This is a genomic window from Amnibacterium soli (genome assembly GCF_039544415.1).
GTDB lineage: Bacteria > Actinomycetota > Actinomycetes > Actinomycetales > Microbacteriaceae > Amnibacterium > Amnibacterium soli.
The window spans coordinates 1-54351 of record NZ_BAABLP010000007.1 but is presented as its reverse complement, the minus strand read 5'-3'; the positions used below and the strand labels follow the sequence as shown (position 1 = coordinate 54351).

Annotated in this window: 64 protein-coding genes and 2 pseudogenes; 37 read left to right on the top strand and 29 right to left on the bottom strand. The window is 69.1% G+C overall.

What is annotated here, in order from left to right; genetic code table 11:
- Window positions 1-779 (top strand): DUF6545 domain-containing protein (locus ABEA53_RS15290; RefSeq protein ID WP_345482174.1); only part of this gene is annotated, 779 nt, incomplete at its 5' end.
- Between the two features lie 7 nt (window positions 780-786).
- Window positions 787-1203 (top strand): hypothetical protein, encoded by a 417-nt coding sequence (locus ABEA53_RS15285; protein ID WP_345482173.1) that lies wholly within the window; start codon window positions 787-789, stop codon window positions 1201-1203.
- A gap of 6 nt (window positions 1204-1209) precedes the next feature.
- On the opposite strand, the gene ABEA53_RS15280 is transcribed toward ABEA53_RS15285, so the two are convergent.
- The gene (locus tag ABEA53_RS15280) at window positions 1210-1533 is read right to left on the bottom strand and encodes a helix-turn-helix domain-containing protein (protein WP_345482172.1); all 324 of its coding nucleotides are present in this window, start codon (window positions 1531-1533) and stop codon (window positions 1210-1212) included.
- A 297-nt stretch (window positions 1534-1830) separates the two neighbouring features.
- Between ABEA53_RS15280 and ABEA53_RS15275 the strand changes: the two genes are divergently transcribed.
- From ABEA53_RS15275 to ABEA53_RS15235, 9 genes are all read left to right on the top strand, one after another.
- Entirely contained in the window at window positions 1831-2178 is a 348-nt protein-coding gene (locus tag ABEA53_RS15275; protein ID WP_345482170.1) for a hypothetical protein, read from the top strand.
- A gap of 41 nt (window positions 2179-2219) precedes the next feature.
- Complete coding sequence (locus ABEA53_RS15270; protein ID WP_345482168.1) at window positions 2220-3344, top strand: hypothetical protein; 1125 nt, start codon at window positions 2220-2222, stop codon at window positions 3342-3344.
- A gap of 63 nt (window positions 3345-3407) precedes the next feature.
- Window positions 3408-3728, top strand: a complete 321-nt coding sequence (locus ABEA53_RS15265) for a hypothetical protein (RefSeq protein WP_345482167.1) — start codon at window positions 3408-3410, stop codon at window positions 3726-3728.
- A 46-nt stretch (window positions 3729-3774) separates the two neighbouring features.
- Window positions 3775-4503 carry a DUF8175 domain-containg protein gene (locus ABEA53_RS16980; RefSeq protein ID WP_486303793.1) on the top strand — a complete coding sequence of 243 codons (729 nt, stop codon included), beginning with the start codon at window positions 3775-3777 and terminating at the stop codon, window positions 4501-4503.
- Window positions 4500-6026: a TrbL/VirB6 family protein gene (locus ABEA53_RS15255; protein ID WP_345482165.1), complete on the top strand. Its 1527-nt coding sequence runs from the start codon at window positions 4500-4502 to the stop codon at window positions 6024-6026. The genes ABEA53_RS16980 and ABEA53_RS15255 overlap by 4 nt, the downstream gene beginning before the upstream one ends.
- A complete protein-coding gene (locus tag ABEA53_RS15250) occupies window positions 6023-7546 on the top strand; it encodes an SCO6880 family protein (protein WP_345482164.1) in 1524 nt (507 codons plus the stop codon). Before ABEA53_RS15255 ends, ABEA53_RS15250 begins: the two co-directional genes overlap by 4 nt.
- A 341-nt stretch (window positions 7547-7887) precedes the next feature.
- Complete coding sequence (locus tag ABEA53_RS15245) at window positions 7888-9327, top strand: ATP/GTP-binding protein (RefSeq protein WP_486303792.1); 1440 nt, start codon at window positions 7888-7890, stop codon at window positions 9325-9327.
- Between the two features lie 53 nt (window positions 9328-9380).
- Complete coding sequence (locus ABEA53_RS15240) at window positions 9381-11219, top strand: type IV secretory system conjugative DNA transfer family protein (protein ID WP_345482162.1); 1839 nt, start codon at window positions 9381-9383, stop codon at window positions 11217-11219.
- On the top strand, window positions 11209-11676 hold the full coding sequence (locus tag ABEA53_RS15235) for a DUF4913 domain-containing protein (protein WP_345482160.1): 468 nt from the start codon (window positions 11209-11211) through the stop codon (window positions 11674-11676). The genes ABEA53_RS15240 and ABEA53_RS15235 overlap by 11 nt, the downstream gene beginning before the upstream one ends.
- 60 nt (window positions 11677-11736) lie before the next feature.
- Here the strand turns inward: ABEA53_RS15235 and ABEA53_RS15230 are convergent, their stop codons facing one another.
- From ABEA53_RS15230 to ABEA53_RS15210, 5 genes are all read right to left on the bottom strand, one after another.
- Entirely contained in the window at window positions 11737-12747 is a 1011-nt protein-coding gene (locus ABEA53_RS15230; RefSeq protein ID WP_345482159.1) for a hypothetical protein, read from the bottom strand.
- A 39-nt stretch (window positions 12748-12786) separates the two neighbouring features.
- Window positions 12787-14442 carry a relaxase/mobilization nuclease domain-containing protein gene (locus ABEA53_RS15225; RefSeq protein ID WP_345482158.1) on the bottom strand — a complete coding sequence of 552 codons (1656 nt, stop codon included), beginning with the start codon at window positions 14440-14442 and terminating at the stop codon, window positions 12787-12789.
- Window positions 14439-14840: a plasmid mobilization protein gene (locus tag ABEA53_RS15220; RefSeq protein WP_425550638.1), complete on the bottom strand. Its 402-nt coding sequence runs from the start codon at window positions 14838-14840 to the stop codon at window positions 14439-14441. Before ABEA53_RS15220 ends, ABEA53_RS15225 begins: the two co-directional genes overlap by 4 nt.
- Before the next feature lie 511 nt (window positions 14841-15351).
- On the bottom strand, window positions 15352-15606 hold the full coding sequence (locus ABEA53_RS15215) for a hypothetical protein (protein WP_345482156.1): 255 nt from the start codon (window positions 15604-15606) through the stop codon (window positions 15352-15354).
- Window positions 15607-15704: 98 nt separating this feature from the next.
- On the bottom strand, window positions 15705-16355 hold the full coding sequence (locus tag ABEA53_RS15210; RefSeq protein ID WP_345482155.1) for a hypothetical protein: 651 nt from the start codon (window positions 16353-16355) through the stop codon (window positions 15705-15707).
- 252 nt (window positions 16356-16607) lie between these two features.
- Here ABEA53_RS15210 and ABEA53_RS15205 point away from each other — a divergent pair, with 252 nt between their 5' ends.
- The 4 genes from ABEA53_RS15205 to ABEA53_RS15190 all read left to right on the top strand — a co-directional run bounded on the left by ABEA53_RS15205 (window position 16608) and on the right by ABEA53_RS15190 (window position 19957).
- Window positions 16608-16757: a hypothetical protein gene (locus tag ABEA53_RS15205; RefSeq protein ID WP_345482154.1), complete on the top strand. Its 150-nt coding sequence runs from the start codon at window positions 16608-16610 to the stop codon at window positions 16755-16757.
- Between the two features lie 757 nt (window positions 16758-17514).
- Entirely contained in the window at window positions 17515-17976 is a 462-nt protein-coding gene (locus tag ABEA53_RS15200; protein ID WP_345482153.1) for a hypothetical protein, read from the top strand.
- Between the two features lie 255 nt (window positions 17977-18231).
- Window positions 18232-19242, top strand: coding sequence for a ComEC/Rec2 family competence protein (locus ABEA53_RS15195; RefSeq protein WP_345482152.1), 1011 nt, complete (start codon window positions 18232-18234; stop codon window positions 19240-19242).
- A 4-nt stretch (window positions 19243-19246) separates the two neighbouring features.
- On the top strand, window positions 19247-19957 hold the full coding sequence (locus ABEA53_RS15190) for a hypothetical protein (protein WP_345482151.1): 711 nt from the start codon (window positions 19247-19249) through the stop codon (window positions 19955-19957).
- Between the two features lie 447 nt (window positions 19958-20404).
- Here ABEA53_RS15190 and ABEA53_RS15185 read toward each other — a convergent pair whose 3' ends face one another.
- The 5 genes from ABEA53_RS15185 to ABEA53_RS15165 form a co-directional block, all read right to left on the bottom strand.
- On the bottom strand, window positions 20405-21457 hold the full coding sequence (locus tag ABEA53_RS15185) for a CU044_5270 family protein (protein WP_345482150.1): 1053 nt from the start codon (window positions 21455-21457) through the stop codon (window positions 20405-20407).
- Window positions 21426-22013 (bottom strand): RNA polymerase sigma factor, encoded by a 588-nt coding sequence (locus tag ABEA53_RS15180; protein WP_345482149.1) that lies wholly within the window; start codon window positions 22011-22013, stop codon window positions 21426-21428. The genes ABEA53_RS15185 and ABEA53_RS15180 overlap by 32 nt, the downstream gene beginning before the upstream one ends.
- Before the next feature lie 318 nt (window positions 22014-22331).
- On the bottom strand, window positions 22332-22955 hold the full coding sequence (locus ABEA53_RS15175) for an anti-sigma factor family protein (protein ID WP_345482148.1): 624 nt from the start codon (window positions 22953-22955) through the stop codon (window positions 22332-22334).
- Window positions 22952-23509, bottom strand: a complete 558-nt coding sequence (locus tag ABEA53_RS15170; protein ID WP_345482146.1) for a sigma-70 family RNA polymerase sigma factor — start codon at window positions 23507-23509, stop codon at window positions 22952-22954. Before ABEA53_RS15170 ends, ABEA53_RS15175 begins: the two co-directional genes overlap by 4 nt.
- Complete coding sequence (locus ABEA53_RS15165; RefSeq protein ID WP_345482145.1) at window positions 23506-24183, bottom strand: hypothetical protein; 678 nt, start codon at window positions 24181-24183, stop codon at window positions 23506-23508. Before ABEA53_RS15165 ends, ABEA53_RS15170 begins: the two co-directional genes overlap by 4 nt.
- Window positions 24184-24299: 116 nt before the next feature.
- On the opposite strand from ABEA53_RS15165, the gene ABEA53_RS15160 reads away from it, so the two are divergent.
- A complete protein-coding gene (locus ABEA53_RS15160) occupies window positions 24300-24719 on the top strand; it encodes a cytochrome c oxidase subunit 4 (protein WP_425550639.1) in 420 nt (139 codons plus the stop codon).
- Between the two features lie 142 nt (window positions 24720-24861).
- On the opposite strand, the gene lgt is transcribed toward ABEA53_RS15160, so the two are convergent.
- The gene (lgt, locus tag ABEA53_RS15155; protein WP_345482144.1) at window positions 24862-25770 is read right to left on the bottom strand and encodes a prolipoprotein diacylglyceryl transferase; all 909 of its coding nucleotides are present in this window, start codon (window positions 25768-25770) and stop codon (window positions 24862-24864) included.
- Window positions 25771-25869: 99 nt separating this feature from the next.
- Window positions 25870-26793, bottom strand: coding sequence for a LysR family transcriptional regulator (locus ABEA53_RS15150; protein ID WP_345482143.1), 924 nt, complete (start codon window positions 26791-26793; stop codon window positions 25870-25872).
- Window positions 26794-26862: 69 nt separating this feature from the next.
- Here ABEA53_RS15150 and ABEA53_RS15145 point away from each other — a divergent pair, with 69 nt between their 5' ends.
- From ABEA53_RS15145 to crcB, 8 genes are all read left to right on the top strand, one after another.
- The gene (locus ABEA53_RS15145; RefSeq protein ID WP_345482142.1) at window positions 26863-28020 is read left to right on the top strand and encodes a TDT family transporter; all 1158 of its coding nucleotides are present in this window, start codon (window positions 26863-26865) and stop codon (window positions 28018-28020) included.
- Window positions 28017-28598: a uracil-DNA glycosylase family protein gene (locus ABEA53_RS15140; RefSeq protein WP_345482141.1), complete on the top strand. Its 582-nt coding sequence runs from the start codon at window positions 28017-28019 to the stop codon at window positions 28596-28598. Before ABEA53_RS15145 ends, ABEA53_RS15140 begins: the two co-directional genes overlap by 4 nt.
- 209 nt (window positions 28599-28807) lie before the next feature.
- Window positions 28808-29224 carry a cytochrome c oxidase subunit 4 gene (locus ABEA53_RS15135; protein ID WP_345482140.1) on the top strand — a complete coding sequence of 139 codons (417 nt, stop codon included), beginning with the start codon at window positions 28808-28810 and terminating at the stop codon, window positions 29222-29224.
- A 26-nt stretch (window positions 29225-29250) separates the two neighbouring features.
- The gene (locus ABEA53_RS15130) at window positions 29251-29562 is read left to right on the top strand and encodes a hypothetical protein (protein ID WP_345482139.1); all 312 of its coding nucleotides are present in this window, start codon (window positions 29251-29253) and stop codon (window positions 29560-29562) included.
- Between the two features lie 487 nt (window positions 29563-30049).
- Window positions 30050-30268 carry a hypothetical protein gene (locus tag ABEA53_RS15125; protein WP_345482138.1) on the top strand — a complete coding sequence of 73 codons (219 nt, stop codon included), beginning with the start codon at window positions 30050-30052 and terminating at the stop codon, window positions 30266-30268.
- Complete coding sequence (locus tag ABEA53_RS15120) at window positions 30265-30828, top strand: universal stress protein (RefSeq protein WP_345482137.1); 564 nt, start codon at window positions 30265-30267, stop codon at window positions 30826-30828. Before ABEA53_RS15125 ends, ABEA53_RS15120 begins: the two co-directional genes overlap by 4 nt.
- A gap of 175 nt (window positions 30829-31003) precedes the next feature.
- Window positions 31004-31405, top strand: a complete 402-nt coding sequence (locus ABEA53_RS15115) for a fluoride efflux transporter FluC (RefSeq protein ID WP_345482136.1) — start codon at window positions 31004-31006, stop codon at window positions 31403-31405.
- Window positions 31402-31779: a fluoride efflux transporter CrcB gene (gene crcB / locus ABEA53_RS15110; RefSeq protein WP_345482134.1), complete on the top strand. Its 378-nt coding sequence runs from the start codon at window positions 31402-31404 to the stop codon at window positions 31777-31779. The genes ABEA53_RS15115 and crcB overlap by 4 nt, the downstream gene beginning before the upstream one ends.
- Window positions 31780-32081: 302 nt before the next feature.
- On the opposite strand, the pseudogene ABEA53_RS16955 reads toward crcB, so the two are convergent.
- A pseudogene (locus ABEA53_RS16955) lies at window positions 32082-32306 on the bottom strand (Brp/Blh family beta-carotene 15,15'-dioxygenase); the annotation flags it as partial.
- A gap of 267 nt (window positions 32307-32573) precedes the next feature.
- Between ABEA53_RS16955 and ABEA53_RS15100 the strand changes: the two are divergent.
- The 7 genes from ABEA53_RS15100 (at window position 32574) to ABEA53_RS15070 (ending at window position 38444) form a co-directional block, all read left to right on the top strand.
- Window positions 32574-33149, top strand: a complete 576-nt coding sequence (locus tag ABEA53_RS15100; RefSeq protein WP_345482132.1) for a recombinase family protein — start codon at window positions 32574-32576, stop codon at window positions 33147-33149.
- Window positions 33146-34201 carry a DUF2971 domain-containing protein gene (locus tag ABEA53_RS15095; protein ID WP_345482131.1) on the top strand — a complete coding sequence of 352 codons (1056 nt, stop codon included), beginning with the start codon at window positions 33146-33148 and terminating at the stop codon, window positions 34199-34201. The genes ABEA53_RS15100 and ABEA53_RS15095 overlap by 4 nt, the downstream gene beginning before the upstream one ends.
- Before the next feature lie 230 nt (window positions 34202-34431).
- A complete protein-coding gene (locus ABEA53_RS15090; RefSeq protein ID WP_345482130.1) occupies window positions 34432-35577 on the top strand; it encodes a DUF4062 domain-containing protein in 1146 nt (381 codons plus the stop codon).
- 735 nt (window positions 35578-36312) lie between these two features.
- The gene (locus ABEA53_RS15085; protein ID WP_345482129.1) at window positions 36313-36513 is read left to right on the top strand and encodes a hypothetical protein; all 201 of its coding nucleotides are present in this window, start codon (window positions 36313-36315) and stop codon (window positions 36511-36513) included.
- Window positions 36514-36651: 138 nt separating this feature from the next.
- Window positions 36652-37221, top strand: coding sequence for a GNAT family N-acetyltransferase (locus tag ABEA53_RS15080; RefSeq protein WP_345482128.1), 570 nt, complete (start codon window positions 36652-36654; stop codon window positions 37219-37221).
- 92 nt (window positions 37222-37313) lie between these two features.
- Window positions 37314-37829: a DUF5063 domain-containing protein gene (locus tag ABEA53_RS15075; protein ID WP_345482127.1), complete on the top strand. Its 516-nt coding sequence runs from the start codon at window positions 37314-37316 to the stop codon at window positions 37827-37829.
- Between the two features lie 129 nt (window positions 37830-37958).
- Window positions 37959-38444, top strand: coding sequence for a hypothetical protein (locus tag ABEA53_RS15070; protein WP_345482126.1), 486 nt, complete (start codon window positions 37959-37961; stop codon window positions 38442-38444).
- Window positions 38445-38497: 53 nt separating this feature from the next.
- On the opposite strand, the gene ABEA53_RS15065 is transcribed toward ABEA53_RS15070, so the two are convergent.
- The 6 genes from ABEA53_RS15065 to ABEA53_RS15040 all read right to left on the bottom strand — a co-directional run bounded on the left by ABEA53_RS15065 (window position 38498) and on the right by ABEA53_RS15040 (window position 42232).
- Window positions 38498-39736, bottom strand: coding sequence for an MFS transporter (locus ABEA53_RS15065; RefSeq protein WP_345482125.1), 1239 nt, complete (start codon window positions 39734-39736; stop codon window positions 38498-38500).
- A gap of 296 nt (window positions 39737-40032) precedes the next feature.
- Window positions 40033-40206 carry a hypothetical protein gene (locus ABEA53_RS15060; protein WP_345482124.1) on the bottom strand — a complete coding sequence of 58 codons (174 nt, stop codon included), beginning with the start codon at window positions 40204-40206 and terminating at the stop codon, window positions 40033-40035.
- 98 nt (window positions 40207-40304) lie between these two features.
- A complete protein-coding gene (locus ABEA53_RS15055; RefSeq protein ID WP_345482122.1) occupies window positions 40305-40925 on the bottom strand; it encodes a cation efflux transmembrane domain-containing protein in 621 nt (206 codons plus the stop codon).
- Window positions 40922-41269, bottom strand: coding sequence for an ArsR/SmtB family transcription factor (locus ABEA53_RS15050; RefSeq protein ID WP_345482121.1), 348 nt, complete (start codon window positions 41267-41269; stop codon window positions 40922-40924). Before ABEA53_RS15050 ends, ABEA53_RS15055 begins: the two co-directional genes overlap by 4 nt.
- A gap of 97 nt (window positions 41270-41366) precedes the next feature.
- Window positions 41367-41855 carry a GNAT family N-acetyltransferase gene (locus tag ABEA53_RS15045; protein WP_345482177.1) on the bottom strand — a complete coding sequence of 163 codons (489 nt, stop codon included), beginning with the start codon at window positions 41853-41855 and terminating at the stop codon, window positions 41367-41369.
- A gap of 29 nt (window positions 41856-41884) precedes the next feature.
- Complete coding sequence (locus ABEA53_RS15040) at window positions 41885-42232, bottom strand: ArsR/SmtB family transcription factor (RefSeq protein WP_425550637.1); 348 nt, start codon at window positions 42230-42232, stop codon at window positions 41885-41887.
- Window positions 42233-42318: 86 nt separating this feature from the next.
- Between ABEA53_RS15040 and ABEA53_RS15035 the strand changes: the two genes are divergently transcribed.
- Window positions 42319-43638 (top strand): NAD(P)-binding domain-containing protein, encoded by a 1320-nt coding sequence (locus ABEA53_RS15035; protein ID WP_345482120.1) that lies wholly within the window; start codon window positions 42319-42321, stop codon window positions 43636-43638.
- A 1-nt stretch (window position 43639) separates the two neighbouring features.
- On the opposite strand, the gene ABEA53_RS15030 is transcribed toward ABEA53_RS15035, so the two are convergent.
- On the bottom strand, window positions 43640-44350 hold the full coding sequence (locus ABEA53_RS15030) for an arsenate reductase/protein-tyrosine-phosphatase family protein (protein ID WP_345482119.1): 711 nt from the start codon (window positions 44348-44350) through the stop codon (window positions 43640-43642).
- Between the two features lie 10 nt (window positions 44351-44360).
- Here ABEA53_RS15030 and ABEA53_RS15025 point away from each other — a divergent pair.
- The 3 genes and pseudogenes from ABEA53_RS15025 to ABEA53_RS15015 all read left to right on the top strand — a co-directional run bounded on the left by ABEA53_RS15025 (window position 44361) and on the right by ABEA53_RS15015 (window position 46918).
- Window positions 44361-45121 (top strand): annotated as a pseudogene (locus ABEA53_RS15025) (aquaporin).
- A 28-nt stretch (window positions 45122-45149) separates the two neighbouring features.
- Window positions 45150-46532, top strand: coding sequence for an FAD-dependent oxidoreductase (locus ABEA53_RS15020; RefSeq protein WP_345482118.1), 1383 nt, complete (start codon window positions 45150-45152; stop codon window positions 46530-46532).
- Complete coding sequence (locus tag ABEA53_RS15015; RefSeq protein WP_345482116.1) at window positions 46529-46918, top strand: arsenate-mycothiol transferase ArsC; 390 nt, start codon at window positions 46529-46531, stop codon at window positions 46916-46918. Before ABEA53_RS15020 ends, ABEA53_RS15015 begins: the two co-directional genes overlap by 4 nt.
- A gap of 51 nt (window positions 46919-46969) precedes the next feature.
- On the opposite strand, the gene ABEA53_RS15010 is transcribed toward ABEA53_RS15015, so the two are convergent.
- From ABEA53_RS15010 to ABEA53_RS14975, 8 genes are all read right to left on the bottom strand, one after another.
- The gene (locus ABEA53_RS15010; protein WP_345482114.1) at window positions 46970-47584 is read right to left on the bottom strand and encodes a hypothetical protein; all 615 of its coding nucleotides are present in this window, start codon (window positions 47582-47584) and stop codon (window positions 46970-46972) included.
- Entirely contained in the window at window positions 47581-48477 is an 897-nt protein-coding gene (locus tag ABEA53_RS15005) for a ParA family protein (protein ID WP_345482113.1), read from the bottom strand. Before ABEA53_RS15005 ends, ABEA53_RS15010 begins: the two co-directional genes overlap by 4 nt.
- A gap of 451 nt (window positions 48478-48928) precedes the next feature.
- Entirely contained in the window at window positions 48929-49471 is a 543-nt protein-coding gene (locus ABEA53_RS15000; RefSeq protein ID WP_345482112.1) for a PIN domain-containing protein, read from the bottom strand.
- Window positions 49458-49658, bottom strand: a complete 201-nt coding sequence (locus tag ABEA53_RS14995; RefSeq protein ID WP_345482111.1) for a type II toxin-antitoxin system VapB family antitoxin — start codon at window positions 49656-49658, stop codon at window positions 49458-49460. Before ABEA53_RS14995 ends, ABEA53_RS15000 begins: the two co-directional genes overlap by 14 nt.
- Window positions 49659-49735: 77 nt before the next feature.
- The gene (locus tag ABEA53_RS14990; protein WP_345482110.1) at window positions 49736-51541 is read right to left on the bottom strand and encodes a hypothetical protein; all 1806 of its coding nucleotides are present in this window, start codon (window positions 51539-51541) and stop codon (window positions 49736-49738) included.
- A gap of 278 nt (window positions 51542-51819) precedes the next feature.
- The gene (locus ABEA53_RS14985) at window positions 51820-52065 is read right to left on the bottom strand and encodes a hypothetical protein (RefSeq protein WP_345482109.1); all 246 of its coding nucleotides are present in this window, start codon (window positions 52063-52065) and stop codon (window positions 51820-51822) included.
- 377 nt (window positions 52066-52442) lie between these two features.
- A complete protein-coding gene (locus tag ABEA53_RS14980; protein WP_345482108.1) occupies window positions 52443-52697 on the bottom strand; it encodes a hypothetical protein in 255 nt (84 codons plus the stop codon).
- A 76-nt stretch (window positions 52698-52773) separates the two neighbouring features.
- Window positions 52774-53649 carry an oxygenase MpaB family protein gene (locus ABEA53_RS14975; RefSeq protein WP_345482106.1) on the bottom strand — a complete coding sequence of 292 codons (876 nt, stop codon included), beginning with the start codon at window positions 53647-53649 and terminating at the stop codon, window positions 52774-52776.
- Between the two features lie 51 nt (window positions 53650-53700).
- Here ABEA53_RS14975 and ABEA53_RS14970 point away from each other — a divergent pair, with 51 nt between their 5' ends.
- The gene (locus ABEA53_RS14970) at window positions 53701-54156 is read left to right on the top strand and encodes a hypothetical protein (RefSeq protein ID WP_345482105.1); all 456 of its coding nucleotides are present in this window, start codon (window positions 53701-53703) and stop codon (window positions 54154-54156) included.
- On the top strand, window positions 54153-54351 hold a 199-nt coding region (locus ABEA53_RS14965), incomplete at its 3' end, for a hypothetical protein (RefSeq protein WP_345482104.1). The genes ABEA53_RS14970 and ABEA53_RS14965, both read left to right, overlap by 4 nt.

Here is a 54351-nt window from a genome sequence, read left to right as displayed (position 1 = left end):
ACCTGCTGACCGTGACTGGCATCGGCGCGTTCCTGCTGCTCGTGCTCTCGGCGACACCGGCCCACGACGGGCGCCTGGGCCGGCGCATGGTCGCCGTGGCGACAGGGGTGGCGTGCGTGCTGCAGGCGGGCCTGTTCGTGGCTGGCAGCACGATGGCCGGGTGGGGCGGGTTGGATTCGCATCTAACCGAAGCGATCGCGAGTCCGTTGTTCGTCGTCTACGCGGGCGTGCTCTGGCTCGCCTTGGCGGGCCTCGCCTGCACGGCGATCATCACGCAGCACGCGCAGACCCGCGGCCGGCCTTGGAGTCTCGCGCGGGTCGGTACGACGCTGGTGGTCGTTGGCTGCGTGGTGGCGCTGGCATGGTGCGCCAACGCGATCGCGCAGGCGATTAGGGCGATCGCTGCTGGCGCGGGCGGCGCGCCAGATCGGTTGGGGCCCGTGCTGGCACTGGTCGGTGGTGCGGCGGTGTTCCTCGGCTTGGCGCTGACGAACTTGCCGCACGTCGCTGCCCGCATTCGAGCCGCCGGGCTGGATATCGCGACCCGGCCGCTGTGGCGCCGAGCGGTCGCCTCTGCACCGGAGGTTGTGCTGCCCTCGACCACGAGGGCCTCGCTCGGAGGCAGCGCGACGCTCTACCGTCGTTGGATAGAGATCGAGGACGCGGTCCGCCTCGATCGGCTCCAGCTGACGGACCAGGAACGGGAGCGCGTCGCCACCATGCAGCGCATGTTCGCCCCCGCCCGTTCGGCGGCCCGGCACGTGGACCAAGCCCGGTGAGTCAGAAGTGAACGGCGCCGGCCCCCTCGACAGCGAGGAGCTCGGCCGCAGACTCAACCTGCTGCTCGACACGATCCCGCACGACGGCACCCGGGCGACCTACGCGATGGTGCGGGACTTCCTCGCCGAACGCGGCATCAGCCTCAGCCAGTCCCGGTGGACCTACCTGCTGGCCGGGCGGGCTGGCGAGCGGGTGAACGGCGGCCGGGACCTGATGGCCGGCCTCGCTGCCTTCTTTGAAATCGATGCCACCTACCTGCTCGACCGCGCCGGACCGATCCCTGAAGCGTTGGAGCAGCAGCTTGAGCTCCTGCGACAGGTCCGGATGCGCGAGGTCCGGCTCTATGCCACCCGTAAGCTCGGCAGCGTCTCTCCCGAGACCCTGCAGGAGATCACGCGCATCCTCGGCGAAGCCGCCGACTGACGCGGCTCAGTCGGGCAATTCCTCGCCGAGCATGTACGCCAGGTGAGCCTGGGTGATCTGCTCCACCCGGTGCCGGTTCAGCGAGTACTTCGGTGCGCTTCCGACGGTGACTTCAGCTTCGATCACCCCGAGCTTCCGCAGATCTCTCAGGTGACGATTCACCGTCGGTCGGACGAGTCCTGCGCCGCTGATGATCTGTCCGATCTGGGCGCGATCGTTCCCCGCGAGGAATCGGATGATCGCTGCGGCCGCTGGATGGCCGATGCCGCGGACGGCCATCAGCACCTCGTCTTCGGCGCCGGGCTCGCGCGGCGTCGGGTCCGAGGGCATCGCAACATCTTCGCGCACCCCCTCGCACCGCTTCTCTATCGTCGTAGGGTAGGTCTATCGTAGGTTGATAGAAAACGGGCAGACTGCAGCCCGTACGGGTGGGGGTGCTCGATGCGTAGTGGCGCCGGCCGTACCCGTCAGCGAGTCGCCGGAGCGTGCGCGGCCGTTGTCGTCGTGTGCGCTCTCACGGGCTGCACATCTGCGCCCGAACCGGGGGCCGTCTCGCTCACGTCGTCAGCGGCGACGCGGCCTCTTCCGACGCAATCGGCCCCGCCCCGAGCTTCGTCGAGTGCCCCCGTGGACGAGGAGCAGTCGGTCTCTACGACCAGTCGCGCATCAGCGGTCGCGATCGCCTCCGAGACACTGGCGGCCTTCTGCCGCCCGACCCTGACGCCTGACGCCTGGCTGTCGGCGCTCAAGCACTACCTGACGGACGACGCAGCCTCCGCTTACGCCACCGTCCTGCCCGATCGAGTGCCGTGCCACCGAGTGACCGGCGCGGCAAGCCCGACCGACGGTGACGGGTTCACACAGACGATCCGTGTCCCCACGGACGCCGGAACCTGCCTGGTACTGGCGCAACGGCCGAGCGGCCACGCGCCGTGGCGCGTCGGCCGCATCGTGCTCCCGAGACATGACCTCTGATGGTCATGCGCACCGGGTTCGTGCTAGCTCCCGTCGTGGCGGTGGCGCTGCTGCTGTGGGTGCTCTTCTTCGGAACCGCTGCGCCGGCGCAGGCCGCGTGCAGCGGCGCAAGCACCGGCCCGATCGACGCCAAGACGATCCCCGCCAGCGCGAGACTCCGTGGCTTTGGCCACGACCAGCTGGTGAACGCCGCCGCAATCGCCAACGCCGCCTCGGCGCTCGGCCTCGACGGAGCAGGGCAGGCGTTGGGGATCCAGGCGGCGATAGGCGAGGTATCGCTGGTGAACATCGACTACGGCGACGGGGCAATCAACCCCGACGGGTCGGTTGCAGACTCGATCGGCCTGTTCCAGCAGCAGCACTGGTGGGGCTCTGTCGCCGAACGGATGAACCCGACTTCCTCGGCGACGCTGTTCTACAAGCGGCTGATCACTGTGCACGGCTGGGAGCAGCTCGCGCCGACGCTGGCGATCAACCGGGTGCAGGGCAACGCCGATCCCTACTACTACGCGCAGTTCGGCGGGCAGGCAGCGGCGATCCTGGCCTACTTCCGCAGCCTCAGCAGCACGGTCACGACCGCCGCGCCGTCGACGAGCGCGGCCGCACCAGCGGATACCCCGACGTCGGACGTCTCCGAAGCCGCATGCGCGGTGAGCGGCGACGCACGGCAGCTGGCCGGGGATCTGGTCAAGCAGATGGACGCGGGGCGGCTCACGCTGCTGGAGCCGCGGTACGCGGACGAGATCCGCCACGTCGCCGACGGCACTGCCTCGGCGATGTGCGGGCTGGACCCGCGGGTGCTGCAGATCATCACCCTCGCGCTGCAGCAGTTCCACACCGTGGGGGTCTCCGACCTGAACCGTCAGTGCACCGGCTCGCTGCTGGGAGCGGGTACCGGGTCGGCACACTGGATCAACGGCGGTGGCGAGGCGGTCGACTTCTACAGCCTCGGCGGGTCCGCGCTCACCGGCGGCGACGGGAAGTCGATGACGTTCCTGCACGCCCTCGCACCGCTCATGCCCACCGGCGCTCGGGCGGGTCAGGTCGAGTGCCGGACCCCGGTCGTGCTGCCGAACATGACCCAGTTCTCTGACACCTGCGACCACCTGCACCTCGACGTCGCCTTCACCGACGGCAAGCCGCTGAACCTCCCCGCCGGCAGCTGATCGGCCCCACACCTCACCGTCCGCGCCTGCGGCCGGGCCCTCCCGAGAACGAAGGAGCATCACATGTCCGTACTGCTGGCCGTCCCAACGGTGCTGGCGTCTCTCCCCCACCTCGCCGACGCCGCGGCGCCGCACCTCGCCGCTGTGCCGGACCCCGGCGACGGCACCATGCCGCCGGGCTTCGCGGCCTTCCAGACCGTCATGGGCTGGGCGAAGTGGGTCGCTCTCGGCGTCGCGGTGCTCGGTCTGATCCTGCTGGGTGCCTCGATGACGATCTCCGCCCGTCGAGGCGAGGGCGGTGAGATCGGCGGATGGCTGGGTCGTCTGCTGATCGGCGTGATCATCATCGGCGCCGCCTTCACCATCGTCGGCTTCCTCGTCTGATTCACGCATCCGGCCCGAACACGAGCAGCAGGCAAATGGTGAGCAGGTGAACGACACCGCGTCAGGACGTCCCCCTCGGCGGCGTCTCATCGTCGGCGTCATCGGCGTGCTCGTGCTCGTCGCCATCGTGCTCGCCGTCGGCATCGGGCTCGGTCGAGACGGGAGCGGCGGGGCCTCTGCACCGTCCGCTCCCGCATCGCCGTCGAGTGCGCCACGAACGATTCCGGTTGGTCAGACCAGCGTGTGTGGCCTGCCCGGCTTCGACCGCCCCGAAGCGACCTTGGCCTCCGCGCCGGCGACGACGTGGACCACCGTCGGCACGATGTCCGCTCCCTCGGCTGCCCAGACCGGCCCCGGCACGACCAGCAGCGACGGACTCCGGTCCTGCTACGCCCACACCGTCGCGGGCGCGCTGTTCGCCGTTGCGAATATCTGGGCGATGGGTACCGACCCCCGCCTGAACAAGCCGCTGCTCGAGCAGCAGACCGCCGCAGGCACCGGCCGCGACGCGGCGCTCAAGGCGAACATCCCCACCAGCAACACGGGCCTCCGAGCCCAGATCGCAGGATTCAAGGTGACCTCGTACAGCGGCACGACCGCCACGGTCGACCTCGCCTTCCACCTCAACACCGGCGAGCTCGTGAGCCTCCCGGCGCCGCTGGCGTGGGACGGCCGGGACTGGAAGGTGCAGCTCGCGGACGACGGCTCCGCCGTCTTCGGCGCCTCCAGCCTCAACAGCCTCGCCGGTTACATCCCGTGGGCGGGTGAGGAGTGACCGGGGCCCTCGGTGCGGCGACCGCGGCGCCATGCGCGCCCCTCGACGCACTCTGCAACGCCAAGAACGTCGCCGGGGACGTCGTCTCGGCAGCCACGAACGACGCGCTGCAGCAGTTCGTGAACAACATCCTGGAGGGATACGGGAAGGCGATCGCTTCCCTCGGAACCCTTTGGGTCTACCTGCCCTCCCCCGTGACCGTGGTCGACGCCGGAGGTGGTGCCGCTGGCGGTAGTCCTCCAGGTGGCGCCGCGTTCGTCCAGGTCCTCGGCTACGTGACGTGGGTGTCGCTCGGGGTCGCGGTCGCCTCGCTGATCGTGGCCGGCGCGATGATGGCGAGCCGCCGCCGCCACGGCGACGGCGAGACCCACACCGCACGGCTCGGCGTGATCGTCCTGGGGGTCCTGCTGATCTCCTCGGCCTCCGCGCTAGTATCCGGCTTCCTGCCGCGGGTGTTGGCCGGCAACCAGGCGTCCTCCGTCGTTGGATGGGTGCAGGGCCAGCTGGAGTGGTACACCGCCGGTCTCGCTGTGCTGTCCGTGCTGATCGCCGGCGGACGGATGGCCTGGACGCAGCGGGCGATGCCGGTCCGTGACCTCGCCGCCTCCGTGCTGACCTTGATCGCCGTCGCGGGTGCCGGTCTTGTGGTGATCCGCCTGACGGTGGCTGCCGGGGACCAGTTCTCGGTCTGGGTGCTGAACAACTCCACCAACTGCGACGTCACGAATGGCGAATCGAACTGCTTCGGCACCAACGTCGCGACGATGATCGCGCTGACTGCGACGAGTCCGATCGGCACGATCGGGCTGTTCCTGCTCGGGATCCTCGCCCTGCTGATGACCTACATCCAGATCGCGCTGATGGTCTTCCGCGGAGCGATGCTCGTGCTGCTGGCCGGTGTGCTGCCGGTGGCATCGTCGTTCACGAACCTCGAGACGGGGCGGGTCTGGTTCAAGAAGGCGATTGGCTGGACGATCGCGTTCGTCCTCTACAAGCCCGCCGCGGCCCTGGTCTACGCGATCGCGTTCAGGCTCACCGGCACGGATCTGTTCAAGTCAGACGGCACCGGCCTGTTCCAGATCGTCACCGGGCTGGCCTTGATGCTCATCGCCCTGGTCGCGCTGCCTGCCCTGATGCGCTTCCTGGTTCCCGCCGTCGCCTCGATCGGCGGCGGCGGCTCCGGCGGACTGCTCCTGGGCGCTGCCGGTATCGCCGGTGCGGGCGAGGTCGCCTCCGGCGCGATCCGCGCACACGGCAGCAGCGCAGCACCTAGCGGCGGCAGCGCGCCCGGCGGTGTGGCCGCGGCCAGCGGCGGCCTGTCCCCGTCCGGCGGCATGGCCGCTGGTGCTGCAGGTGGCACGTCCGCCGGAAGTGGAGCCGCGGCGGGCGGGGCCGCCGCGGCGGGTCCGGTCGGGATCGGACTGCTGGCCGCGGGAGCGGCGGTCAAGGGCGGCAAGCAGGCCGCATCGGCGGTGCAGGCGGCGACTGAACAGCACACCGGCGGCGAGGGAACTGCAGCATGACGACCACCACCACGGCGAGAGCCCGAGACATCGACGGCCCGCGGACCTACGGCAACTGGCGGCGACCGCAGACCGCGGGCCTCGGCGGGCTGGGGATGGTTGCAACCGGGGTGCTGTTCGCCGGGATCGCGATCTCGATCCTGACCGTGATGATCGCCGGCTTCGGTCGTGCACTGATCGTCGCGGCCGGATTCGGCCTGGTGCTGGCGGCGGTGTCGGTGAAGGACAAGCACGGGCAGTCGGCCCTGGGACGGAGCGTCAACCGCATGAACTGGATCCGCACCAAGAGCCGCGGCGCGAACCTCTACCGGTCCGGGCCTGCGGGACGGGCCAAGTGGGGCACCTACCAGCTGCCGGGGCTGGCCGCCGCATCGCGGCTGACCGAGCACGAAGACTCTCACGGGCGTCGCTTCGCGCTAGTGCACATGCCCTCGACCCGCCACTACACGGTCGTGATCGGCACCGAACCTGACGGCGCCGCGCTCGTCGACGCAGACCAGGTCGACAACCAGGTGGCCGAATACGGGATCTGGCTGGCGAACCTCGGCGACGAGCCCGGCATCGAAGCCGCCTCCGTGACGGTCGAGACCGCCCCCGACACCGGCACGCGGCTCCGGTCCGAGGTCGAAGGCTCCCTCGATGCCGACGCACCCACGTTCGCACGAGCGATGCTCGGCGAGGTCGTCGATGCCTACCCGGTCGGTTCCGCCACCATCCGGGCCTACATCGCCATCACCTTCAACTCTGTGTCCCGCATCGGCGGGAAGCGCCGCACCTCGGACGAGGTCGCGACCGATCTCGCCGCGCGTCTGCCCGGCCTCACCTCATCGCTCGGCGCCACCGGTGCCGGCGCTGCCCGACCGCTGTCCGCCCAGGAGCTGTGCGAGGTGGTGCGGGTCGCGTACGACCCCGCTGCTGGCGTCCTGATCGACCAAGCCCGCGCAGCGGGCGACGTGCCGGCCCTGTCGTGGACCGACGTTGGACCGGCCGCGGCCGACACCCGGTGGGAGTCGTACCGGCACGACTCGGCCGTCTCCACGTCGTGGACGATGACCTCCCCGCCGCGGGGCGTGGTGCAGTCCGGGATCCTGGCCCGGCTGCTGGCTCCGCACCGCGACATCGCCCGCAAGCGGGTCACTCTGCTCTATAGGCCGATCGAGGCCGCCCGCGCGGCCGCCATCGTGGAAGCGGACCTCAACGCTGCTCGATTCAACAGCTCGTCGTCCGCAAAGCCCACCGCTCGCTCGACGCTGTCGACCCGGTCCGCGCAGGCGACGGCAGCAGAGGAGGCAGCTGGCGCCGGCCTGCTGAACTTCGGTCTGATCGTCACCGCCACCACCCTCGATCCCGCCCTCCAGGCCGAGGCACACGCGGCAATCGACTCCCTCACCGCCTCCGCTCGCCTCCGAGTCCGTCCGGCCTACGGCGCGCAGGACACCGTCTTCGCCGCAGGTCTCCCGCTCGGAATCGTCCTGCCCCGGCACCTGCGTCTGCCGACCGAAGTGCGGGAAGCCCTGTGACCACCACCGACCCGCACCGCACCCAGCAGGACCCCGCCTCGGGCGAGGACGCCGGAACGCCGGCGGACGTCGGGCCGTGGGGCGGCCCCGCCGAAGCCAGGACGGTCAGCCTCGCGCGGGACGGCGCCCGGAAGCGGCAGCGTCGAGCCCGATCGATCCCACACGGCACGGATCGAGCGCAGACCGAACCGAAGCCGACCCGTCCGCTGCGACCGACCCTGCGGGGCTGGCTCGGCCGCGGCGGCGGGCAGGCGGTCAATGTCGTCGCCGCCGACGAGTTCCGCGGGACGACGGTGCAGGTCTGCGGGCTGTACCCGTTCTCCGTCGGAACCGGCACCCCGATGATCGGGGTGCCGCTGGGGAAGAACCTCGCCACCGGCGCGTCCGTGTGCTGCGACCCGATCTCCTGGTTCCAGCGGGCGAACTTGCTCTCGAACCCCTCGATGTTCGTGCTCGGTAAGCCGGGACTGGGCAAGTCGTCGCTGACCCGTCGGATGGCCACGGGTCTTGCGGGTTACGGGACGCTGCCGCTGGTGCTCGGGGACCTCAAACCCGACTACGTCGACCTGATCCGAGCTCTGGACGGTCAGGTGATCACGCTCGGCCGCGGTCGGGGCTACCTGAACATCCTCGATCCGGGCGAGGCCCATGCAGCCGCTGCCCGCCTACAGGGCGAGGCCGACCGCCTCAACCGCGCCGCCGCGGCGGCGGTCGGGTCCGCCGCGGCGACGCTCCGTGCTGAGGGGCTGAAGGTCACCCGGCTGGCCGCCCAAGTCCTCGCCGATGCACACGGGCGCCGGCACACGATGATCGCGGCGCTGTTGACGATCCTCAGGGCTGCTCCCCCGACAGACCGGGAGGAGGCGATCGTCGACCGGGCACTGAAGTGGCTGGACGAGCACCACGAGGGCATCCCGGTACTGGCGGACCTCCTCGCCGTGATCCGGCAGGCCCCCGATGAGGTCCGCCAGGTCGCGCTCGACCGCGGCGACCTGAACCGCTACCGGGCAATCACGGAGGACCTCGAGGCGTCGCTGATCGGCCTGACTACCGGCGGGCGCCTGGGCGAGGTGTTCAGCCGGCCCACCACGACGCCGATGCGGCGGGACCGGCCCGTGGTCTACGACGTGTCCTCGATCGACGACTCCGAGTCCGACCTGCAGGCCGCGATCCTGCTGGCCTGCTGGTCCGCCGGATTCGGCACTGTCAACGTCGCCACTGCACTGGCCGATGCGGGACTGGAGCCGCAGCGGCACTACTTCGTGATCCTCGACGAGCTCTGGCGGGCACTGCGCGCCGGCCGCGGCATGGTCGACCGGGTCGACGCCCTCACCCGCCTGAATCGCGCCCGCGGCGTCGGGCTGGCGATGATCTCGCACACTATGTCCGACCTGCTCGCGCTGCCGAGCGAGGAGGACCGGATGAAGGCCCGCGGGTTCGTCGAGCGCGCCGGCATGGTGATCTGCGGGGGCCTGCCAGGGGCGGAGATGCCGCAGCTGACCGCCGCGGTCCCGATGTCGGGCGCCGAGCAGCAGATGCTCGCCTCCTGGCAGGACCCGCCGGCCTGGGATGCAGTTACCGGACACGAAGCCGAACCTCCCGGCCGGGGCAGGTTCCTGATCAAGGTCGGCGGCCGGCCCGGTATCCCCATCCGGGTCGAACTCACCCGAGCGGAGCTCGAGGTCAACGACACCAACAAGCTCTGGCACACCACCTCCCGCGCCGGCCGTCAGAACGCCGCCGCGCCGTCCGATCCGGTCGATGTGGAGGTGCTGCCATGACAGCCCGGAACAACCGACGTCGCGAGCCCGGTCGTGCCGGCGACGACGGGCTGGTGCTGGCGGCCATCGGCCTCGGCGCCTCCGTGGTCGGGACCGTCTGGGTGTCGGTCGCGGTCGGGTCCCGGATCGCGGACGTGAACCGGTCGCTGCCCCGCAGCCCGCTCGACATCGTCGCCGGCTTGATCCGCGGCACGATCACCTGGCCGGCCGCCTCCACGCCGATCGCTGTCGCCTGCGCGACCACGCTGGCGGTTCTGGCCGGCTACATCGGCTGGCTGCGGACACTCGCCCGGCGGGGCCGGACGAACGTGGACCACGCGGCCCGCTACATGGCGCTGCCGAAGCAGCTGACCGGGATGCAGGAGCGTCAGGCCCGCCGTAAGTCCGCCCGCCTCGGCGTCGCCGGGTCGGCTGGGATCCCGATCGGCCGGATGCTGACCGGCGGGCGGATGCTCTACTCCTCCTTCGAGGACATGGTGACCGTTGTCGCTGGCCCCCGGGTCGGGAAGTCGACCTCGCTGGTGATTCCCGCGATCCTCGCCGCGCCCGGCGCTGTGGTTACGACCTCGAACAAGCGCGACGTCCTCGACGCCACCCGTGACCTCCGCGCCGACGCAGGCCCCGTGTGGGTGTTCGACCCGCAGGCCGTCGCTCGGCAAGCCGCCACCTGGTGGTGGGACCCGCTGTCCTACGTCACCGATGACACCCGCGCCGCGAAGCTCGCCCAGTACTTCGCCTCCGGGTCCCGCGCCACCGATGCCAAAACTGACGCGTTCTTCGACTCCGCCGGCCAGAACCTCCTCGCTGGCCTGCTGCTGGCCGCAGCCGTCAGCGGCCGCCCGATCCGGACCGTGTTCACCTGGCTCACCGACCCCACCGAGGAAGAGCCCGTCCGGCTTCTGCGGACGGGCGGCTACCCCGTTATCGCCGACGCCGTCCTCGGCGTGATCCAGTCCACCGACAAGCTCCGCGGGTCGGTCTACTCCACCGGCCAGGAGATGGCGGCCTGCCTGAAGAACACGGCTGTCACTGACTGGGTCAATCCGCGCGGCACGAGCGACCCGCGCCCGCAGTTCGACCCCGACGCCTTCGTGCGTGGTGCCGGCACGCTCTACTCCCTGTCCAAGGAGGGCGCCGGGACCGCCGGCCCCCTCGTCACCGCCCTCACCGCCGCAACTCTCGAGGCCGCGACCGACCTCGCCGACGCCTCCGCCGGCGGACGCCTGCAGGCGCCGCTGGTGGCAATCCTGGATGAGGCCGCCAATGTGTGCCGGTGGCGCGACCTCCCGGACCTGTACTCCCACTTCGGGTCCCGCGGCATCCCGATCATGTCCGTCTTCCAGTCCTGGTCTCAGGGCGTCGCGGTGTTCGGCCGGGAAGGGATGCTGAAGCTCTGGTCCGCCTCCAACGTGTTTCTCTACCTCGGGAGCGTGAAGGAGAACGATTTCCTACAGAACCTCGCCGAGCTCATCGGCGAGTACGACCGGGAGACCACCTCGGCCAGCTACAACCGAGGGGTCCGCTCCACCTCAAGCGCTCTCAAGCGGGAGAAGATCCTCACCGTCGACGAACTCGGCTCGATGCCCCGTGGCCGCGCTGTCATGCTTGCCACCGGTACCCGCGCCGCCCTCCTCCGCACCATCCCCTGGTACGTCGGACCCAAGGAACAGGTCGCCCGGATCCGCGCCTCGATCGCCGCTCACGACCCCGTAGCCGCTCGGCCGGCGATGGCGCCCGGCGCCGAGCCGGCTCGGCCGTCGCCCAGTCCGGCGGCCCCGCGACCAGTGCCGGCGCGGGATGTGCGGTCCATCGTGCAGGTAGGCGACGGGCCGTTGCCGCCCGCCGCGAGTAGTGCCGCCGGTCAGGACGCGGGCGGCCGAGATGACGGATGAGGACCCCTTCGACAGCGTCGACCGCATCACGGGCGAGGTCGACCGGGATCCGCAGGAGCCCGCGGCGTCGTCGCCGACTTCGGAGGAGGAGCCGACCACGTTCTACGGGTCGGCGGACGAGTGGCTGCGCCGGTACTGGCTGTTCAGCTACCGCCGCCGCGTCTCATCCCGAGGCAGCGGAACCGGACGGTGGAAAGCTGACTGGTGGACCGTCGATGAGGCCGTGCAGCGCCTCGAGGCTCTTTGGCGCGCTTGGGAGGTCGCGCGCCTTGATCCCGGTGTGGGAATGAGCAGTTGGTGGCTGAACCATGCGACCCCGCACATGAGCGCGCTTCTGGCCCAGGACGGGCCGTTCGCCGGGGCGACGGACGAGAACGACGTCGGAGCACCACTGCCTTATCAGCGACCTCCGGCGGGCCGATTCGCACCGGACTTCCGATCCGACGGCGACTGGTAGAGGGCGGGTTCAGGCGCGGGCTCGCCCTCTTCCATGTGGCTTCGACGGCCGCGACGGGCGCTAGCGCGACCGATCCGGCCGCTGAGTGCTGCGCGTCCGCGCGGCGGCTTGCCTGGTCGCGGGTACCCCTTGTCGGCGTGTGGAGGCGACCGCGTCGGCGGCCGGCCGGCCCTGCGCGACGTCGGCCCGCATCGCGACGGCGATCGCGTCCTCCGGCACCCCCTGCTCTCGCATCCGTCCGGCGGTGGCTTGCCGCCGCTCGTCGCTGTCGTAGCTGGGTGCCGCGACGGCTGCAGCGGCAGCCGTCGCCGGCGCTGGGGCTGCGGCGGGCGCTTCGTAGCCGACGGCTTTGGGCTGGGGGCCGGCGGCCTGGTCGCGGTGCTGCATCGCCTGTGCTCGGCTGTCCGCGGCCATCGCCCGCAGTTCTTCGGGCGTCGAGAGGTCGGTGCCGCCCTGACCGGCCAGGGTCTCGAACTCGGTGGCTTCCACCTCGAGCTCTGCAGCCCGGTTCATCAAGATCGGATTGGGGTTGCGGTCTATCGCTCCGGTCTCCGGGTCGGTGCTGGTGGTGCCCGGGGTGATGGGGTCGCGGAGATCGGCCACTCGGACGGCCTGGATCGCCTGCGCGACGTCACCGGCGGTGGTGTCGTGGGTCGGTGCCTGCCCGGCGCGGTCCAGCTCGAGGTGAGCCAGCGCCGCGCGGATCTGCTGCGGATCAGCCCCGGGGGCGGCCACGTCGATGCCGTAGCGGTCCCGCACCTGTCGTGCGATGGTCTCAGCCGCGATCGCTGCGTGGGGGTCGTGCTGCTGCCACTGCTGGGCGAGGTCGTGCATGGCCGCGATCTGGGGTACGTCCGCCCTGTCCCACCAGTCGGGTCGCTCGACGGCGGACAGTCGCGCGCCGGCGACGGCCGCCTCGGCGCGGAAGCGGGCGTCGAGCTGGCGGTACTCCTGCTCGGAGCGGCGCTGAGCCTGGACGGCGAGCTCCTGCCGGGCTCGGGCGAGGCGGTCAGCGGCTTGACTAGCGACGGCGATCGCCAGCCGCGCGGCCTGGCCGAGCTCCTCTTCCACGCTCGCGTCTGGATCAGCCATGGCGGGTCACCTTCCGTGTCATCGTTCGGCTTCGTCCCGACGCGACGACACCGGACGGGCAGGAGTCGCCCCCGCCAGATCAGTCGTCGCAGTCGAACCGGTGGGCGCGAGGCGTGCCGGCAGCGGGCCGCCGCGGCCGGCGGCGACTTCCGCACGCTCGTAGACCGCCCGGTCCTGCGGGGACATGGCCGCGAGAAGGTTGCTGCGCTCTTGCACAACGTAGGCATCGCGGACACCGCGCAGCTGCTCCCGCATCGAGGTGGCGAGCTCAGCCGCACGTCGGGCGTCGCCGGCGGCCTGGGCGGCGCGGACGACCGACAGGGTGGTCTGGGCCAGCTGCCGGAACAGCAACGCCTCCGCGGTGGCGTTGCTGCCCTTGGAGGCGTGCGCGGCGATCAGCGCGGCCGCGTTCGCCATCGACGGCATCGCGACAGGACGCGGCCGCGACTCACTCGGTCGCAGCTGCGCTGACCGCGCCAGGGTGCGGGCCGCGTCCGCCAGCGGGCCGGGGGTCGGCTCGAGCCGCCTGGACCAGGCCGCGTAAGCGCCGGCGGTGTCCCGCGCGACGTGCGCCCAAGTCGCATAGTCGTCCGCCGGGACCTGGGCGAGGTAGTCGTGCAGCCGCGTCATCTCCTGCGCGTGCTTGCTGAACAGTGCCGGGTCGAGCTCGGCGGCCTCCCGCCCGGGCGCTGCCGGCTGGTACCGGGCCGGGTTGCGGCGGGTGGCCTGCCACTCCGCTACTGCCGCGCTGGCGGACTCGGGGCGGTCCGGCCAGCCCTTCCGGAGTTCGGGCAGGGATAGGTCCCGTGCCAGCCGCAGTCCCCCGTGCCACACCGGCTGCCGGCCCGCATCCGGCCGCAGCGCCACCGAATAGCCGGTAACCACGTCGTCGCGGCCTGCAGCGAATCTGGGTCGGACCAGCACTCCCTCGCGGCGGAGGCGACGGACGAACTCCCCCTCGTCCAGCGACGCCACGGCGGCGGCCCGCACGGTGCGCTCGAGCCGCTTCGCATCCACCTCCATCGCTCCCCGTCGGGCGGCGGCCTCGCGTGCGGGGCGGGTCTCCTCCCGCTGCGGGAACGCCTTCTCCCGGCCCGGGGTCAGGGGCTTCAACCCGTGTGCCTGCTCGAGCTCTCGGACCGCGGCCATCGCTCGTTGGAAGTCGTTGTGGGTCGAGGCTTTCGTGCCGTCCTCGCGGACCAGCGATACCGCCAGGTGCACGTGATCGTTGCCGGCCGTCGACACCCCGTGCCGGACCGCGACCCACCGACACGGGGCATGCCCGGACGTTTCGGTGAACCCCATCCGGTCCACGAACCCCTGCGCGATCGCACCCCACTGCTCGTCGGTCAGCTGCCCCTCGTCCGCACCGAGGGACAGAGAGCAGTGCCACACCGACGCGTCCACCCGCGCCTTGATCAGCTCCTCCGACGCTGGGTCCGATCGCACCACCAGGCGAGTCACGTCCACCCCGAGCTCGCGGCGGGGCGCGTCCAGATCACCGGCGATGGCGACCGCGGTCGCGCGGTCGAGGGTGTCGTAGCCGTACATCGTCATCACCGCCGAGTCGCCGGCGATCAGGTGCTGCTCGGTGTGCTCGTTCGACCGCCCCGCCCCAGCCAGGTAGGTCATCAGCCCGGCCATGTCGGCCCCGCGCGTCACTTTGGCGATCACGTCCGGTTCACCGCCGCCATCGCCTCGCGGATCTCCGCCACCACGGCCCGGTACTCCGCCAGCACCGAGGTCGCCTCAGCCGGAAACCGCCCCTCCGTGTTGGCGTATCTGGCGATCTGGTTGGCGTTGTTGGCCACCGATGCCATCTGCCGCTGCAGCTTGAACAGCATCACGATCGCCTGTTTGCGCTCCGCGGCCGTCACGATCCCGGCGTCCATCGCGGACTCGAACAGCAGCCGCGCGACCGTGACGTCCCGCACCGCCGCCCGGGACCGCAGAGCCAGGTCCTCCTCCGGGGTGACCTTCACCACGTACCGCTTGGCCCGGCTACCCTCGCCGTCCGCGTTCGCGCGACGCCGACGACCGAACACGGGGCCACGAGCAGCCTCATCGCTCATCCCGCACCCCTTCTTCCGGCCCAGCGCAGCGACCCCACAGCGTGGGGACCACACGCCCAGTGTGCGCCCCGGACCCGCGGAGCGGAAGCCCGAGGGCCGACATAGGGCACCTATGTCTATTGCTTGCTCCCTCATCCTGCTCCCTCCATCCTGATCAACACCACCGGTGAGCGCCGTGGCGCGAACTCCACTTCCACTTCCGCCGGCAGGCTCCCCCTGACCACCTGTGGACGGCACGAGCATGTCCGCTTCGCGCTCGTCCCGCCCACAGGTGGACAGCGGGACCCCACTTGTCCGCCCGCACACCGGTCGCACCGTCACCGAGGCCTGCACCCGATGTGCGAAGAGTGCGACCGGTGCACGGCCTCGTCAGGAGGCGGCCGCTATCGCTGCTCGCGCGAACCCGCGGCCCGGGAGCACGCGCCCGCGCCGCGGTCAGTGCTCTTTCCGAAGCGCCACCAGCCTGTCTCGGGCCGCCGGCGTGACTGGCTCTTTCGCTCGTTCGGTCAGCTCACGCGGAGAGCAGATGCTCGACCGCGTGCTCGGCTGCGGCCATCAGCTCGGTTGGTGCTACCGGGCCGACGAGGTTGTAGAGCACGGCCCCGCTGGCGAGAGTGAGCTCAAGCCACAGGAGAGGGTCGAGCTCGTTCCAGGTGACGTACTCAACGACCGTCTCGATCTGCAGCGGATTGACCCACACGGTGCGGGTCGGGCTGTCGCGGTCGTCGTTCGGGAGGTCGGCGACCGCGAGCTTCAGCAGCAGCATCGGCGGAAGGGATGACGGAGCGACAGGGTGCATGGGGGTGAGCCTGGAGGGCGGCCGCGTCGCTCCGTCGACGCGGCCGCCCTCCACTCGCTGGAACGTCAGTTCCGACCCTGTGGAGGAGCCTCGTTCTCCAGTGCTGCCATCGCGATCGCGAGGGCGCGGTCCTCTTCGATCGCGATCCACTGATTCGCCCGCTTTCGCGCTGGACGCGAGTTCCGGTTCGCGATTACCTCCCGCCATTGCGCCCGCTCGAACGCCCGCTCCTCCAACCGCCACGCCGCTGCTGCGCGGTCCGTCTTCCGCTGCTCCTGCTCCGCGTTGCGGACCTCGCGGCGGATCCGGATACCCAGCCTGTGCGCGGCGCTCGGGTTCTCCAGCCGCAGCCACCAGCGACGGGTGTCTTCGTACTCCGCATCTGTCAGCAGCACGAAACGTGCCTCCGGCAGCAGCAGCGCAGACGGCTCGGTCGCGGGAGTGAGACGTGCGCGCTCGTTCGGGCCGTGCACCAGCGCCGACTCAGCGAAGACGCGAGCACGCTCCGCCGCCCGGAACCGGTCCCGCTCCTGTCGTCGCGCGGCCCGCGCCGCCATCTTTCGGTCCCAGTACCCGACCGACTCCGCGACCACTGCCGTCAGATCACCGCCGCGCTCCGACTCGACCGCCGCGACCAGTTCCGGCGTCGGATCCGCGAAGCCCGCGAAGAACCGATCCGCCTGCAGATCGCTCCAGGTCCGCTTGCCCTGTCCCATGTCCTGCTCCTCCCGTCCAGTGCCTTTCGGCACCAGCCGGGCTCAGCGGCGCGCGCAGGACGCGCAAGGGGCAGGGAGCGAAGTGGACTGCTCACGTGAGTGACGCCGAAGGCGCCCTTGCACGGCCGAGCACGTCGCGCACACTCACCAGCCGAAAGGCCACCCACCGGGTGGCAGTAAGCAGCCGTCGCACCGCAGGTGCGCTCGACCCGCGTCCTTCATCGACCGCCACTATCGCTCTACGCTTCCGCGATGGCCGACGACGAGTTCGATTCCCTCGAGACGCCGCGCTGCCCCCTCCACCCCACGACACGGCTCGTCGTCGCCGGCACGGACGCGGAGGGCAGCGACGCCCGCTGGCAGTGCCCCGTCCCGGATTGCGTCTACTCGCAGCTCGCGTGAGTTAGCGGCTCATGCGGCGCGTCTCACTTCGCCGTCGCCGCAGCTAGAACGTATGTTCTAGTAGTGGGGTCGAATCGGCGGTATGGCGACTCGATCTCGCGACAGAAGGACAACGCTCGTGCGGAGGCGCGCGCCCTGCAGCCCAGCTCCCTTCCCATCGAACTCGTGACGGCTGCGGGCGGTCCGGTGACCCCAGCAGCCTCGCCGCAACCGGTGCACGCGTACGTCGAGGTCGGCGTGACCCTGATCCGAGTCGCCGGGCACGCCATCGCCTGGAACACCCGCTGCGTGCAAGTCCGCTGGGCCGGCACCAACCCCGAGCCCCAGGAGGCATGGGTTTGGGCCTCCGCAGTCACCCGAACAAACTGAGGACCACGCCGCGACGCCAAGTCACACGAGAATGCTCGGGGCAGGTGCAGAAGCGACCAGGAACGGCATGGGCGGCACTGACAGGCAACGTCATGGCCTGGTTCGGCACCGCCGCCTTCCTGCTCAGCCTCGCCGGCGAGCACATCGACGCGCCGCCGGCCAGCCCGCTGCGCTGGCGCATGGCTCCTCGGGCGCGGTGGGCGCCGCTTGCACGACGTCTCACCTCCGAGGAAGTGGGACGAGTCATCTTGTGGCGGGCACCCACGCCGCCACAAGAGAGCGAAGTCAGGGCGCACAAGCCGCACCCGACACAGCACACGGCTCTACGCCCTCATTGGACCACGCATACAGAAAAGCGATTGACACTCCGGCGCCTGTCGGAGGCGCGGTGTACTCTCTCCACGTCGGGCCGGAAGGGGGAATGGTGGCCGAGCTACCAGGTTTTGAGACGTTTACCAAGCGGATGGTCCCGCTCGGGAAGAACCCGTACGTGACAGTGCAGAAGCGAGGCCTCCTGTCCTTCAACAAAGCCGCACACGCCGCGCTCGGAGCTCCAGAGGCGGTTGAGCTTCTCTACAACCCTCAGGCTCGCCTCATCGCCGTTCGGCCAGTTGACGTCGACGTTCCACACGCATACAAGTTCCGCAGCGTGGGAGGGCAGAAGAACGAGGGGGCAACACTGCTCGTAGCAGCGACAGCGTTCACGAACTACTACAACATCCCCACGGAGGTCTCGGTGCGTCGTCCCGTGCGTATTGAGGACGGCGTGCTCTACATCGACCTGAAGGATGAAGGCACCGTCGTAACGAGCAACCGAGCAGCTACCACGAGCAACAGCGGCGACAGCTGACCATGCAGCCGTTCTCGCGAACGCCCTGCGCTAGAGGGAACTACCCGTTGACCTAGTCCCGCACAAAAAGTTCGGCCTGGCTCCCGCGGCAACGGGAGACCAGGCCTACGCCGGCCCGGAGGCGCGGCGAGTGACTACACGAGTCCCTTGCAGCGTATCGAGATCCGCTGAGACGACCAGTCTCATCTCCTCCTCCGGGGCCACCCCAGAGATGGAGGGCCAGTGCCCACCATCGGAGAGGACGGTTCCACCGTCATGATCGAGATCGAGTTCATCCCCGTCGGGGAAGAGACCAACACAGGGGACGCGCTTCTCTGCCACTTCACCCAGCCGGGAACAACCACGGAGCGCGTCGTCGTGATCGACGGCGGGTTCGTCACCACAAGTGACGCGATCGTCAGCCACATAGAGCAGTACTACGGCACCTCGCGAGTCGACCTCATGGTGTGCACGCACCCAGACGCCGACCACATCAACGGCCTGACCGGGGTGATCGAGGCCCTGGACGTGATGACCCTGGTGATTCACCGGCCCTCCGAGCACGGGTACACGAGCGACGACGTCGCCGCCAGCGCGGTGAACGACCTCATCAAGGTGGCCGAGAACAACGGGACGCAGGTGATCACCGACGCCTACGCGGGCAGCACCTTCTTCGACGCGATCACGATCCTTGGCCCCACCAAGGCGTTCTACCTGGAGCAGCTCGAGGCCCAGATGAAGAAGACCGGCGTCCGCGCGGCGGCCGGCCGCGTGCTGGGCGGTCTGCTGGAGGCGATGTCGAAGGCGCTTCGGTCGCGAACGACGGATCCCGGCGAGGGCGACTTCACCGACAACGGTGGCACCACGCCTCGCAACAACAGCAGCATCGTGCTGGACGTGCAGGTGGAGGGGTACCGCGCGATCCTCACCGGGGACGCCGGCGTACCGGCCCTGATCGCGGCGGACGATACCGCGAGCAGCCTGGGCGTCAACGGCTCCTACCCGGACTTCTTCGACGTCCCGCATCACGGCAGCCGGCACAACCTCAACACCGACACCGCGAACCGATTGCTCGGCCCCATCGGCGGCCAGCAGACCGGCACCGCGTTCGTCAGCGTCGGAAAGAAGGCAGAGGACTTCCCCCGCTCGGAGGTCGCCAACGCCCTCAAGCGGCGCGGCTACAGCGTCAGCCCCACCCGTGGTCAGACGATCCGCTGGTCCAGGAACGCCCCCGCCCGCCTCGGCTGGGTGACCCTCACCCCCCTCGGCTGGCTCGAGGTCGACTAGGCCCGTGGACAGCTACTCCCGCACCGCGAGGCTTTACCCCGCCCTGCTGGCGCTGCTTCCAGGGACAGTCGGCATCGTGGTGTTCTTCGATCTCGCGGCGTGGGTGCGCACCGTCGTGCTCGTGGTGGTCGCAGCGGGCTTGCACGTCGCGGTGATGGTGAAGGTCTCCGACGTCGGGCGGGCCCGGCAGGACAGGGTCTGGGCCCGTCTCGGCGGTAATCCGACCGCGCTGCGGATGCGGTGGGCCACCTCGACGGACGACGCCAGGCTGGCCGAGGAGCACCGGCGAGTGCAGGTGATGAGCGGCATCGAGCTACCGACCCGCGGCAGCGAGCAAGCCGACCCCGCTGCGGCAATCCGCACCTACGAGCGAGCCGTGAGACGCCTTCGAGAGAAAACCCGAGACGTGGACAAATATCCTCGGGTGCGGGCGGAGCTGATCGCGTACGGGTTCGCCCGGAACGTGTTTGGACTGCGCCGAGCCGGGATCGCCTTTGCGGCACTAATCGGGATGGCTTCCGCAGTGACCGGCCTGCTGGGGTACGTAGGCTTTCTACAGGTCGACGCTTGGCGGCCGATCGTCGTGAGCCTCTTCGCAGTCGCGTGGATCGGCGTCTGGCTCTTCACCTTCACCGGCGACTACGCGCGGCGCGCGTCCGACAAGTACGCGGCCGCGCTCCTCGATGCCGCTGACCTTCCCGATCGCAGCGCCTAAGCCCTCCGTCTCTGCAAAACAAGTTGCCGGTACCGGTGGACGCCGCCGGTACCGGCAACACCTACTTCCTCACCGCCTAGAGCTGCTCACCTTCCTGCTCGCAACGAGAACGGAGTCGCAGGTGTGCGTGGGCCGTCGATCACCATCGCACTGCGCCTCGATCCCTCCGTCTCGCAATCGATGAGTAGCAAGACACTCCCCCGCGAGACGACAAGGGGCCGCGCCGCGCCGTGCTCGAGCGTCTCGTCACCGTGTCTTGTAGCGGTCTCCCTCCCTCGTCCCTGCAGGAGTCGCTTGCGAGACACTTCGCGAGCTGGCGGATGAGCGTCTCGCATCACATGCTGACGTCGTGATGAGACGACGGCGGCCGGTCGAGCCGGTCGCCCTCGTCGTTCAGTGCTGGATCGCGAGGTGAAGGCTGGCTGTCCGCCTACTCCACCGCAGAGGTCATCGCCGGTACTGGGCTGGGACCTCGTTGACGATTGTGGTGGTGGCAGAGCTCCAGGAGAGCGTGTCGCCGGCCTTGCCGGTACCGTCCGGGAGGTCGCGGGTGGCGACCTCCCGCTCGCCGATCATTTCGCCGGTAGCGGGGTCGATGATCAGGTCCTGCCGGATGCCGTACTTCGGCTCCACGCGACCGATTGCGACGCCGGTGGTGCCGTCGAGGGTGGCGCTGCCCGCCGTAAGGGTCACCCCGGGGATAAGCGCAGCTGCTCGGAAGAGCGCGGCCCGGGTGGACGCGGTGGCGAACCCGGTGTTCAGGGTGTCGGCGATGAACACGAGGGCCTCGCCGTCAGGCGAGTTCCCGGTGCCGAGGGTGACGCGATAGATGTGGTTGAGCAGCACGCGAGGATCGCGCGGCAGCCCGTTCACGTCGGCCGGCGTGGTCTGCTGCTGTCCGCCGAAGAAGTTCGCGGCCTTGCCGTGCAGGATCTGCGGCTTCACCTTGCTACTCATTCGGTCGTCGTACTCAGCGAGCTGCTTAGCGTCTTTGGTGAAGTACTGCCCGGCGGAGCGGCTCGGGTAGCGGACCTGAAACCACTCGTTGTTCGGGTCAGCCGGGATCCAGGTGGTGCGGTCCTCGTGGATCGAGTAGACGCCCTCGATCTTGCCGTTGCCCCCGTCGACCTGGTGCACGCTGCGGAAGACAACCCTCCGGTACTGGCCAGGCCCCACGGTCGGGTCGATCGTACGGATGGTCGTGTCCGCGGCCTTGTTGAGCAGCTCGGCCGCTTGCGCCGTAGCTCCGGGGCGGATGCCAGCGACGCCGATGGTGTCGGTCAGCACGAGTGCGACGGCCAACGCGGCCGCTCCCGCCGTTGTCAGGACAGCCCAGCGCAGTCGGATAGTCCGGCGGCGGCGCGGTGCGATGTGTGCCCGGGTGGCGTGCTCAGCGGCCGCCATCCGCTGCTCGAGCGCCGTGAATGCGTCCGTCGCGGTCTGCCGGCTCGGGTCCGGGGCGCCGGCGTCAAGCCGTCGCAGCAGAGTCAACTCGTCCATGATCAGTCTCCTTGGAAGTGCTGCCGCCCGCGGTCTCGCGGAGGGCCTTTCGTGCTCGGGACAGCCGGGACCACACGGTGCCGACTGGGATGTTGAGGGCGGCTGCGATCTGCTCAGCGGTGAGGTCCGCCCACGCGTGCAGCAGCAGCACGTCGCGGTCACCGTCGGATAGCGCGCGCACGCGGGCGGCGATGCGGCGCACGTCCGCGCTGGCATCGACGCGAGAGGCAACTTGCCCGAGGCCACCGTCGTCGTCCTCCCGCTCGGAGGCACGGGCAAGCGCGTTCAGGTGTCGCGCTTCCCGACGCCGGTGCGCGGCAAGCAGAGTCGTCGCGATGCCGAACAGCCACGGGCGCGCGTCCGAGTAGGCGTGATCGAAGCGGTCACGCCGCTCGAACGCCACCAGGAATGTCTCGGCCATCACCTCATCGGCCGTCTCAGCGCCGGCCCGCCGAGCGACGTACCGGTACACCGCAACGTGGTGTCGGTGGAAGAGGTCACCGAACGCGCGAGGACTGTCCCTCGAGCGCTGGATCACTTCGCTGTCTGTGGTCATACCTGTATTGGTCGCCACAGCGTGAAGCCTTCACGGCCAAGCACCCCCAACTCGAGGGACACGCCCGCCCTCGGACTCGTCGGCCAGAAACCGATCCTCTTCTGGACAGCCGTCGCTTGACAGTCAGAAACTCGTGTCAGCCCGGCAGTGTCCAGAAACTGCTGCCTCATTCTTGACACGGCTTTCTGACACTCGCTCAGACGCTGTTGAGGGCGGAGGTTGAACCGGGTCTTGCAGGTGCCCAGCGCTGGGCGGCGCCTGCCGCGGGCTCGGACTGCGCCGGACGCAGGTGTCCCCTGGCTGGTAGAGGCGGGGTGGTCAGGTCGCGGGGTCCGCGTCGGCGATGGGGCGGCTGCCGGGTGCGGTGGTGAGGATTTGCAGTGCGGCGATGTCGCTGCTCGGTATGGAGGTGGCTGCGGTCACCTGGATGCGGGCTCGCGTGGTGCCAGACCAGGTCGCGGCGCGTTCTGTCGTCCCGGTGCGGCTGCGCACCTGAAGGGTGAAGGTGCCGTTGCGGGGCAGGTTCGCGAGGTCGAGTTCGATCGCGGTGCCCCACGGTTTGGGCTCGAACACCGCACTGCCGGAGACGGCGGTGCGGCCGGTCGCGGTGAAGGTCGCATCCGGGTGCGCTGTGCCGGGGCCGAGCAGCGCGAATACCGTCACCACGGCCGCAACCGCAGCTGCGGCAACGACGGCTATCGCGATGCGGCGTCGACGGGGATGCGCTCGGCGCCGCGACACGGTGTGGATGGGAACGTCCACGCCGGTGGCAGTCGTGGATGCGGTGAGGCGGAGCAGGGCCGGGATCCCGGCGGTAGCGGCGAGTTCGTTCCGGCATCGCGCGCAGCTGGTGAGGTGGTCCTCGAAGCGGGCTCGGTCGTGGCTGGTGAGGCCGCCGAGGACGTAGGCGCCGAGCAGCAGGTGCGGTTCGTCGTCGGTCATCGGGTCACTCCGAGTTCATCGAGGGCGGTGCGGAGGGCTTTGAGTGCGTAGTAGCTGCGGGACTTGACGGTGCCTGCGGGGATCGCGAGCAGGGTCGCGGTCTCGGTGACGGTCCAGCCGTCGTAGAACAGCAGCTGCACGACCGACCGGTGCTCGGGCGTGAGGCGTCCGAGGGCTTCGGTGACCAGGATTGCGGTCAGCGCGGCGTCGAGGTCGTCGCCGGTGGCGGGCAGCTGCTCGAGCTGGTCCGCGGTTGCGGGGGTGTCGTGGTGGTTGCGTCTCCACCGGTCGGTGATCAGTCCGCGGGCGGTGGTCATCAGGTAGGCGCGTGGGTTGCCCGTGTCGTCCAGGCGGTCGAGGTGGTTCCAGACGCGGAGGAAGGTCTCCTGGGTGAGGTCTTCGGCGGTTTGCGCATCGGGGACGTAGCGGCGGACGAAGGCGAGCACCGCGGTGGCATGGGCGTCGTAGAGCCGCCCGAGCCGGTCCGCGGAGCGGTCTGCGGGCTGGTCCGTGGAGCGACCGTCGTGGTCGTCGGCCGCTCCACGGGGGCTCACTCGCCGGCCAGGTGCAGTCGCACCGTCTGGATCCCGCCGACCACGCCCAGAGCGCGCAGATCGGCGGCGTCGATGCGGCCGTCGTGGTTCGCGTCGGGCACCGTGGCGGGGGCGTCGTTGTAGATCCCGTCGTGGTTGCGGTCCTTGATGATCGCGACCGTGAGGGTGGTGTTCACGTTCGAGCCGAGGATCGGGGCCCCGACGATCCAGGTGTCCTGGATCGCGACGAAGTGCTTCTGCGTGTCGATCTGGGAGGTGAGGTTGAACAGGTTCGCCAGGTTCGTGCCGGGACCGGTGAAGCCGGGCAGGGTCGAGTTGGTGGTGGAGCCGAGCACGACCAGGCCGGGCAGGTGCTCATCGGCGCCGGTGGAGAACGCGCCCGGGAACGGGGCGGTGTTGGCGTGCGCGGCAGGCCCGGTGAGCTGCGGGCCGGTGAAGCCGGAGGCCTTCAGGCTCGGGTAGACCGCCACGAGGTCGACCATCCACCCCTTCCCGCCGCTGCCGGCGTTCGAGCCCGGCGTGGGCGTAAGGATCCGCACCCCCACCGGTGCGTGCTTGGGATGGTGGGTGTTGTGGGCGGGGGCGGCCGGGGCGGCCAGCGCGGCCGGGGCGGCCAGCCCGATCAGGGTCAGGGCTGCGGCTCCGCCGAGGAGGGTGCGTCGGGTGCGATTCATGCGGGGGTACTCGCTCTCGTCTTCGGGATCGGGTACCGCTCGTCTCGACGGCACCTACCCAGGTGTACGCAGCCAGCCACGATCCGGTTCACCACCACCCGGACGGGATCGGGCAGCTGCAGCCAGGCCGGCAGTTCCGGGCCGTCCTGTCACGGATCTTCTTCATCATCCTCACGGGAACCTACGTGGGCTGGGCGTTGCTGACCTACGGTCGCGTGGAGTGGGTCGGCTCGATCGCTCTCGGCCTCGTCGCCGTCTTGGCGCTGTTCATCGGCTTCTACCTCAACAGGTCGTTCCGAGCGCAGGGCGGCCCACTCCCGGAGGACCGCCTCGACGCCGCGATCGACGACGGCGACCCTGAACTCGGGCACTTCAGCCCGTGGAGCTGGTGGCCGATCATCCTTGCCGGGTCCGCGACCCTCGGGTTCCTCGGCTTCGCAGTGGGCACATGGATCGCCTTCATCGCGTTCGCGCTGTTCATCGTGGCGATCGTCGGCTGGGTCTACGAGTACTACCGCGGATACTTCGCCCACTGACCTGAGCCGCAAGCACACATCAAGCATTCGCTGGCGGCTCGTTCCCTCCAAGGGAGGAGGGAGCGTCGACTGCAGCTACCTCGCCTGGCCCGTAGCTCATCTCCCCGCCGAGCACACTCCACGAGCTGCTACCGGCTGACCCTCAGCGTCGCGCAGCGGGCTCAAGACTCTGCTCGTCGTGACCGCCCGCGTCGGCGATTGCAGGCGGCCGGGAGTACGGCGACGGCTCAGGTCCCGGATGCCGGAGCGTCTGCACGGCGAACAGCAGCACCCCGAGAGTGATGGCGACGAAGGAGCCCCAGTCGTTGGCCGGGATGTCGAACAGCCGGTCGGAGGTCGGATCGAGGCGGATGGCCTCCAGGCCGGCCCTGGCAATGCCGTACCAGATCAGGTACAGACCGAACACCTTCCCCCACTGCAGCCGGAAGCGGCGTCCGGCGAGCACGAGCAGGCCCGCTCCGATCAGGTTCCAGAGCAGCTCGTAGAGGAACAGCGGCTGGAAGAGGGTGCCTGCTGGGGTGCCGGCTGGGATCGCCGGGTTCGACGCTTCGATCTGCAGCCCCCACGGCAGCGTCGTGGGGAGCCCGAATAGCTCGTGATTGAACCAGTTTCCGAGCCGGCCGACCGCCTGAGCGATCAGTAGGCCAGGTGCCAGCGCATCGGCGAACGTCCACAACCGCACTCCGGCGCGACGGCAGGCGATCCACGCCCCGACCGCGCCGCCGATTAGGCTGCCGTACAGGGCGTTGCCGCCGTCCCAGATCGCGAACACCAGCCACAGGTTCGCCCCGGCATGGAAGTAGTCCCCCGTGTGGGTGAACACGTGGTAGAGCCGGGCGCCGACCAGCCCGAACGGGACCGCCCAGATCGCGGCATCGACCGCGAAGCCCGCTGGCACCCCTCGCGCGGCCAGCCGTCGCCCGGAGATAAGGATCGCGGCGATCATCCCGGTGAGGATGCACAGGGCGTAGGTGTGCACCGTTAGCGGGCCCACCTGGAACGCCGCCCACGCCGACGGCGGGCTCGGTATCGACCAGACGACGGCGTTCATCGAACTGCGTCCTTCCTCTGCCGACCAGGTGCGGCTCGTCTCGACGGTACGCCGCAGCATGATGACTGGGACGTGATGACCGTCAGGACCAGGTCGCCGTCAGCGATGAGAGCGCGCAGCTTCGGCCGCGGTCGCCGTGTCGATCAGGAGGCGCGCGGTCGGGTCGAGCGCGGCTGAGGACCATACTGCCGTGAAGGGCCGGTGGAGTTCGGGTCCGTCGACTCGTGTCCTGGCGAGGTGCCCGGCGGCGAGGTCGTCCTCGACGGCACGGATCGACAGCACGGCGGGTGCGACTCCGGAGCGCGCTGCGGCCCTGATCGCGGATGCGGTGGTCAGCTCCGCCGCGGGCACGCTCAAACTTCGTCCCTCGCGCGTCAGCCAGGCCTCCAGCGTCGCTCGTGTTCCCGAGCCGTGCTCGCGGATCACGAGCGGAGTGCTCGCCAGCTGTTCCGGCGAGATGGTTCGCCCGCCCCACGGATGATCCGGTGCGGTCACGACCTCGAGCTCATCGCCGCCGACCTGCACGGAGTGCAGGTCCTGCGGGACCTCAGGACGTTCGATGAACCCCACCGTGGCCGCTCCTCGACGCACCAGCTCCACGACCTCGGCGCTGTTGCCGGAGAGCAGCCGAACTCGGACTGAGGGACTGGTCGCACGCAGCGTCTGCAGCCATCCCGGCAGCGGGTACTCCGCGATCGTCTGCGAGGCCGCGATGACGATGGAGGCGTCGTGGTTGCGGAGCGCTTCGAGTGAGGTCTCCGCACGCCGCGCCGCCTCGAGCACCGGCATGGCCCACTCCAGCACCATGCCGCCGTGCTCGGTGAGGGTGGCCCCGGTCACGGCTCGGGCGACGAGACGCACGCCGAGGGCCTGCTCGGCGCGAGCAAGCCGAGCCGACGCCGCCTGCTGGGTGATGCCCATCGCCCCCGCCGCGGCGGTGACGGTGCCGAGGTCGGCGACCTGCTCGAGCAGCTCGAACGTGACGAGATCCACGAGCCCGTCCACGAACCGACGACGTTCCACAAGGAGACATTGTGCTCCCCCAATGAACGGCCCGTATCGCGCGAGTGGATTGGGGAGCACAGTGATCGGATGCCGACTTCGACACTCGCTCACCCGAACACGGGCGCGGACGCCGCGCCCGGGCGTCGGTTCTTCCAGCAGTTGGAGCATCCCGGGCAGATCGTCTCGAATCTCACCCCGAACTGGTTCGCCTCGATCATGGGCACGGGCATCGTGGCGAACGCCGCGGCGAGCCTGCCGCTGCAGTTCCCGGGCCTGCGCACCGGCGCGACGATCGTGTGGGCGATCGCCGCCGTCCTGCTGGTCGCCCTCACGATCGCTACGGTGCTGCACTGGGTCCGCTACCGGGCGACCGCGAGTCGGCACCACTTGAACCCGCTGATCTCGCACTTCTACGGCGCTCCCCCGATGGCGATCCTCACCGTCGGGGCCGGGACCCTGCTGCTCGGCAAGGACTGGATCGGCCTGCCCGCCGCCGTCGGCATCGACTGGGTCCTCTGGACCATCGGCACCATCCTCGGACTGGGCAGCGCAGTCCTCGTCCCGTACCTCGCCTTCACCCGGCACGAGAACAAGCCCGACGCGGCTTTCGGGGGCTGGCTCATGCCCATCGTCCCGCCCATGGTGTCCGCCTCCACCGGCGCGCTGCTGCTCCCGTACGCCGCCGCCGGACAGGCGCGGGAGACGCTGCTCTGGGCCTGCTACGGCATGTTCGGCCTCAGCCTGCTCACCTCGATCGTCGTCATCACCCTGATCTGGAACCGGCTCTCGCAGCACAAGATCGGCGCCGCTGCGATGGTCCCGACGCTCTGGATCGTGCTGGGCCCGGTCGGACAGTCGATCACCGCCGTGAACCTCCTCGCCGGCAACGCCGCCATCGCGGTCGGCGCCTCAATGGCCCACGGGCTGCTGGTCGTCGCGCTCGTCTACGGCTTCGCGATGCTCGGCTTCGCCCTGCTCTGGACCACCATCGCCGGCCTGATCACGATCCGCACCGCCCGCGAGCACCTGCCCTTCAGCCTCACCTGGTGGTCCTTCACCTTCCCCGTCGGCACCGTCGTCACCGGCCTCAACGGCCTCGCCCTCCACTCCGGCCTGGTCGCCGTGCAGGTCCTCGCCGTCACCTACTACGTGGGCCTCGTCGCCGCATGGCTCACCGTCGCAACCCGCACCTTCCACGGCTCCGTCATCCGCGGCACCCTCCTCGCCCCACCCAAGGCGGCATGACCGGGTCGGTGGCGTCGGGGCAGATCCAGGAGTTGAATCACCTCGCCGTCCGCTGGCGCACATCACCGGACGGGATGGCACGGTTCGTCCCGGGGTTCGACCCCGACTCGGGAGGGACGGCCAGCACAGTGCTCCTGCTGATGGAGTCGCCGGGCCCGTCGACCATCGCGATGCGAGAGCGCGCCGTCTGCTCGGAGGACAACCCGGGCCCCACCGCAGCCGCGCTGCGCCGTGCCAGAACTGAGGCTCGGCTTGCCCGTGAGGCCACGCTCCGCTGGAACCTCATCCCGTGGGCGCTGCCAGGCCGACCGACTCGCGGAGACGTGGAAGCGGGCCGGATCGCACTCGGCGAACTGCTGACCTACCTCCCACAGCTGCGCGCCATCGTGACCTTCGGCACGATCGCGCTCGACGGCGTCATGCGTCACCTCACCCTCGACGAGGACGCCGTGCTAGTCCCTGTCATCGCAGTACCGCACCCCTCCCCCGCCAACGGCGCACACCGAAGCGAGCAACACCGCCGCGCTGTGCAAGCGCTGCGCCTAGCACGTAGAGCAACGGGGCCCGCCGCGCTCTGACCCGGCAGGAACCCTCGAGCCGGCCCGCAGCGACCCCAGCAGAACGCATCTCTCGGACAAGGATCCGAACACACAGCGGAGCCGGACAGCTCGACGTTGTGCCCGGACAAGCAAGACGCCGTATCGGTTCGACTCCCGCGGCGGAAAAGTCGACCGTACGCCCGCGGCGACCGCGGAGGAGACCGAGTGCCTCGGAAGGAGCTCACCTCATGCGAGTGAACATCGTGCTGTTCGGCGTGCTCGGCATGTTCTTTGTTGTCCTGACCGGCGCCTACACGCTCTGGAACCTCACCACTTACGGCCGCATCGAATGGGTGGGCTCCGTCGCCTTCGCCCTGTTGGTCGCCATGTGCGCGCTCATCGGATTCTTCCTCGCGCGATCCGCCCGGAACCAGGGCGGAAGCCTGCCTGAAGACCGCCCCGAGGCCACGATCGATGACGGTGATCCGGAGCTGGGTTTCTTCAGCCCCTACAGCTGGTGGCCCCTCGTCCTCGCCACATCAGCGGCCCTCGCCTTCGCCGGTCTCGCAATCGGGATCTGGCTCTTCGCCATCGCTGTCGCGGTGTTCCTCATCGCGATCGTCGGCTGGGTCTACGAGTACTACCGCGGCTACCACGCCCGATGAAGCGGCCGTCCACACAAAGGAGCACTATGCGACACCACGAGCGAGCACCGATCCACTTCCCCGTTATGGCCGGCGCCGAAGACGCGGCGCGCGCCGACCAGATCGCGGGCATCGCCGAGCAGGTATGGGGTGATACCGCAATCACCCACCATGACGTCGAACCGCTCCTCCGTCAGTGGCTCGCCCTAAGGCACCTCGAGTGCACCGACGAGGAATTCGCCTCACTCTGCACCGCCGCGCGTGATGAGGTCGCAGCATCCGGCGGCAGCACACCGACCGCCCATCCGGTCATCCATCGCGTCTTCGACCGGGTCCAGGCGCTCGAGCAACTCACGTGAACCACCCGACCGCGACCAGCACGCTCGGAACACACCCGCGCGAAGAAGGCGCGTGCTCGGTCCGACTCACACACCGCCCTGGCAAATCCACCAGTTCGGGCACATACTGAGCAGGCGCTAGCGCGCACGGTGGTGGGTCTCACCGTTCCCAACTTCGGCGATCAGCCGACAACAGTCCCTACCAGACGGCACCTCTGTGCCCTTCACGGTAGGAGACCAATGGAACGCAAGACCGGTCAACGCCTCCTCGCGTTCGCCAAGACGCGGGCAGCCGAGCACCCGTGCCTTGACCCGTTCGGTCACGACCTGTCTCACTCCGCGGACCTGCGCATCACGACCGTTCCCTCTCGCGGCCCTTCGCGCGCGACCGCAGGTCGGCGCGGCATGCGCCCCTACCCGAACGCTCGAGACGGGCCGGAGCCTCTCCACTGCTCGCCGAAAGTTCCCCTCCGCGCATAACCGCCCATTCATTCTTCAGGAGCTCGACATGAACGACACCGACCGCACGATCACCATCCGACTGCTGACCGGTTCTCTCGGCCCGCACGACGAGACCGTCATCACGATTGCCGCACCAGAGGGAGCCGCATTGCCCCCGCTGGTGATCGAGGACCCCTCGCCGCACTACCCAGGCGCCTGGCGGAGGGTCTCGGGCAGTGGTGACGTTCCCACGTACACCCGGCTGGCTCGGGTCGTCGCACCGTGACCACCCTCACCCCCGAGCCGTCCGTGGAGAGTGGAGCGTTGACCGCACCGCTGCCTCTGATCGTGGTCGGCTTCAGTGTCGATGCGGCCGACACCGTCGCACGAGTCGCAGCTGATCTCGCTCAGCGCCTTGGCGCCGAGCTCGTGTTCGCCGCTGTCGACGAGACCCGGCACACGACGACCGATCGCGACGGTAACCCCGTCGAGGCGCCGAACGACCCGGATGACGCTGACGACGTGCCTTTCCCAGCGCACAGCGTCGAGACGCGCCTGCAGCAGGTCCTTCCCGGGGAGATCCCACGGTGGACGCTCCGCGTCGTCACGGGCGATCCTGCCTCCGCGCTGGCTCAGGTCGCTGACGACCTCGAGGCGGCACTGATCGGCGTGGGCGCCAGCGGTCACGGCGTCACTGATCGCGTCCGGGATCTTGTGACCGGATCGGTCGCCGACCACCTCATCCGCCACCAGCGCCGACCGGTGCTCGTCGTCCCGCGGAATGCGACCGCCCTGTTCGACGGCGGGTCTCGACGCCGTGCCCATCACGAGTCGATCGATCGATGACCGATCTCCTCACGGGTGGTATCCGCTACGTCAGGCGCAAGGCCATGCGATGCGTCGCGGACTCTGAGGTCGTCGGTGAGCGGTTGGCACTGGAGTCAGCAGCGTGAGCTCGCCCGAGCTGGACCGGGAACCGGTCGACAGCGACGCCGCTGGTCGAGCCGTCCCGGGTGTGGCCGTGCATCTGCAGCCGGCGTTCCTCGCCGTGGTCGCGCTCGGCGGTGTGCTCGGCACCGGTGCCAGGGAAGGCGTGTCGTTGCTCGTGCCGAGCAGCGGCGAGTTCCCCGTCGCGATCCTGCTGATCAACCTGAGTGGTGCGTTCCTGCTCGGCCTCCTCCTGGACGCCCTCGCCCGGCGAGGACCGGACGTAGGGCGCCGTCGGCTCGCCCGCCTCCTGCTCGGGACCGGGTTCTGCGGCGGGTTCACCACCTACAGCTCGCTGGCCACCGCGACCGCCGTGCTGCTGACCGACAGCGCCACCGGCACAGCGGTGCTCTACGCCGTGATCACGGTGCTCGGCGGCGCAGTGGCGTCCTGGGCCGGGATCCTGTGCGGCAGCCTCACCAAGGCCGACCGGTGACCGCCCTCGGTGTGATCGCGGTCTGCGCGGCGGGAGGAGTCGGCGCTGCCGCACGCCTGCTCATCGACGGGGCGCTCAGAACACGACTCGGCACTCGGTTGCCCTGGGGCACCCTGACGATCAACGTGTCCGGGTCGTTGCTGCTCGGCCTGCTCACCGGCCTCGCTCGGAGCGGACACCTGGTCGAGGCCTGGCAGTCGATCCTCGGCACAGGACTACTGGGCGGGTACACCACCTTCAGCACCGCCAGCTACGAGACCGTGCGACTGCTGCAGCAGCGCCGCCTCACCGCGGCACTCATCAACGGCCCCGGAATGCTGACGCTCTGCATCGCAGCGGCTGCAGCGGCCGACGCCCTCGGAGCAGCGATCTGATCACGGTCGCGCAGCTCGCTGGGGACGTGCATCCGTTTCCGGTTGTGCGCACCTCGCCGGGAGGCCAGTCGCACTAGGCGAGTCACGGGATATCGGGTCGGCGCTAGTTTGCGGCGCGGCGTCGATCCATCCACACGACGACCGCAGTGTGCGGTGTGGTGAGGGCGGCGATGAGCAGCAGGTAGGTGCCGAGTCCTGCGTGGTGCACGGCGAGGGCGACGGCGACTAGGAGGCCAATCGCGCAGTGTCAGGGGCAGCGCGTCCTTATTGAAGCGTCGGAAGGGCTGCAGCAGACCGCCGCGCTGCAGGGCGGCCCGGCTGGTCGGGTCGAGCAGCTCCAAGCGGAGGATGTGTCGAATGGCGTGCCAGAAGGTGAAGTAGAGCCCGACGGCGAGTACCGGCGGGACAGCGGAGAAGAACACGCTCAGCACGGTGAGCTCGACGAGCAGCGCACCGACCGCTCGATGCCGTCGGTGTCGGACAGCGAGGTGCGCCACTACGACGGTGACGAGGACCGCTGCCGCCATAAGGCGGATCGGGACGGCATCGAACGCTGCGGCAGCTCTGACTGTTGCCAGGCCGCTGCGCGAGAAGAAGATCAACGGTGATCAGCGCCCCAGGACGACATGCATGGCGAACACGGGTTCGACTGCTGCAGAAGTGTCGGATTGCGATCCTTTTTGAGACACTCCCCCACCCGACACGACTCGCCGGATGCTCGAGCGTCAGAAACTCGTGTCGGAAACTCTCGATGAGGTGTCGACCTGCTTGATGGGTTTCTATACAGTCGGGCCATGACCGACTCGACTCCGAGGGGCTACCGGCTCGGGTATGCGCGAGTGTCGACGCTCGAGCAAGACCCAGCGCTGCAGCACGACGCACTGAAGGCTGCCGGGGTCGAGCGGATCTTCACCGATCAGGCGTCTGGTGCCCTGACCGAGCGGCCACAGCTGACGGCTCTGCTCGAGCAGCTGCGGCCCGGCGACACCCTCGTCGTGTGGCGTCTAGACCGCCTGGGCCGGTCGACCAGTCACTTGATCCAGACCGTCACCGCACTCGAGGAACGCGGCGTGGGCTTCGCCTCGCTCACCGAGGCAATCGACACCACAAGCCCTGCCGGTCGGCTGCTGTTCGGCGTGCTGGCGTCGCTAGCCGCTTTCGAGCGCGACCTGATCCGCGAGCGAACCCTCGCCGGCCTCGCCGCCGCCAGAGCCCGCGGCCGCCTCGGTGGGCGTCCGACCTCGATGACCGCGGACAAACTCGCCGTCGCGCGGCGGATGCTCGCCGAGGGGCGTCCCAAGTCCACAATTGCGGCGACGATCGGTGTCTCCAGAGCGACGCTGTACGCACACCTGGCCCGTCTGTCATGAGTGGCGGAATCTCCGGCGCCGAGGAGGAGCGGGCGTCCAATCGCCCCGCCGAGTCGGAGCCGTCTGCAGACGAGGGGACCGCGACATCGGCGCCGGTCGGGTCCAAGGACATCCTCTCGGCCGTGATGGCAAAAATGAGCGGCCCGGGCTTCCCGGGTTCGGTCAGGTCCAACGTGTGGCACTACACGACCGCTGACGGGTTGCTCGGGATCTTGGAGAGCAACCACATCTGGGCCTCCGCTCCGCAAGTTCTCAACGACGAGTCGGAGGTTGAGTACGGCGTCGCGATCGTTCGCGAGGCACTGGCGCAGCTCGAGCAAGAGCAGTTGCTGCCGGGTCACGCGCTCGAGCTACTGCACGAGATCGTGGACGACGGTTGGGTGGAACGGATGCAGAGCGAGGTGTTCGTCACCTCGGCCAGTCAGGACGGGGACTCGCTCAATCAGTGGCAGGGCTACGCGAATGCTGACGGCTTCGCCCTGAGCTTTGACACGACCGGCAGGTGGGGAACACGGTCCGTGCTAGCTGAGGACGGGCGACCATCGTCAACTGGACTACCGACCATGTTCACCCCGGTGATCCCGAACTGGTACCCGGTGATCTACGACCGGCCGGCCCAAGTGCTGCAAGCGCGCGACGCGCTGCTGTGGAACGGCGCGATGGTTAGCGGAGTCGATGGCGAGCCGGTCTCACTCGAGGACCGCAGCAGAGCAGCCAGCTCGACTCGGTTGATGCTGTCGGTGATCCCGCTGGTGATGAAGCATCCGGCGTTCGTGGACGAGAGAGAGGTCCGCTACGTGGGCGGCGCGACCGACCAGCAGGTCCGCTTCCGGACCGCCGGCGGCCGGGTGATCCCCTACACAATCCTGGGGCTGCTGGATCCGAGCAAGCCAGTCAATCAGGATGACGCCCCGTTCCCCTTGACCGCAATCACCTGCGGGCCAGGCTGCCGCAGTGGCACAGCCGACATCGTCAAGCGTCTGCTGACTTCACGCGGCTACAACCACGTCCCCGTCATCACCTCGAGCATCCCCTATCTCGGCCGGGGCTGACCGCAGCGCGTACCAACCTGGGGTTCCACCCGCACAGCCGTAGCCATCGACGCGGGCATGTGAGCGACGCGACCGTCTCGCCGCGCATCAGCCCAGGATTCGGCATTTTGCTTAGACCTGATCCGGGACATCAACTGCGCCCGTGCGGATCGGCAGCTGTGGCCAACCGCTAACCACTTCACAATCAAGGAAGCGGGACGACGTCCGAGGCTTGTGTTGCACTTGGGCCCGTGACCGATGCCCGCCCGCTACTGATCGACGCAAGGTCGGCTGCCCTTCCACTCTCGAACGAGCAACTGCTGGAGTGGGGTGCCGGCCGGCAGGTCTTCGTCTCAAGCCTCATCACTGACCTGCCGGCCGAGCGCGCTGCTGCTCGAACCGCGATTGAGGCGATCGGCGCTCAGCCGGTGATGTTCGAGGACCTGGGCGGTCAGGACGTCAGCGCTGATCAGGCCTACCTCGCTGGAGTCCACCGGTCGGACGTCTACGTCGGCGTCTTCACCGAGCGGTATGGGGTGCGACTGAGTAACGGCTACAGCGCGACGCACGCCGAGTTCCGGGAGGCCGAGGCGGACGGTACCCGCATCGCGATCTTCACTCGCGGCTTCGATGGTGCAGAGATGGACGGGTCGCAGCGCGACCTGATCGCCGGGGCACGCAACCTCTATACGACCAGCAGCTTCACCACGGCCGACGAGCTCGAGCATCGGGTCGGGCAGCGGCTGCGCGAAATCGCGGTCGAGGACCTCACCCCGTGGGTCCGCATCGGACGAGTCGTAGTCCGCGCACGAGAACTGACCAGCGACGGATCAACGATCACTGTGACGGCGGAGGTTCGAAGCGGCCAGGTCCACGCCGAACTCGTGCAGTATCGCGACCGCAAGTCCGGCAGCCTGCCGTTCGTGTCGCCGGCGGAGGCAAAGTCGGTGCAGATCATGGCGATGAGCAGCAGCACCCAGTCAGCTCAGGCTCACCTCGAGCGCATCACACTGCGCGAGCAGGCTCGGCAGGGCGGGGTGATGCGAATGGCGATCAACAACATCGGCCCGGACGAGTACACACGCCGCGCGCTCAGCGATGTGCTCTTCGGCACGAACTTGCTCGAGAACATCCGCTTCGGTATGAGCGAAGCGGATCCCCTCGCGCCCATCCGAGGACAGCACATCGACGACTCCATCCTCCGGCCAGTGGTACGACTCCTGCTTGGCGAGTACCTGCTCGAGAACGGGCACGCCCACACCATCGATAGTTTCCATCTCGGTCCCACCCATGCGGGTCGCCGCCACCTGCGCCTGCAGTGGACTCCGCCGAACCCCTACGTCAACGCCCCCGACGCGGCGCCAGTGGTTCTCGAGGGTGAACTCGAAGCTCTCTGACCAGCAAGCCTCCGGCAGTGGCCAGGGGAAGCTGAAGCCAGCTCGGGGATCGAGCGCAACTCCCGCCGCAGCAGCGCCTCTAAGTGGCGAAGGGGCCACGACAGCCTCAAGCTTTCGCGTACTTCAGAGGCCAACCTGGAGGGCTCGAGGGGTGGGCCGGAAACGATCGTTAACGGCCGAGCGGGCTACGTCTCACTGCTGACTTTGTTGCAGCCTGCTGAGACGGCACTTCTGAGACAGGCAGTGAGACAAGTCCGCAACGACGGGCCTCGGGCGGCGTCCCAAAACCCTGCCCGTGAGACGCCTGGCTCTTTGGCGTTGACCTACTAGCTCTCGCCGCGTCGGCCCGCGCGCCGTAGGCCGTGTAGAACGAGGGCTGCGCCGAGGAGCGCGACGAGAACCAGCGCCACTAGCGCTTCGATGACCGGCCAGGGACTGTTGCGCGCGAAGGTCAGGCCAGCCGCACTGGCCCGGTAGTTGCAGAGAACGAGGTTCCCTGGCTCGTCGCACGCGTCAGGGAGAGGTAGAAGGAGGAGCACGGTCGCGGTCATCGCCATGAGAGTGGCAACGACGACCCAGGCAGAGCGCACGCCGCGCATCCTGGTCCAGACGGAGAGCAGGGCGCAAGCACCTCCGCCCTGACGCGTGCCCCTCTCGCGTCCTGCCCGCGTGACACTTCAGTTCCCTGCCCGTAAGACGCGGCTTGGCTTAACGGTTCTAGCTAGCCTCCGAGGTATGGCCGCCAACGGACTCGCGCTGATCATCTATGCGGTGCTCGCGCTCATGTTGCTCGTCGGCGTGCTTGTGATCGCTGCCGGGTTGGGCGCGCGGCGACGCGTTGGCGGTGGCACGTCACTGATTGTTATCGGTGCTGTGATCGCACTGATCCCGATCGGATTCGCTGGCTCAACACTCGTGGCACGGCAGCTGAGCTGATGCCACTGGGCCGCTCGTGGGTTGTCTCACTCACCTGCTCGCGAGACGTCTCGCAGCCCTCTCGGCGAGACGGCCTACTCCCCTGCCGGTGAGACGTGGACCGCCGAGCTATGGCTCCTCAGGCTGCAGACTCGAGGGATGACGGACTCGGGTGCACTTGTGCTGCCTGAACTCGAGGGGCAGCGTGTGCGCCTTCGCGCGTTCTCGAGGGACGACGTTCCAACAATCCTCGACGCCGCGACCGATCAGCTAATCCCAGTTCTCACGACTGTCCCGAGTACGCAGGATCCGGCTCTGGCAGCCGCATTCATCGACCGCCAGCACGAACGCGCCGCCAGCGGACAGGGCTACTCCTTCGCGATCGCCGATCGCGCGGACGTCGCAGTCGGACAGATCGGACTCTGGCTGCGCAACCTTGACCACGGTCGAGCGAGCGTCGGCTACTGGATCGCACCGGCCGCACGACGACAGGGCTACGCCCTCGACGCGCTCCGCACCCTCGCAGCCTGGGCGGAGCAGCTTCCCCAAATCGACCGCCTCGAGCTCTACGTCGAACCCTGGAACGAAGGCTCGTGGCGCACCGCCGAGCGTGCAGGCTTCAACCGGGAGGGCCTCCTCCGGTCATGGGAACGAGTCGGTCCGGAACGTCGAGACATGTTCATGTACAGCCGAGTCAGCGACAGCTCGACTCGTCGAACTGACGGTTGAGAGGGTTCCCGAAACCCTGGATCTGAGACGTTTTCGATGGGCTACCCGACGGGTGACGGTGCAGACAGTCGGCCGGGCGCCATAGTGGCGGCATGGAGATGCGTGAGGCAGCCGAGGCCTACTGCCAGGTGATCGAAGCCGCCCGCGGCTCGAACCGGCCGCAGTTCGCCAGCGACGTGGCCCGCACCCTGGCCAGGGCCGTCGCGGCTGCCTACGAACTTGTGTCCGCTGGAATCCACGAAGAGGGCCTCAGCGAGGCGGCGCCCGAGCCGATCCCGCATGAGCGGTGGGTCACCTGCTTCGCCGACATCGCCAGCGTCCTCGCCGTCTGGGACGACTACTGGACAACACTCGACGCCTATCGCGTGGACGACGCAACGGGCCTGCCCGACGTGACGGCTCTGCCGCCCACCGACTTCGTGGTCAACCTGTCGCTTGCCGACGCTCTCGCGGACATCTGGCGGGACCTCAGACAAGGCCTCATCGCCCTGCGCGAAGGCGTCCCCGCAGAGAAGGTGGCGTGGGAATGGCGCTTCAGCTTTCAGACCCACTGGGGGGCGCACGCCGTTGAAGCACTACGGGCCATCCACGCTCAGGTCACCAGCTAGCGCTTCGAGGCCGGCAACAGCACGTCTCAACTGCCTGGTTGTGAGTTACGCGGCCGTGCTGTGGCCTAGGACGGGCATCTCATCCGTCGGGAGGAAGCGAAGCGCCGTGGGAGTCGACAGATTCGGCCTGTGACAGCTCTCGGTGCCGCCTCCGCTTGGACTCACGATCTGCCCGTCTGCTTCCCCGGCCACTCCTGCGTCTACTACTCCCCGCTCTCCGCCGACGCGATTAACGTCACATCGAACCTGACACCCATCAGTGGAGCGATCGCGATCGGATGCTTCGCGGTGCTTGGACTCGCCCTCCTTCTGGTCGTCTACGGGCTGCGACCCCAGGTGCGCCGCCCACACCTATGGGTCGTCGCGCTCGGCACTGCGCTGGTCCTAGCCGGCGCCTTCGTCGAGACCCTCGCACACCTCCGCCTCGACGCGATCTCGCGCATCTTCGGCCTCGAGGGCCCCGGCAGCCCAGACCTCTACGGGTCGTGGCTCCTGATCGGCCTGGCAGGCAAGGCGATGGCAGTGGCCGGCGTGGCCAGCCTCGCGATCACGGCGACTATCGCCGTGGTCTGGTCCCGCAACCTCCTCAGGACCGACGAGACCGACGCGCGCTAGGACATCTCACCTGCCTGCAGTCGAGGCGGTGAGCCGGCAGTCGTCAACGATGGTCAGGGGTGCTCGACCGCGGTCGTGAGCTGACGCCCGAGTAGGACTGCGCCACCAGCCGTGAGGAGCATTCCGAGGGTGACGACGCCGACCCAGAGACCGGGTGCCCCTCCTCCGAGCAGGACTCCGGCTAACGGCGGACCGATGAACTTCGACACCGGGTACGTGGCCGAGTTCAGTGCGTTGTACCGTCCGCGAAGGCGATCCGGTGCCATCGCGTTCGGCATCGCGTTGATCACCGGGCTGAGCAGGGTCTCTCCGAGCCCGAACACCCCGAGGCTGAGGACCAGCATCGTCCCCGACGCGGCCGCCGGGAGTCCGGGCAGGCTCGCGGTCCCTGTCAGCACCCATGCGACGGCGCCAGCGAGTGCGCAGAGTACGAGCAGCCGGCTCCGTCTCAGCCTGCGGGTCCAGCGCTCCATCGGGAGCTGAAGCACGATGATCGCCGCGGTGTTGGCTGCGAACGCTAGCCCGATGACCTGACCGGACCCGCCTGGTATCAGCGCGACGAACGCGGCCCACGGCCCCTCGGCCTGCGAGCTGCCGAAGATCGCCAGCGCCAGCAGGACCGCGAGATACGCGACGAACGACCGGTCTCGCAGCACCGACCGGTAGGTGGTCGGAACGGCCGCGTCCGCTCGGTGCTGATGCGACGCCCACCCGGCGGTGCTTCGGATCCCGAACAGGAGGATCAGCGCGAAGACCGCGGTCGTCGCACCGTCGAGCGCGTAGACCAGGTGGAAGCTGCTCGGCCGCGAGGTCGACACCGTCGCAGCCGCAATCAGGGAGCCGATACCGAGCCCGGCGTTCATGACACCAAACCGCAACGCGAACGCACGGGACCTCCGCTGCGACGGCACCTGGTACGTGACGAGCCCGTTCAGACTCGGCCACACCAGGGAGTTGCCCATCGAGAGCACGGCCAACCCGGTGACGCCCATGACGGGCTCGCCTGCGGAAGCCAGAACCAGAGTGCCCGCGGCCTGCCCCACCAGCCCCAGGACGGCCACGCGACCGAGTCCGATCCGATCCGCCAACACGCCTCCGGCGGCCGTGGCGCCGAGGGCGAGGACGGCAGCAGCGGCAACGGCGAACCCCGCCACCGGCAGCGGAAGCCCGAGGACGCCGTTCAGGTAGACGAACGTGAACGGGAGGGTGAGCCCCAACCCCACCGACGTGACGAAAGCACCAAGAAGCGTGGCACGGAAAGGCCTACCCTCCGTGGCCTGCCGCTCGATCACAGGCCTGCCCCGTCGACGGCGGGGAGAAGGGAGCGCGCGGGCGCGGAAGAACTTGAAAGGGGCACGGAGGTCGTCCATTCCAGATGGTTCGCCGTCAGGCAAACCGGCATCAGGAAGGTGACATCGCCTCATCGAAGACTATCGGGCAGCGACTCGGTTCTCGACGGGCAGCTGCGTGTGACCGCCCCCACGATCACAGGGCGAGGAGTCGACGGTCCCGACACGCCTCGCTTCAGTAGCTCAATGAGCAGGGGGCGCGAGTGTCTCAAACACCTACTGGCGAGACGCTCCCAGCTTCACGTCAGCAGCAGGACAGCGCCGATCACGAGGACAACAACGCCGACGATCACGATGCCCCGATTGACCCTGCGCTCAGACTTCTCAACGTCCGGCCCTGCCCTGTTCGCACGAACGAGACCGGCAACGATCACCACGACGCCGACGGTCAGAGCGAGGACGTCAGGCTTCACGGACTAACTGTCTCACCAGGCTGCCCGAGAGACGTCTCACTCTCCTGCTCGCGAGACGACCGCTCCAGCACTCGGCACAGTCGGCGGAATCAGCGCGGTCAGTGGTGCTCGTGGTCTTCGACGAGCTCGCCCTTCCAGGCCTCGCGGCCTTCCATGATGGCGAAGATCGCGATCACAAATCCCGCGATCGGGTCGAGCCACGTCCAGCCCAGGAGTAGGTAGGCCAGCAGGTTTGCGAACGTCGTAACGGACAAGATCGCGCAGAGGCGGGTCTCTGCAGCGTCTGCCACGACGAGAGCCGACCCCATCTGCAGACCGATTCGGCGCTTGGCCCAAGCGAGGGTCGGCATGATCACGATCGACAGCGCCGTCAGCACGATGCCGACCACGGAGGTCTCCGGAGTCTCTCCGGTCGCCAAGTCCCGGATACCAACGATGACGAGGTAGCCGGCGAGCAGGAAGAACGTCAGCGCGACCGCGCGGAGCGCGAGCTTCTCCTTCCGCTCGTCTGGCTCAACTCCGCGAACCTCCGCGCTGAGTCGGATCACGACGATGACGGCAGAGATCACCTCGATGCCACTGTCCAGCCCGAACCCGACCAGCGACACCGCACCGGCGACCACGCCGGCGGTGACCGCGACGATCCCCTCGAGCACGTTGTAGGTGATCGTGAAGGCACCCAGCCCGAGCGCCCGGCGAGCGAGCACCGGAGTCGTCACGAGGCAGCGCGCGCGTCGGTGCCGTACACGGCGCAGAGGTCGACCTGGTACCCCGTCGCCTGCAGCAGCTGCTCGGCAGCCGCCATCAAGTCGAGCAGCTCGGGGCGGGTGAGGGAGTAGAACACCTGCCGACCGACCGGCCGCCCCTCGACCAGTCCGCAGTCACGGAGACAGGCGACGTGCTTCGACACCGTCGACTGGGCCAACCCCAACGCATCGGTGAGGTCCCGCACGCGCGCCTCTCCGCCAGCGAGGCGTCGCACGATCGCGAGGCGCGCCCGATCAGCAAGCGAGTGGAACAACGACACGGCTGCCTGCTCGGCTTGCGGCGAAACCATCGTCATTCAGCGATGATATCTATACTGCGTCATTGATTCCCAGGGGTCGACACCGGTGAATCAGCACACCCGCGGCCATGCGACCAAGGCGCAGGTACGCGCGTCACAGCCCGGCGGTAGCGCTGCGGCGTTCGAGGCTGACGGTGTCGCGCCATTGGCCCGCTTGGGGTCCGTAAGTCATTCGCGCGATGCGTTCGCGGTGGCCGGCCTGCCGGAAGCCGTGTGCCGCGTGGAGGGCGAGACTGGCGGTGTTCTCCGGGAACACGCTCGACTGAAGGGTCCAGATGTCGGCCCGCTCGGTCGAGAAGATCAGCGCTGCGAGCAGGGCGTGGCCAATCCCCTGTCCTCGAGCTGCACGGGAGATGTACATGGAGTGCTCGACGACACCGGCGTATGCGGGGCGGGTAGAAACGGCGGACACTGCCGCCCAGCCGACGACCTCGTCGCCCACAACGGCGACCAGCCGGTGGTCCTGCAGCCGTCCCGCGTTGAAGCGTTCCCAGTCGGGCGGTTCGGCCTCAAACGTGGCATGCCCTGTCGCGATGCCTTCGGCGTAGATCGCTTCAACGGCCGGCCAGTCTTCCGGTCGCATCGCGCGCAGGTTGGTCACGACGCGGCCGATCAGTGCGGGAGGAGTGCGTGCGCGGCAGCGGCCAGGGCGCCGTCGACGACGCGGTAGTAGGCCCAGCGGCCGCGCTGCTCGCGGGTGGCGAGGCCGGCCTCGACGAGCTGCTTCATGTGGTGGGAGACGGTGGGCTGCGAGAGCCCAACCGGCTCGGTGAGGTCGCAGATACACGCCTCGCGTGCGTCGGTCCCGGCAATGAGGGAGAGCAGTCGGACACGGGTGGGATCGCCGAGCGCCTTGAACACCCGCGCGATCTGCTCGGCGCTGGCGACGTCGACGCCGCCGTCTGCGACGCTGCCGCAGCACGCGTCCGTCGCGACGGAGAGCGGAAGCACCATGGTCATGCAGCCATTCTGCCGCTTGCATTGACATTTGTCGATGCATCGAGCAGGGTCGATACATCGAAGTCGGCCGATGGAAGGGTCCTGGCATGGACGAGTCGTTGCCTGTCGTGGTGATCGGGGCTGGGCCGCAGGGTCTTGCCGCAGCTGCCCACTTGCTGGAGCGCGGGCTCGAGCCGATCGTGGTCGAGGCAGGCCAGCAGGCTGCTGCCGCGGTGCGGGAGTGGGGGCACGTCCGGTTGTTCTCGAAGTGGGACGAGCTGGTGGATCCGGCCGCGGCTCGGCTGTTGAGCGGCTCGGGCTGGTCGGCGCCGACCACGGGCTTCCCGCGCGGGATCCAGTGGGTCGAGCAGTATCTGCAGCCCCTCGCCGACGCCCTCGGCGACCGGGTGCGCACGAGCGTGCGCGTGGTGGGCGTGAGCCGCCGCGGCCGGGACCGCATCGTCGACGCGGACCGCGCGGACCTGCCGTTCACTGTGCACCTGCTCGAGGCCGACGGCGCGGAGTCTCGAATTCAGGCTCGGGCCGTGCTGGATGCTTCGGGGAACTGGATGCAGCCGAACCCTGCGGGTGCCGACGGGCTCCCGGCGATGGGCGAGCGGGCAGCGGCGGAGGCGATCACTTACCGCGTTCCCGATGCTGCCGCGGTAAGGGCGCTGGCCGGCAAGCACATTGTGGTGGTGGGCAGCGGGCACTCGGCGATGACGGCGGTGAACGAGCTCGCGCGCCTGGTGCGCACGCAGGGCGGCACGCGGGTGACGTGGCTGCTGCGCCGAGGCGGTGCCGGCGCTGCCTTCGGCGGCGGCGCGGCAGATGAACTGCCCGAGCGGGGTGCGCTCGGCACCCGAGCTGCGGAAGCGGTTCGGGTGGGCCTGGTCGAGCTGGTGACGGGCTTCCGGATCGAGCGGATCGAACGCGACGGGGAGCAGGCGGTCGTGGTGGCCGAGGACGGCCGCCGAGTCGACAGTGTCGACCGGCTGGTCGTACTGACCGGGTTCCGTCCGGATCTGTCCTTCCTGTCCGAGGTGCGGCTCGATCTCGATCCGACGCTGCAAGCCCCGCGCCGGCTCGCGGCCGAGGTGGACCCGAACATCCACAGCTGCGGGAGCGTCCAGGCGACCGGCGCGCTGGATCTAGCTCAGCCGGAACCGGACTTCTACCTGCTGGGCACGAAGTCGTACGGACGGGCCCCGACCTTCCTCGCCATGACCGGCTACGAGCAGGTCCGCAGCGTTGTCGCGATGCTGGCCGGGGACCGAGCCGGCGCGGAGCGGGTCGAGCTGGCTCTGCCGGAGACGGGCGTGTGCGGCGGCAGCGGCCTCTACGGCGTCGAGGGTGCGGCAGGAAGCTGCTGCACCCCCTCGCCGGCGCTGCTGCAGATCGGTTTGCGGCCGGTCGGGGCGCGGTAGGTCAGGCGCTCTGCAGGCGGTGGGCGAGGTCGTCGACGCGGTGGGCGAGGTCCTCGAACGCCGCGTCGAACGCCTCGTCGCTCCCTGACGGGACCGGGTCGGGTATCGACCAGTGCAGCTGGTCGGCGCCCGCAAGCTCCTCGTGAGCGGAATCGCAGACGGTGATCACGAGGTCCCGCGGGTCCAGCGCTGCTGCAGTCAGCGCGGAAGGCGTCGCGGGCGTGAATGCCAGCCGGTGCCGGCGTGCTGTCGCGATCGCGCCGGCGGCGACGGCGGATGCGGGATGCGTGCCGGCCGAAGCGACCGGGATGGAGCTCGCCTGCTGCCAGAGCGCTGCCGCAAGCTGCGAACGGGCCGAGTTGGCGGTGCAGACGAACACCACCCGCTCCGCGGCGGACACGGTGGGAGCGCGGGTCACCGTCGGATCGGGAAGCAGGCGGACGTAGCTGCGACGCCGGTCGGCCTCCGACCGGGACCGTGCGACCAGCCCCGCGGCCTCCAGCACGTTGAGGTGGTGCGCCAGCAGGTTCGAGCTGATGCCGAGCGTCGTCCGCAGCTCTCCGGGCGAGAGATCCCCGTCGCCGAGCAGGTCGACGATGTGCAGCCGCACGACATCGGCCAGCGCGGCGTGCTTCGCCGCACGCGCCTCCCCGGCTGCCGTTTGCTCGTCGTTCATTGCCTCAATCTTGACTGAGCAACACGGAGCGGTCAAGATGGCGGCGATGAATCAGCCAGCCGCCAGCACTGAGCCGACGCGGCCGACCTTCAGCCGCCGACTGGTCGCCGAGGCGCTCGGTACCGGCCTGCTCGTGGCGGTCGTGGTGGGCTCCGGCATCGCCGCGCAGCGGCTCTCGCCGGACGACGTGGGTCTGCAGCTGCTGGAGAACAGCATGACGACCGCGCTCGGACTGACCGTGCTGATCCTGCTCTTCGGCCCCGTCTCCGGCGCGCACTTCAACCCGGTCGTCTCGGCCGCGGACTGGTTCCTCGGACGACGCTCGGGCACCGGCATCGCCGGCCGCCACCTCGCCGGCTACGTCCTCGCGCAGGTGATCGGTGGCCTCGCTGGCGCCGCTGCTGCCAACGCGATGTTCGGCGTCGCCCCCGCGATCTCCGGCACCCAGCGGGTGTCGCCCGGGACGCTGCTTGGTGAAGTCGTCGCCACCGCGGTACTGGTGTTGCTGATCTTCGCCCTCGCCTCAACCGGTCGAGGCGCCCTCGCGGCGCCCGCGGTCGGGGCCTACATCGGCGCCGCGTACTGGTTCACCAGCTCGACCTCGTTCGCCAACCCCGCCGTGACGATCGCCGCACGGTCTCGAACACCTTCGCCGGCATCGCGCCGGTGTCCGTCGGCCCCTTCATCGCCGCGCAACTGCTCGGCGCGGCGCTCGGTGTCGCACTGACCGTCTTCCTCTTCCCCGCTGCCTCCAAGGCTGCCGAGCGAGTCGTCGTCTCCCGCACCGCGGCCGACACGACTCGCTGACGCTGCTTCTGTCGAAAGGACCACTCTCATGCACCTGATCGCCATCGGCGGCAGCGATGCCGGCATCTCCGCCGCGCTCCGCGCCCGCGAGCTGGACCCGAGCGTCGACGTGACCGTCGTCGTCGCGGACTCCTACCCGAACTTCTCCATCTGCGGGATCCCCTACTTCTTCTCCGGCGAAGTGCAGCCGTGGCAGTCCCTCGCCCACCGCACCGCCGCGGACCTCGAAGCCACCGGCATGCGGCTCCGGCTGGACACGTTCGCGACCTCGATCGACGTCAGCGGGCAGCGCCTCTCGGTCCGCGACGCGAACGGGAGCGAGTCCGAGATCGCGTACGACGAGCTCATGGTCGGCACCGGAGCGCTGCCCTCCAGCGCCGGGATCGCGGGGCTCGACACCCTCGGCCGGACGACGGCGTGCACGTGCTGCACTATGGGCGACACCTTCGCCCTCGACCAGCACCTCACCGACCGCGACCCCAAGACCGCGATCATCATCGGCGCCGGCTACGTCGGCCTCGAGATGGCCGAAGCACTCACCGTCCGCGGCCTGAAGGTCACGCAGCTGCAGCGCGGACCCGAAGTCCTCTCCACCCTGGACCCGGAACTCGGCGCGCTCGTGCACCGAGAGCTCGACGGCCGCGGCGTCGAGGTGGTGACGAATGCTCTCGTCGAATCCGTCAGCCGGACCGACAACGGCCTTGTCGTGGCCGGACGTCACTTCGGGGACGCCTTCGAGCGCACCGCTGACCTCGTGCTCGCCGTCGTCGGAGTCCGCCCGAACACCGACCTGCTCGAGCGAGCGGGCGCGCAGCTCGGCGCCGGTCGCGCAGTCGTCGTGGACGAGACGATGCGCACCGGCCTCCCCCATGTCTTCGCCGCCGGCGACGGTGTCGTAACCCACCACCGCCTCCTCGGCGTCACCTACCTACCGCTCGGCACGACCGCCCACAAGCAGGGCCGCGTCGCCGGCGAGAACGCCCTCGGGGGCTCCGCCCGCTTCGCCGGCAGCGTCGGCACGCAGGTCCTCAAGGTGTTCGACCTCGTCGCCGCCCGCACCGGCCTCCGCGAGCACGAGGCAACCCCTGTCGGCTTCACCCCCGTCAGCACGACCGCAGTCGCCGATGACCACAAGGCGTACTACCCCGGCGCACAGCCCATCAGCATCCGCATCACCGGCGACAGCAAGACCGGGAAGCTCCTCGGCGCCCAGCTCGTCGGCGCCCGCGGAACCGAGACCGCCAAGCGCGTCGACACCTTCGCCACCGCCCTCTTCCACGGCACGACCGTCGCCGGGATCAGCGACCTCGACCTCTCCTACACCCCGCCGCTCGGCTCGCCGTGGGACGCGGTGCAGATCGCCACCCAGCGATGGGAGCGCGAACACGCGAAGGTCCAGGTGAACGCATGACCGAGGTGCTCTTCATCTGCCAGCACAACGCCGGCCGGTCCCAGCTCGGCGCCGCGCTCCTCGAACACCTCGCCCCAGACGGCTACATCGCCTCCTCAGCCGGCCTCAACCCGGCCGAGGCAGTAAATGCCGCAGTGGCTGCGACCATCGCCGAACTCGGTCACGACATCTCCAAGCGTGTCCCCCGCGCGGTCACGGCGGAGGATCTCGACCGTGCGGACGTCGTCGTGCTGATGAAGCCCGGCCTCACCCTGCCAAGCACCCCCAAGGGGACTGTCCTGCAGTGGTCGTTCCCGGACCCAACCGCCTGGGACGCTGACGCCGTTCGCCCGCTTCGTACCGCGGTCGCGGATCGAATCCAGCACGAGCTCCTCACCTCGAAGTAGCAGCCACCCACCGGTCACCACGTAGTCGACGCGCGAACTGCCGCGCGTCGACTAGGCGGTGAGGTGCAGGCGCAAGGCCGCGGCGACAAGCGCGCTGCGGGAGGGTGCACCGACGCTCTGCTGCTTCTGATCAATCCACGCGCGCTGGTTGGTGTCCAGACGCAACTGGATTTGAATTCCAGCGGTGCCACGCGGCCGTCGCTGCCTGGTGGGCATTCCAGTGGTGCTGGTGACACCCGGGGCGGGTTGGAAGACGCGCACGAGTTGGTCGTCACCGATCGCGGCGAAAGCTTCGCCGGTGAGCTCGTCGTAGCTCATGCCGGTGGTGCGACGACGAGCGCGTGTGAGCTCGAGGAGGTCCGGCTCGAGGTAGACCGCGACGTTGCTGACGATGTTGGCCTGCTCAGAGACCCGTTGCTTCGTGGCGCCCGCTTGACGTCGGGGCGTGGCGGGTGAGGAAGTCGGCGCAGGGTCGGCGGCCGGTTGCGGGTTGTTCTCGATGCGGACGGGATGGGTTGCTGACGCTGCTGCAGCGCTCTCGGTGTGCTCAACGGGCTCGGCAGACCGAGCGGGCCGGGAAGCCGGGAGGAGGCCGGTGAGGCCGGCAGCGCGGTTGACGGACGGCTTGGTGAAGGCACCGGCCAGGTTGGGGCGATCACTGCTCATGACGCTGCGTACTCCTGCTCGAGCTGCACGATGCGGGTGAGGATCTCAGCCGTCAGCTGTTCGTAGTCCCCAGCGAGGCCGGAGGCGTCGCGGGCGTAGAGGTTCCCGACAGGTGTACTGCCGGATCGAAGGGCTTGAAGACGGGCATTGCGGTCTGCGCTGGCGGCCTGTTCGAGTTCGTGTACGAGAAGCCCGCGGCGACGCGCGTCGGCGGCGGCGGAGTCGAGGTGGCGGATCCGGGTATCGAAGACGGGCGCCGCTCCCCCGAGCGTGCGTTCGAGCGCGGCGCGGACGTCGCGTTCGAGGCGGGTGGTGCGGGAGGAGATGGCGAACAGGACGACGCCAGCGAGGGTGAGGTCGGGATTCCGGTCGCGAACTGCGATGAAGCGTTCAGCGATTCGGGTGACGCCGTCGATGCTGGCTTCGTCCATCCGAGTGGGGATGACAACACTGGTCGCGACCGTCAACGCGGCCTCGACGATGACGCGGTCGCCTGGTGGGGTGTCGATCACGATCAGGTCGTAGTCGTCGACGACAGCGGTGAGCTTTGCCGCGAGGGCGTCGGCCAGCGTCGCTCCTCCGCGCTGTTCGCGGGAAGTGAAGAGCACAGCCGCATCGCCGACGGCGGGTCCCCCAGGAACGACGTCAAGGTTGGATCGGACGTTGCGAACGATCGGAAGGGATGTGGTTGCGGCGATGAGCGCGTGGAGCAGCTCGTCACCGCTGTCGGGCTGAAAGCCGAGGTCGCGGGCGATGTTGCCTTGCTGGTCGAGGTCGACCAGCAAGACGTGGTGGCCAGCTGCCGCTGCGAGGGCGCTGACGTTGGCGGCGAGAGTGGTCTTGCCGACTCCTCCTTTGCCTTGGGCAAAGACGAGCGTGCGTCCGATTCCCATGAGCGCTCCTTTGAGTTGCGTCCAGGGTGGCCGGTCTCGCTCTGACCGCTGCGAGGCGCGCCGCGGGAGTGCGAGCAGACAGTTCTGCAGCTGTTCCTGCGCGTGAGCTCGCGAGTGGTGCAGCGGATGAGCATGCTATTGAACAGGTTGGGTCCCCCGCGATGTCTGCGGCATGTACGCGGGCGTGTTTTGAGGCAACGGAGCGCGCCTGCGCAGCAACGAACGGTGCAGCGTCGCTTCACGCGGGAGAACTGGCACGTTTTCACGCCCAGGACTGGTTGCCGTTATGGCGTTAACGGCTCAAGCTCCGCGAAGGCCTGCCCTCCCGGCCGCACGGCGCGGCATAGGTCGCGAGCCCGAGAACTGCGCTCGAACTGTGCTCATGCAGGGACTGGCGAACGGTGCAGCCGGCGGGGCGGATCACCTGGAGAGCAGATCCGAAGCGGGCCGGCTAAAGGGTGCCGGGGGGCAGGATCCAGTGGTGGTCGAAGTCGGGTATGACGGCGGCGATGTGCTCGAAGTCGCGGTCATAGTGCACGACCGTCGCGTGGTTGGCGATGCCGTAGCTAGCGATGAGCGTGTCCATGGCGCCTACGGCACGGAGCAGCCCGCCGTTCCAGAGCGCGTTTTGTACCCGCAGCACGTCAGCGGTTGTCGGCGCGGTTGGGCAGTCCCGAAACACGGCAAGACGTTCGGTGAGGGTGGTGTGGTCAGCTCCGGTACGGGTGCTGTAGCCGTATTCGGCGGCCACTGGCGGGCAGATGAGCACCTCGGTCGGGCTTGCGGCGTTGACCAGAGCGCGGAATGCGTTCGCCACCTCCGGGGAGGTCGCTAGGCGGCTCCAGACGCTGTTGTCGATAAGGACTCGCAGTCCAGGTGGTCGTGGGGGAGTGGACTGCTCGCGAACTGCGGTGCGCGGGTATCGGCGGCCGATGACGGTAGCGGACGGCTCTCGCTGGGCGATGGGCCGGGCGAGGGGGTTAGGCCTCGCCATAGCGGGCCGGCTGGGGGTCGCGGTCGACCTGAATGGCGGTGAGAGCGTCGATCGCGTCGAGTTGGTGCCGCCTCAAGACCGCGTCGCGCAGGGCGAGGTCGATGGCTTCTTTGTTGGTCTTGACGCCGAAGACCTCCTTGGCTTCCTCAAGTACCTGCTTGTCGATGTCGACACTCGTGACGGTCATCACAGCTCCTTCTATACAGAGACTCCGGAACATTCTATATAGAGAGTGGGAGTGCGGGGGAGGGGTTCCGTGCTGGGTCAGGCTGCGACCAGGATTGCGGCAGTGGTGAGGGCGCCGTCACGAACTGCGGCGCGAGCTGCGTGGAAGTTGGCTCGACCGTCGGGTCCTCGGGGGTGCTGGGGGTAGCGCGCCGCGCCGGCCGGTTGCCAGAGAGGTGCTTGATCGAATCGTGCGCGAGCGTCATGTCGAGTGCGTGGCGAACACATCCAGCTGTGTTCGGCTTGCCACCAACTCCACGCCGCTCGCTCGGCCTGGTAACGCTCCTGCCTGCTTGAGAGTCGACCTGCGACGCCGAACTCTTGAGCTGCCGCGTCGCGCGCAAGCGGGTTGGTTCGGATCCAGGCTGCACCTTGTCGGGCGACGAGGCCGAACACCACGAGGCGCATGAGAAGGGTGTCGTCGGAGCCAGCGTCAACCGATGAACTTGCTGCTGTGAGCCGCGCGTAGAGGTTGCCTGCTGCAAGGGGGAGCGCGTGACTCCCGGTGAAGGCATCATGCGTGGCGAGGTCGAGGCGCTGCTGCAGCTGCTGTGTGAGGGTTGCTCGTTCCGCGGCCCCGGCCCCTTCGGGGCGCGTGGCCGCTTGTGCCCGACTTTGTACTTCATCCCTGGGGAGAACGTTCAGCGGGTCGATCTGCCAGCTGGCGCCGTGGACGCCTGCGGCTTCTTTGGCTTGGGTGATCCACCCGTCCGCCGCTAGACGCTGAAGTGCTGTCCGAGCGGTCTCACGACCGATTCCGCAAGCGAGGGCGACTCGGCGGGTGTCGGCCTCGACGGTGGTACCGACTGCGACCAAAGCCCACAGGTGTAGGCAGTCGAGAACTCGACGGTCGCTGGGGCCGCCGCCGCGGTTCCATCGGCCGGCGGCGGCGTCAGCGTGCTCCTGCAGGGCGCGAACGATGTCCGCGAGACGGCCAGCGCGGTCGTCGAACGTTGCGTCGACGCCGGTTCGACGGGGGTGCTCCGCGACGTAGCGCACGGCGTAGCGCCACTGCCGAGCCAAGGTCTCGGCTTGCTGGCGATGGGGGCGCGCGGTGCGCCCGCGGGTGCCGCGCTTGCTCCGGATGTGCTCGAGTCCGGGCGCTGTGCTCACTAGCTCGGCGACGTCGGCGAGATGCCAGTGGCTGGCGGCCGCCCCGAGTAGGACGGTGTTCAGCACGGTCGAAGCATCAAGGTCCGCAGTTGACGTCTGCAGCGCAACAGAGCTGGCAGCTGGCAGCGGTCGTCGAGTGCCTGGCAGATAGGGGTGGCCTTGTGCGTCGACGCAGACCTTCGACTGCGCGGCGGAGTCGGCAGGGGGAGCCTCGCCGGTGATCCGCGTGGCGAGTGCGCGGACGAGGGCCTCGATTTCCTTGCGTCCGATCATCGGGTGGAGCAGGCAGTTCAGGTCTCCACTGAGGACCTGCGACCAGCCGCCATCGCGATGTGGGGTGCCGGGAGGGCGAACACAGCCCGTCGCGCTATTACGGAGTGGCGCTATGTCCAGGCTCGGCAGCACAGCAGATGCGAGCCGCGCCATCGTGCCGACGAGGTCCGGATCGATGGCCTCCGTGGTGGCGGTCCAAACGTGCCGACCGCCGCTTGGACCCGAGCGGCAGATGACATGGCTGATGCCTGCCTCAGCCAGTAGGTCGGCCAGTGTGACGGCGTCAGCGGCTGCAGCGTCCTCGTCGCCCTTGGCGTCGAAGTCGAAGGCAATCAGCCGGTATCCCTCTGCTGAGGAGAGCGGCACCGCCCATGGCACGCTCGGTGGCTGAGCTGTTGCGGTCGACCATGTCCGGCTGTACTGGTTAAGCACCCCGTCAGTGGTGTCGATCGCGGCCACACGCACACGGTCGCGGGGACTGATGGCGCGGGTGAGCAGCCATGCATCCGCAGCGACCCTGTCCGGCGACACGCCGAGATTTGGGGTTGCTGGGGAACATGGTGCACGCGCGAACTCGTGCGTTACGATCGGGTCACCTCCTCCGCAAGGGAGCACGAAGAAACCCCGGCGCCAACCGGAAGTTCTTCACCGCGATCCGGGTGGGCCTGCGAAACCTGAGCCCGGATCGAATGTCTTCGAAGAAGCCCGCCCGCCAAGGCGGGCTTCTTCGTTTGTGTCTAGGACGCCAACTGGATCGGCAACTCCTCTTGGGCCGTGTTGCGCGAGGGTCGAGGCACGACAGGCAAGCAGCCCTGCTCTCGGACGAGGTCGTTGATGAGCGCTTCGAGGTAGTAGGACAGCGAGACACCGCTGGCGTCGGCCGCCAGCCTCACCTCGTCACGAACAGACGGGGCGACCCGGCCCTGCAGCAGCACGGTCGGGGCGTTCTCCGGACGTCGACTGCGGTTCGGCTGCGCTCCCATGACTCCACCTTGTCGGTCGTATGCATACGAGGGAACCCCTGAGGCGGCGTGTCGCGCGAAACAAACTTCACGGCTGTAGTTCCAGCCCCAGTTCGAGTGCCTCGCGCAGAACCGGGGTCCAGACGCCATGTCCGTCGCAGCACGTCGCACAGGTTGCTTTGCCGCATACGCGCGCCTCGGGCAGCGCCCTACGAAGGGCGCTAGGTCGACGCCGGCGGAAGCTGTGCGGGGGAGTGGCTGCACCAACAGCAGGTCCTGCTTCCTCACCCCCACACCGGACGACCTGACATAACAATCCTCATCGGCGGACCGCGCGGTCACCAGGGAAGTGGTGGCAGCAATGGTGGCGCCCGGGAGCTCCGAGCTGCCGGAGACGGTCATGCCGTCGCTCCCAATAGGGACTCGCGGTGCTCGGCGACCGCTGCCGCAACCGCGGCGGGAACGATCTCGTACGGGCCCGCGCCGGCGGCGCACGAGCGGACGACGCCGATCGCGAGACCTTGACGAATCGCCCGGCGGACGACGCTTTGGCGCAGTTCAAGTCGTGCTGCGAGCTCGCGCATGGTGGCAGGTCCGGCAAGCGAGAGGGTGCGCAGCAGGCGGATGGTGTCTGGATCGGCAAGCGCGAACACGGCCCCCCTCCCGCAGCTGACCGATGCCATTTTTGGCACCTGCCAGGAACACGGTAGGCGGAGTTCGGAAGTCGCGCTACTCCTTGGCCGGTTTCGGCCCGAGGTCCTCGAGCGTGTAGCCGTTGGGGTACATGGTGTGGCCGCTGTGCCCGGGCTCGAAGGTGTCGATGCGGGCGGGCTTGGAGAGCTTGCCGCGGATCCAGAGGGCCGCGAAGACCAGGCGAGCCACCACGGGCGACGCCGGCTGCAGCCCGAGGGCTGCAGCCATCCGCGGGTCGTTGACGAGGGTCGCCATGATCGGGCGGATGAGCGGTCGGGCAGGGCGCGGCAGCCGGGCTGCGAGCACGCCGATAGTGGCGTTGAAGAGCTGCGCCGCCTCCGGGCTCCACGCGACGTGGCCTGCTTCGAACTGTTCGTAGAACGCGATCGCATCGGCTGCCGTGTTGGGCATGGTGAGCCGCATTCGATGGCCGAGCTCTTGGTAGAACCGGAACGCGGCCGCGTCCTCGGTGGGAGTGAGGCGGCGGACTCCGTGGGCGGTGATCCAGCGGCGCGGGATGACCCAAAGGGACAGCAGCACGTAGCGGAACTCGTCGCCGGTGGCGGTGACGTGGTCGTGCGCGTGGATCAGCAGCTGCAGTGCGGTGTGGCCGCGGGGTGAGTCGAAGCCGCCGGCGATGATTTCCATGAGGATCAGCGCGGTGTCGTAGCTGCGCTTCTTGGGGTTGCGGAGCATCTCACCGTGGGCTGCGAGCACGCGGGCCATGGAGGGGGTGGAGAAGGTCCGGTAGTACTCGATGGCGAAGCCGACGCGGAAGTCGAAGGCGAGCTCGCGGATCACGAGTTGGCGGTAGACCTCGGCCCAGTTCTCGGGCGGGGCGGGCAGCGTCTCGGTCAGGGCGTGGATCTTCCGTGTCGGGCAGCGGGGTGATACTCGAATGCGATGAGGCACCCATCTCAGCAGGCTCCTGCCGCCGCCGTGCGCTTCCGCACGAGGCGGCAGGTGCAGTCGATGCTGCGCGAGGTCGGCTTCCCGGATGGCTCCTTCGAGGAGATGTACGCGTTCATGCAGGTCTGGCTGGGGCGCGAGATCCGCATCAAACACCACGACTCGCGGGGATCGGCGATCTGTGGCCTGTGGGTGGGGTCGAAGAACGAAACCGTTGATGTGATCTTCACCGACCTGGACTCCCCGCACTGGCGCCAGACGGTCGCGCACGAGTGGGGCCACATGTTGTGCGGGCACGACACCTCGGCGGGGACGGCGGACGTGCTGCGCGCGCTGGCGCCGCTGCTGCCCGAGGGCGCGATCCAGTTCGCTCTGACGCGGGAGTCGTTCTCGAGCCCGCAGGAGCAGGAGGCCGAAGCGGTCGGTGACGCGATCAGCCTGATGCTGCTCGCGGCGGAGTCTCGCGAGGCGTCGGTGCAATCCCTCGGGGGCTTCGGCCGGGTGCTGTGAGCCCGTCCGTCGCTCTGCCGGTCGTGATCGCGGTCGCGGCTGTCGTGGTGGTGCCGGCCGCGGTCGCTCGTCGGCAGTGGGCGCTAGTGGTCGGGTTCTGCGCCGCCGGTGCTGGAGTGGCTCTGCAGGCGTCGCCGGTCTACGCGCTGGTCGATCCCGTGCTGGGCGGTCGGAACTTGACGAACCTGGGCTACC

Bases quoted from the DNA above. Each gene is read 5' to 3' on its own strand.
- ABEA53_RS15280 (WP_345482172.1), bottom strand. From the start codon at position 1,533: ATGCCCTCGGACCCGACGCCGCGCGAGCCCGGCGCCGAAGACGAGGTG.
- ABEA53_RS15265 (WP_345482167.1), top strand. From the start codon at position 3,408: ATGTCCGTACTGCTGGCCGTCCCAACGGTGCTGGCGTCTCTCCCCCAC.
- ABEA53_RS15250 (WP_345482164.1), top strand. From the start codon at position 6,023: ATGACGACCACCACCACGGCGAGAGCCCGAGACATCGACGGCCCGCGG.
- ABEA53_RS15245 (WP_486303792.1), top strand. From the start codon at position 7,888: ATGATCGGGGTGCCGCTGGGGAAGAACCTCGCCACCGGCGCGTCCGTG.
- ABEA53_RS15235 (WP_345482160.1), top strand. From the start codon at position 11,209: ATGACGGATGAGGACCCCTTCGACAGCGTCGACCGCATCACGGGCGAG.
- ABEA53_RS15220 (WP_425550638.1), bottom strand. From the start codon at position 14,840: ATGAGCGATGAGGCTGCTCGTGGCCCCGTGTTCGGTCGTCGGCGTCGC.
- ABEA53_RS15215 (WP_345482156.1), bottom strand. From the start codon at position 15,606: ATGCTGCTGCTGAAGCTCGCGGTCGCCGACCTCCCGAACGACGACCGC.
- ABEA53_RS15210 (WP_345482155.1), bottom strand. From the start codon at position 16,355: ATGGGACAGGGCAAGCGGACCTGGAGCGATCTGCAGGCGGATCGGTTC.
- ABEA53_RS15205 (WP_345482154.1), top strand. From the start codon at position 16,608: ATGGCCGACGACGAGTTCGATTCCCTCGAGACGCCGCGCTGCCCCCTC.
- ABEA53_RS15195 (WP_345482152.1), top strand. From the start codon at position 18,232: ATGATCGAGATCGAGTTCATCCCCGTCGGGGAAGAGACCAACACAGGG.
- ABEA53_RS15185 (WP_345482150.1), bottom strand. From the start codon at position 21,457: ATGGACGAGTTGACTCTGCTGCGACGGCTTGACGCCGGCGCCCCGGAC.
- ABEA53_RS15180 (WP_345482149.1), bottom strand. From the start codon at position 22,013: ATGACCACAGACAGCGAAGTGATCCAGCGCTCGAGGGACAGTCCTCGC.
- ABEA53_RS15175 (WP_345482148.1), bottom strand. From the start codon at position 22,955: ATGACCGACGACGAACCGCACCTGCTGCTCGGCGCCTACGTCCTCGGC.
- ABEA53_RS15165 (WP_345482145.1), bottom strand. From the start codon at position 24,183: ATGAATCGCACCCGACGCACCCTCCTCGGCGGAGCCGCAGCCCTGACC.
- lgt (WP_345482144.1), bottom strand. From the start codon at position 25,770: ATGAACGCCGTCGTCTGGTCGATACCGAGCCCGCCGTCGGCGTGGGCG.
- ABEA53_RS15145 (WP_345482142.1), top strand. From the start codon at position 26,863: ATGCCGACTTCGACACTCGCTCACCCGAACACGGGCGCGGACGCCGCG.
- ABEA53_RS15140 (WP_345482141.1), top strand. From the start codon at position 28,017: ATGACCGGGTCGGTGGCGTCGGGGCAGATCCAGGAGTTGAATCACCTC.
- ABEA53_RS15135 (WP_345482140.1), top strand. From the start codon at position 28,808: ATGCGAGTGAACATCGTGCTGTTCGGCGTGCTCGGCATGTTCTTTGTT.
- ABEA53_RS15130 (WP_345482139.1), top strand. From the start codon at position 29,251: ATGCGACACCACGAGCGAGCACCGATCCACTTCCCCGTTATGGCCGGC.
- ABEA53_RS15125 (WP_345482138.1), top strand. From the start codon at position 30,050: ATGAACGACACCGACCGCACGATCACCATCCGACTGCTGACCGGTTCT.
- ABEA53_RS15100 (WP_345482132.1), top strand. From the start codon at position 32,574: ATGACCGACTCGACTCCGAGGGGCTACCGGCTCGGGTATGCGCGAGTG.
- ABEA53_RS15095 (WP_345482131.1), top strand. From the start codon at position 33,146: ATGAGTGGCGGAATCTCCGGCGCCGAGGAGGAGCGGGCGTCCAATCGC.
- ABEA53_RS15085 (WP_345482129.1), top strand. From the start codon at position 36,313: ATGGCCGCCAACGGACTCGCGCTGATCATCTATGCGGTGCTCGCGCTC.
- ABEA53_RS15080 (WP_345482128.1), top strand. From the start codon at position 36,652: ATGACGGACTCGGGTGCACTTGTGCTGCCTGAACTCGAGGGGCAGCGT.
- ABEA53_RS15075 (WP_345482127.1), top strand. From the start codon at position 37,314: ATGGAGATGCGTGAGGCAGCCGAGGCCTACTGCCAGGTGATCGAAGCC.
- ABEA53_RS15050 (WP_345482121.1), bottom strand. From the start codon at position 41,269: ATGACGATGGTTTCGCCGCAAGCCGAGCAGGCAGCCGTGTCGTTGTTC.
- ABEA53_RS15045 (WP_345482177.1), bottom strand. From the start codon at position 41,855: ATGCGACCGGAAGACTGGCCGGCCGTTGAAGCGATCTACGCCGAAGGC.
- ABEA53_RS15040 (WP_425550637.1), bottom strand. From the start codon at position 42,232: ATGACCATGGTGCTTCCGCTCTCCGTCGCGACGGACGCGTGCTGCGGC.
- ABEA53_RS15035 (WP_345482120.1), top strand. From the start codon at position 42,319: ATGGACGAGTCGTTGCCTGTCGTGGTGATCGGGGCTGGGCCGCAGGGT.
- ABEA53_RS15020 (WP_345482118.1), top strand. From the start codon at position 45,150: ATGCACCTGATCGCCATCGGCGGCAGCGATGCCGGCATCTCCGCCGCG.
- ABEA53_RS15015 (WP_345482116.1), top strand. From the start codon at position 46,529: ATGACCGAGGTGCTCTTCATCTGCCAGCACAACGCCGGCCGGTCCCAG.
- ABEA53_RS15010 (WP_345482114.1), bottom strand. From the start codon at position 47,584: ATGAGCAGTGATCGCCCCAACCTGGCCGGTGCCTTCACCAAGCCGTCC.
- ABEA53_RS15005 (WP_345482113.1), bottom strand. From the start codon at position 48,477: ATGGGAATCGGACGCACGCTCGTCTTTGCCCAAGGCAAAGGAGGAGTC.
- ABEA53_RS15000 (WP_345482112.1), bottom strand. From the start codon at position 49,471: ATGGCGAGGCCTAACCCCCTCGCCCGGCCCATCGCCCAGCGAGAGCCG.
- ABEA53_RS14995 (WP_345482111.1), bottom strand. From the start codon at position 49,658: ATGACCGTCACGAGTGTCGACATCGACAAGCAGGTACTTGAGGAAGCC.
- ABEA53_RS14985 (WP_345482109.1), bottom strand. From the start codon at position 52,065: ATGGGAGCGCAGCCGAACCGCAGTCGACGTCCGGAGAACGCCCCGACC.